Genomic DNA, 56653 nt, shown 5'->3' on the forward strand with positions numbered 1-56653 from the left:
CAAGGAGCGACTGCCGGCCTCGCTGGAGCTGACCTTGACGGCGCTGCTGATCGCGCTGGTCTCGGCGGTGCCGCTCGGCGTGCTGGCTGCGCTGCGGCCGGGCTCGCTGGTCGATCACGGCGTCCGGCTATTTTGTTCGTTCGGCGTCTGCGTGCCGACCTTCGTCTCCGGGCTCCTGCTGATCTACGTGTTCTATTATCTGCTCGGTTTCGCGCCGGATCCGACAGGGCGGATCGATATCTTCACCACGATGCCGCCATCGCGCACCGGCTTCCTGATCATCGACTTCCTGCTCGCAGGCGATGTCGAGGGCTGGTGGGCGGCGGCGCGGCAGCTGATGCTGCCGGCGCTGACCATGGCGTTGTTCGTGATCGCGCCGCTGGCGCGCATCACGCGGGCCTCGATGCTGGTCTCGCTCGGCAGCGATTTCGTCCGCACCGCGCGCTCGGTCGGGCTGTCGTGGTGGCGCATCGTCGTCACCTATGCCTTGAGGAACGCGATCCTTCCCGTCATCACCATCGCCGGCATCGTGTTCTCGACCATGCTGGGCGCGAACGTGCTGGTGGAGAAGGTGTTCTCCTGGCCCGGCGTCGCCTCCTACGCGCTCGATGCGCTGCTGGTCTCCGACTACGCGCCGGTACAGGGCTTCGTGCTGCTGATGGCGACGATCTTCGTGATCGTCAATCTCCTGGTCGATGTGCTCTATGGCATCGCCGATCCCAGGGCGACGGTGGCGTGAGCATGAGCACGATAGAGACCGCCTCAACCCTGCGCCACACGGCCTTCGTGCTGCGCGGCAACCCGGTCACCGCCGTCGCGGCTGGCGGCGCGCTGCTGCTGGCGCTGATCGCGGTCTTTGCGCCGTGGCTGGCGCCTTACGATCCCGTTGCGTCCGAGGTCTCTGCCGCGTTGCAGCCGCCGAGCTCCGCGCACTGGTTCGGCACCGACCAGCTCGGCCGCGATGTGCTCAGCCGCCTGATCGTCGCCAGCCGGCTCGACCTCACGATCGCGGTGACGGCGGTCGCGGTGTCCTTTGCGCTCGGCTCCGTCATCGGTGCGCTGTGCGGCTATGCCGGCGGCCGTCTCGACAAGGCGGTCGGCCGCTTCGTCGACGTGCTGATGGCGTTTCCGCTGTTCGTGCTGGCGATGGCGATGGTCGCGGCGCTCGGCAACCGCGTCGAGAACATCGTGATCGCGACCGCGATCATCAACCTGCCGTTCTACATCCGCTTCGCCCGCGCCGAGGTGAACATCCGCCGCAATCTCGGCTGGGTCGAGGCCGCGCGTGCCTGTGGCGAGAGCCATGTTGCTGTCGTGCTGCGCTTCCTGTTGCCGAACGTGCTGCCGGCGATGGCGGTGCAGATGTCGCTCAATCTCGGCTGGGCGATCCTCAATGCCGCGGGCCTCTCCTTCATCGGCCTCGGCGTCAAGCCGCCGACGCCGGAATGGGGCATCATGGTCGCCGAGGGCGCCCGCTTCATCTCCACCGGGCGCTGGTGGCTGGTGGCGTTTCCCGGCTTCGCGCTGATGAGCGCCGTGCTGTGCTTCAATCTGCTCGGCGACGGCCTGCGCGACATCCTGGATCCCCGGATGCGCACATGATGTCTCGTCAGAACACAAATAGCTGGGGCGCATCCGAGGATGCGGACGTGACGGCGCCTGATATTTCCAAGCCGCTGCTCGAGGTCGAGAATCTCAAAGTGACCTTCTCGACCCGTCGTGGGCTCGTCGAGGCGGTGCGCGGCGTGTCGCTGTCGCTCCAGCCGGGCGAGATGCTGGGTCTCGTCGGCGAGAGCGGCTCCGGCAAGTCGGTGACCGGCTTTGCCATCACCCATCTGCTCGACAAGGCCGGCCGCATCACCGATGGCTGCATCCGCTTCAAGGGCCAGGACGTCACCCGGGCCGGCGGTGCCGATCTGCGCAGCCTGCACGGCGCGGCCATGGCGATGATCTTCCAGAATCCGCGTGCCGCGCTCAACCCGATCCGCACCATCGGCCAGCAGATCGCGGATGCGATCCTCGCCCATCGCCGGCTGTCGCGGCAGGAGGCGCATGCGGAGGCCTTGTCGCTGCTGAAGGCCGTGCAGATCCGCGATCCCGGGCGCCGCATGGGCGCCTATCCGCACGAACTCTCCGGCGGCATGTGCCAGCGGGTGATGATCGCAATCGCGATCTCCTGCAGCCCGCAGCTGCTGATCGCGGACGAGCCGACCACCGGCCTCGACGTCACCACGCAGAAGGTGGTCATGGATCTTCTTGCGAAGATCGCCGCCGATCGCGGCATGGCGACGATCCTGATCACGCATGATCTCGGGCTTGCCGCGCGCTATTGCGCGCGCGTGGTCGTGATGGAGCAGGGCAGGCTGGTCGAGGAGGCCGCGCCGCTGACACTGTTCCGCCGGCCGCAGCATCCCTACACCAAGCGCCTCGTTGCGGCCTCGCCGACGGCAACCTCGCGTGTCGAGGATCTGGTGCCGGACGGCGAAAAAATTCCCCTAGTCGCTGTGACGGAGCTGCCGCCGCTGCCTCACGGCACGCCGCTCCTGCTCGACGTCAAGGGCGTCAGCAAGCGCTTCGACGACGGTACGGTCGGCGTGGCCGACTTCTCGATGACCATGCGCGGCGGCGAGAGCGTCGGCCTGGTCGGCGAGAGCGGTTCCGGCAAGAGCACGACCTCGCGCATGATCTGCCGCCTGATCGACCCCAGCGCCGGCGAGATCCTGTTCGACGGCCAGTCGATCGGCCAAATCCCGGCGCGGGACTTCCACCGTTCCGAGCTGCGCAAGGACATCCAGATCGTCTTCCAGGATCCGAACGACAGCCTCAATCCGCGCTACACGGCGTTCGACTGCATCGCCCATCCGCTGCTGCGGCTGATGAACATGCGCTCGGGCGACAGACTGCGCCAGCGCGTCGAGGAATGCGCCGATCGCGTCGGCCTGCCGCGCGAGCTGTTGTCGCGCTTTCCGCATCAGCTCTCCGGCGGGCAGAAGGCGCGCGTCGGCATTGCTCGCGCGATTGCCTGCAAGCCGCGGCTGCTGGTGCTGGACGAGCCGACCGCGGCGCTCGACGTCTCCGTGCAGGCCGTGGTGCTGCAGCTCCTGAACCGGCTGCGGCGCGAGGACAACCTCGCCTTCCTGTTCGTGAGCCACGATCTCAATGTCGTGCGCATGATGTGCGACCGCACCATCGTGCTGCGCACAGGTCTCATCATCGAGCAGGGCGAGAGCCGGGCGCTGTTCGCCAATCCGCAGACCGACTACACGCGCGAGCTGGTCGACGCCGTCCCGCATATCGCCCCGCCGGTGGCTTTCGCGTCCGCCTGAGCAGCCCATAACATTCGATTATGGGTGGCGGACAACTCGGTATTGGGGACGCGAGGCACTGTCCTGTTAGTTTGTGCGCATCGCAAGTGCAGCCTCTGGAGCCATCGAAGCGCGCGTCATGACGGAGCTGATCGAACGCCTGCAACGCCTCGTCGGTGTCGCGCATGTTCTCGTCGCAGCCGAGGATCAGGCGCCTTATCTGCACGACTGGCTCGGCAAGTATCACGGGGCCACGCTGGCGGTGGTTCGGCCGGGATCGACGGACGAGGTCGCGGCGGTGATGGAGGCCTGCGCCGCCGCCCGCGTGGCCGTCGTGCCGCAGGGCGGACACACCAGCCTGTCGGGCGGCGCGACTCCGGATGCGAGCGGCCGGGCGATCGTGCTGTCCCTGTCGCGGATGAACCGCATCCGAGCGGTGGATCCCGTCGGCCAGACCATCGTCGTCGACGCCGGCATCGTGCTGGCGAGGGTGCAGGACGCGGCGCGCGAGGCCGGCCTGTTCTTTCCGCTCAGCCTCGGCTCGGAGGGCAGTTGCACCGTCGGCGGCAATCTCGCCGCGAATGCCGGCGGCGTCGCCGTGCTGCGCTATGGCGTGATGCGCGAGCTGACGCTGGGGCTCGAAGTGGTGCTGCCGGATGGCCGCATCTGGGACGGCCTGCGCGCCTTGCGCAAGGACAACACCGGTTATGCGCTGCGCGATCTCTTCATCGGCTCCGAAGGCACGCTGGGGGTCATCACCGGCGCCGTGTTGAAGCTGTTTCCGCAGCCGACCGCACGGGCCACCGCGTTCGTCGCGGTCGCCGATGCGGCCGCCGCGCTGAACCTGCTGCGGCTATCGCGCGCGCGTTGTGGCGATCGCCTCACCGCATTCGAGTTCCTGACCTCGGCAACGCTCGAGATGATCCTGCGCCAGATGCCGGATATACGGCTGCCGTTCGCTGCACTTCCCGGGGCTGCTGTCCTGATCGAGCTGAGCGATATCGGCGAGGAAGCCGCGCTGACCGCACGGCTCGAAACCACGCTGGCCGCCGCGATGACGGAAGGGCTCGCCTCCGACGCCGTCGTCGCCCAGGACGGCACCCAGGCCAAGGCGTTCTGGCGGGTGCGCGAGAGCGTCTCCGAGGCTCTGGTCCGGGAGGGCAGGGCGCTCAAGCACGACATCTCGGTGCCCGTCGCCGAGATCGCCGATTTCGTCACGGTCATGGACGCTGCGGTCGGCGCGGCGCTGACCGGCATCCGTCCGATGGTGTTCGGCCATCTCGGCGACGGCAACCTGCACTACAATCTGATGCGCCCGCTCGACATGAGCGAAGACGAGTTCTATCGGTACGGTCCGCGCATCACCCGCCTGGTCCATGACGAAATCACCCGCCGCCGCGGCTCGATCAGCGCCGAGCACGGCATCGGCCAGCTCCGCACGGCAGAGATGCCGCTGTGCAAGCCGCCGCTCGAGCTGGAGCTGATGCGGCAACTGAAGCGCACGCTCGATCCGCACGGCCTGATGAATCCCGGCAAGCTGCTGCCAGGCGGCTGACGTCGGCGGCCGCCGGAGCCGGAGCTGCGTCCAAGCCGATGTTCAGCGGGCGGCCCGTCGCGTCTCCGCCACCGTGGCACGGGTACCCTTCTGGAACAGATCGTCCAGGGCCGTTTCGATTGCGAACTCGAAGCGCGGGTCTCGTGGCAGCTCGCTGCCGAACACCGAGGTGAGCGACAGCAGCGCCGGCGTGAGCCGGCTGGCGACCGGGCCGGCCTCGTCGGCGAGCGCGCGCAACTGCGCCGCCAGCGGATCGCGCAGCGCGATCGGCTGGCCGCGCTCGTCCGTGCCGCTGACGTAGCGGATCCACCCGGCGACGGCGAGCGCAAGCCGGGTGATGGGAAGGCCGCGGGCGAGGCGGTCGCCGATGGTGCCGAGCAGACGCTGCGGCAGCTTCTGCGAGCCGTCCATCGCGATCTGCGCGGTCTTGTGCTTGAGCGCGGGATTGCGGAAGCGCTGCAGCAGCGCGGCGCGATAGGCTGCGACGTCGAAGCCTCCGAGCGCGGGCAGCGTCGGCGTCACCTCCTCGCGCATCATGTCCTCGACGAGGCCGGCCAGCTCGGGCTCGGCCATGGCCGCGGCGACGGTCTCGCAGCCCATGAGATAGCCGAGATAGGCGATTGTCGAGTGCGCGCCGTTGAGCAGCCGCAGCTTCATCAGCTCGAATGGGGCGACGTCGCGCACGAACTGTGCGCCGCTGACGTCCCAGGCGGGGCGCGCGCCGGCGAAATCATCCTCGATCACCCATTGGCTGAACGGCTCGGTGACGATGGGCCATGCATCATCGAGGCCGAGCGCGGCGCCGACGTCGGCGCGGTCGGCATCGGTGGTGGCAGGCACGATGCGATCGACCATCGTCGAGGGAAAGCGGATGTTGTCCGTGATCCACGCGGCGAGATCGCGATCGACCAGCCCGGCGAAGGCGATCACCAGACCGCGCAAGGTGTGGCCATTGGCCGGAAGGTTGTCGCAGGCGAGCACCGTGTAGGGCTGCAGGCCGCGCTGTCGCCGCAGTTGCAGGCCGCCGACGATGAAGGCGAGCGTGCTGCGGGGATGGCCGAGGTTGAGACTGTCGTGCAAGATGTCGGGATCGTCGACGCGCAACGCGCCGGTCGCCGGATCGTGGCTGTAGCCCTTCTCGGTGACGGTGGTCGAGAGGATGCGTATGGCGGGATCGGCGAGGCGTGCCAGAAGGGCCGCCGGATCCTCGGGCGCCACCGCAAGGCCGGTGAGTGCGCCAATGATGCGGCGCTGCCGGCCGGCGCCGTCGCTCGCTGTCACGCTGTAGAGCCCGCCTTGCGGTGCCAGCGCATCGCGGGTGTCCGGCGAGCGCAGGGAGACGCCGAGGATGCCCCAGCGCGGATCGTGCTTGAGCAGCGCATCGGTGTAGACCGCCTGATGCCCGCGATGGAACGCGCCGAGGCCGAGATGGACGATACCGGTTGTGATTGCTGCGCGGTCGTAATCCGGCTTGATGATGCCGGCGGGCAGGCGGGCAAGCGTTGCGGGGCTGAGACGATCCATGCCGGGACTTCAGAAGATCAGCTGCACTTTGCAGCATTCGGTCTGGTTGTGCTCGAAGGTGTCGAACGCGGTCGCGTAGGCGTCGAGCCCGAAGCGGTGGGTGATCAGCCGCTCCGGCTGCAGCGCGCCACTGGCGAACCAGTCGATGACCTTGGCGAACTTGCCGCTGTTGAGCCTGGAAGCGTGGATCGCGAGCTCCTTCGCGGTGACCTTCTGCTGCACGATCGTCGACGGCTCGGCCGAGAAGCCGAGCAGGCCGATGCGTGCGGCAGGCGAGGCGATCTCGATGGCCTCGGCGAGAATGGCGGGATGGCAGGCGGCATCGATAATCAAGGTCGGCGTCACATCGGCCGCGGCGAGGGCCTCGGGCAGGGCGGTCCTGGCGGTGTTGATGACGCGGTCGGCGCCGTTGTGCCGCGCCGCTTCGAGCCGGGCATCGATGCGGTCGGTGACGATCAGCTGCTTCACGCCGTAGACGTGCTTGAGCACCTGGATCACGGTCAGCCCGATCGGCCCGGCGCCGTAGACCAGCGCGACGTCTGAGGCGAACACGCGGGTGTGGTCGGTAATGTTGGCGGCGATCGAGAACGGCTCGACCAGCGGCGCCTTGTCGTCGTCGACGCTGTCCGGCAGCAGATGCGCGTTGGCCGCCGGCACGCAGGCATATTCGGAAAAGCCGCCGTCGCGGTGGACGCCGAGCACGGCGAGATGGGCGCAGACATTGGGGCGGCCGACCGAGCAGGGGTAGCAGTGGCCGCAGGCAACGACGGGATCGACCACCACGCGGGCGCCGAGCCGTGCGCTGACACCGTCGCCGAGCTTGTCGATGCTGCCGAAGAATTCATGGCCGATCACGCGCGGATAGCGCGCGAACGGGTTGCTGCCGTGGAGGATGTGGATGTCGGAGCCGCAGATGCCGGCGCGCTCGACCTTGATGCGGACCTCGCCCGTCGAAGGCTCGGGAACGGGGCGCGTTTCGATCGACAGGCGGCCGGGCCGCTCCACCACGAGGCTCTTCACGCGTTCCTCCATCCTTCTCGCCAATCTCGACCGCAGGCTGCCATCGTATAGCAACCCAAGAACTTGGATACAAGTTTTCTATTGAAAGCCTATTTGGTATCCCTTATAGGCTTGAGATACAGGAATGACATACAAAGGCCCCCGCAGCGGGCCGGCAGGGGAGGTTTGCCAGTGTCTTTGCCCACATCCATGTCTCGTCGCAGCTTCGTCGGCACCGCGCTCGCGGGAGCCTCGGCCTTGGCGTTCGCACCCGCCCGGGCGCAATCGGCGAAGTATCGCCTGCGTTACGGCACGGCGTTCCCCGCCACCCATCCCGGCGTCGTCCGCATCATCGAGGCGTCGGAGGTCATCAAGAAGCAGAGCAATGGTCTGGTCGACCTGCAGGTCTATCCGAACAGCCAGCTCGGCAGCGAGCCCGACATGTTCTCGCAGGTGCGCAGCGGCGCGCTCGACTTCATGTCGACGTCAGGCGTGAACCAGACGGTGGTGCCGATCGGCGGCATCAATGCGGTGGCCTTCGCGTTCGAGAGCTACGACCAGGTGTGGTCGGCGATGGACGGCGATCTCGGCAACCATGTGCGCCGCGAGTTCGCCAAGGTCGGCCTGCACGTGCTGCCGAAATGCCTCGACAACGGCTATCGCAACATCACGTCCGGTGCGAAGCCGATCGCCTCGCCCGACGACCTCAAGGGCTTCAAGATCCGCGTGCCCGGCAATCCGTTGTGGGTGACGCTGTTCAAGACGCTCGGCGCGGCGCCGACGCCGATCAATTTCGGCGAGCTCTATGCGGCCCTGCAGACCCGCATCGTCGACGGCCAGGAGAATCCGCTGGCGCTGATCCAGAGCGCCAAGCTCTACGAGGTGCAGAAGTACATCGCGCTATCAGGCCATATCTGGGACGGCCACTACATCTTCGCCAATGCAGCGCGCTGGAATGTCATGCCTGCCGACGTCCGCGACGCCGTCACCGCGGCGCTGTCGGAGGCCGCCGTCAAGGAGCGCCAGGACATCCAGAGCTTCAACGACAAGGCGCAGGCGGAAATGCAGGCCGCTGGCGTGACCTTCAACAAGGTCGACACCAAGCCGTTCCGCGATGCGCTGCGCACCGCCGGCTTCTACACCGAATGGAAGACCAAGTTCGGCACCGAGGCGTGGGGGCTGCTGGAGAAATCCGTCGGTCAGCTGTGAGACTTGCGTGAGAGACCGCGTAGTCGACAGCGTGCCTGCCACCGTCCTTCGAGACGCCTGCCTCCGGCAGGCTCCTCAGGACGAGGGCTGATTTCGCGGCGAGATCCTGCCCCTCATGGTGAGGAGCGTCGGCCTTGCGACGCGTTCAGGCGATGCAATTGCATCGCCTTGAGAACCATGAGGCCCGAGTAGTTTCGACTTCAGCTGCGATCGGTGGAAAAAACGGTCGGCCTGTGTGAGCCGGGGAGGATGCAATGGCCGTTGATATGACAGCGACGACCTCGGTGCCGTCGCATGGCGCGTTCGCGCGCTTCGATCATCTGCTTGGCCGCGCCGTCGAGGCGCTGGCTGCGGCGATCGTCATCGCCGAACTCGTTCTGCTCGGCGCGGCGACCGCCGCGCGCTACGTTTTCAATGCGCCGCTGATCTGGTCGGACGAGCTCGCCACCGTGCTGTTCGTGTGGCTGGCGATGCTCGGCGCCGTCGTCGCATTGCGACGCGCCGAGCACATGCGGCTCACCGCCTTCGTCCGCAATCTGTCGCCGGCGTGGCGGGCGCGCACCGATGCGCTCGGCCTGATGCTGGTCTGCACCGTCCTGGTGGCGCTGGTGATGCCGTCCTGGCACCACCTCGAAAGCCACCTGATCAGCCAGATGCCCGTGCTCGAGATCAGCGAAGGCTATCGCGAGGCCGCGATGCTGGTCGGCGTGCTGCTGATGCTGCTGACCGCGGTCGACCGGCTGATCCAGCAGGCGAGCCTCATGCAGATCGTCGGCGCTCTGGCGCTCGTGCTCGCCGGTGCAGGGGCGCTCTATGCCGCCGCGCCTGTGCTGGAGGAGCTCGGCAACTACAATCTGTTCATCTTCTTCTTTGTGCTCGTCGCCAGCGCCATGGTGATCGGCACGCCGATCGCCTTCACCTTCCTGCTCGCCACCGTGGCCTATCTGCATTTCAGCACCACCGTGCCGGTCCTGATCGTTCCCGGCCGGGTCAGCGAGGGCATGTCGCACATGGTGCTGCTGGCGGTGCCGATGTTCGTGCTGCTCGGCGCGCTGATCGAGATCGCCGGACTGGCGCGGGCGATGATCCTGTTCCTGGTTTCGCTCATCGGCCATCTGCGCGGCGGCCTGCAATATGTGCTGCTCGGCGCGATGTACCTCGTCTCGGGCATCTCCGGTGCGAAGGCGGCCGACATGGCGGCGGTGGCGCCGGCGCTGTTTCCGGAGATGAAGCAGCGTGGCAGCTCGGAAGGCGACCTGGTGTCGCTGCTGTCCGCCTCCGCTGTGATGTCGGAGACGATCCCGCCCTCGATCGTGCTGATCACGGTGGGCTCGGTGACGGGCGTGTCGATCGCGGCGCTGTTCACCGGCGGGCTGCTGCCGGCGGTGGTCGGCCTGATCGCACTCTCCGTCGTCGTCTTCCTGCAGACGCGCAAGGAGGACATGAGCGGCGCGCAGCGTTTCGATGCCAAGACGCGGCTGCGGCTGTTTGCGATCTCCATTCCCGGTCTCGGTCTGCCGATCGTGATCCGCTCGGCTGTGGTCGAGGGCGTCGCCACCGCGACCGAGGTCGCGGCGATCGGCGTCATCTACACGGTGCTGGTCGGCATCTTCGTCTATCGCCAGTTCGACTGGAAGCGGGTGTATCCCATCCTGGTCGATACGGCCTCGCTGTCCGGCGCGATTCTGCTGGTGGTGGGGGCTGCGACCGGCATGGCCTGGGCGCTGACGCAGTCCGGCTTCTCGCAGCAGCTCGTCGACCTCATGGTCGCCGTGCCGGGCGGCCGCTGGGGTTTTCTGCTGATCTCGGCGCTCGCCTTCGTCGTGCTCGGCAGCGTGCTCGAAGGCGTGCCGGCGGTGGTGCTGTTCGGGCCGCTGCTGTTCCCGATCGCGCGCATGATGGGCGTGCACGAGGTGCACTATGCCATCATCGCAGTGTTCGCGATGGGCCTCGGCCTGTTCACGCCGCCCTTCGGTGTCGGCTTCTATCTCGCCTGCGCCATCGGCCGCGCCTCGCCGGATGAGGTCATCCGCCACGTCTGGCCGCATCTCGCCGCACTCGTCGTTGCGCTGCTCTTAATCGTGTTCCTGCCGTGGATCTCGATCGGCTTCCTGTGAATCGGGTAGACTGCCGTCATGGATGACGATCTGACACCATTGACGCGACTGGACGGCAAGGCCGGTCGGCGCCTCGCCGACCAGGTCTATGAGCGGCTGCTCGAGGACATCGTGTCCGGCGCGCTGCCACCGGGCACGCCGATGGCCGAGCTCGACCTGTGCGAGCGGCTCGGCGTCAGCCGCACGCCGGTGCGCGAGGCGCTGATCAAGCTTGCCGATGTCGACCTCGTGCGCATCTATCCGCAGAGCGGCAGCGTGGTGGCGCCGGTCTCGCGCGAGGCGTTCGGCGAGGCGCAGTTCATCCGAGAGCATCTCGAATGCGCGCTGGTTGCCGAGGCCGTCCGCTACATCGATGCGACGGCGCTGCGCGAGCTGACCGAGCTCATCGACAAGCAGAAGGCGGCGGCGACGCCGGCGGAGTTCTACGCCCATGACGAGGCGTTCCATCAGACCATCGCCCGCACCAGCCGGCATCCGCATGTCTGGCAGGTGATCCGCCAGACCAAGATCCATTTCGACCGCGTCCGGCATCTCACCCTGATCGAGGACGCCGGCCATATTCCGCTCCTGATCGCGCAGCATCAGGAGATCCTGGACGGGCTGGCCGCCTGCAACGAGGCCCAGGCGGTCGCGGCGATGCGCCGGCATCTGCGCGAGGTGTTTCGCCGCGCCGACGGCATCTTTGCCCGGCAGGAGGAGATGGCGCAGGCCGAGCCGCGCACGCGGGCACGGCGGCGGCGCTGATCGCGCGCGTGATTCATTTTGGAAGGTGACGACATGGAACAGACGTGGCGCTGGTTCGGACCCGATGATCCCATCACTTTGCCGCAGGTTCGCCAGACCGGCGCGACCGGCATCGTGACGGCGCTGCATCACATCCCCTACGGCGTGGTGTGGAGCACCGATGAGATCATCAAGCGCATCGGCGTGATTGAAGGCGATTCATCGCTGCGGCTGCGCTGGAGCGTGGTCGAGAGCCTGCCGGTCTCCGAGGCCATCAAGCTGGGCGAGGGCGATCTGACGTCCTTGTTCGACAACTACCGCCAGTCGCTGCGCAACCTCGCCGCCTGCGGCGTCACCACCGTCTGCTACAATTTCATGGCGGTGCTGGACTGGACCCGCACCGAGCTCGCCTTCCGTCTGCCGGGCGGCGCCACGGCGCTGCGCTTCGATATGGATCGTCTGGCTGCGTTCGACTGCTACATCCTGCAGCGGCCCGGCGCCGAGGCGGAGTTCTCCGCCGACGTGCTCGACCGCGCCAAGGCCTGGGTGGCACAGGCGTCCGAATCCGACAAGGACCGGCTGCTCGCGACCATCATGGCCGGGCTGCCCGGCGCCTATGACCGCTATGACGTGCCCGGTCTGCGCCGCATGCTGGAGAAATATCGCGGCATCGGCCATGCCGAGCTGCGCGCCAACTACGCGCGCTTCCTGCGCGCGGTGGTGCCTACGGCCGAGGAATGCGGCGTCAGCCTCTGTGTCCATCCCGATGATCCGCCGCGTGACCTGTTCGGTCTGCCGCGCGTGGTGTCCTCAGCCGAGGATCTGCAGTTCATCGTCGATGCCGCCCCGTCGAAGGCCAACGGCCTCACCTTCTGCACCGGCGCGCTCGGCGCCGGCGGCCACAACAACGTCCCGGCGCTCGCCGAGCGGTTCGCGCCGCACATCCGCTTCGTGCACCTGCGCAACGTCACCAAGATGCTCGACGGCTCGTTCATGGAGGCGGAGCATCTGCGCGGCGACGTCGACATGGTCGCGGTCGTGACGACCTTGCTGAAGGAGCAGGCCCGGCGCAAGGCGGAAGGCGAGCCGGACTGGCGGATCCCGTTCCGGCCCGACCACGGCCATGAGCTCGCCGACGACATCGGCCGCGGCACCCATCCGGGCTATCCGCTGGTCGGCCGCCTCAAGGGCCTCGCCGAGATCCGCGGGATCATGACCGCGGTGGCGGCCATTAACCGCTTGCCGGTCTGATCCCGCCGGTGCCGGACAACCCGCTTGTCAGCGCGCGTCCCGTGGCCGAGGATGCCGGCCCGCATTTGCCCATTCGAGTTGAACAAATGTCGACCTCGCTCTTCGATCTCTCCGGCAAGACCGCGCTGGTGACCGGCTCCTCGCGCGGCCTGGGCCGCGCCATCGCGGAGGGTTTTGCCAAGGCGGGGGCGCGGCTCGTCATCAACGGAACCGACCCCGCGCGTACCCTGGCTGCCGTGGAAGAATTCCGCGCCGCGGGCCATCAGGCAGAGGCCTGTCCGTTCGACGTGACCGATGAGGACGCCGTCGTCGGCGCCTTCACGCGCTTCGACGCCGAGGGGATCGCGATCGACATCCTCGTCAACAATGCCGGCATCCAGCACCGCAAGCCGCTGGTCGAGTTCACCACGGATGAGTGGCGCCGCGTCATCGAGACCAACCTCACCAGCGCCTTCGTGATCGGGCGCGAGGCGGCCAAACGCATGATCCCGCGCAAGAGCGGCAAGATCATCAATATCGGCTCGCTCGGCAGCGAGCTGGCACGGCCGACCATCGGGCCCTACACCACGGCGAAGGGCGGCATCCGCAACCTGACCCGCGCGATGGCGGTCGAATGGGCGGCGCACGGCATCCAGGCCAATGCAATCGGACCGGGCTACATGCTCACCGACATGAACCAGGCGCTGATGAGCAACCCCGACTTCAACAACTGGCTGATGTCGCGCGTCCCGTCGAAGCGCTGGGGCCGGCCGGACGAGCTGGTCGGCACCGCGATCTTCCTGGCCTCGGAGGCGTCGACCTATGTCAACGGCCAGACCATCTATGTCGACGGCGGCATGCTGGCGGCGATGTAGGATCGCGGAAGACAAGAGACAGGGAGGCCGGCCATGCGTGCGGTCGTCATTCACGCGCCGAAAGATCTGCGCATCGACAGCTTTCCCGATCCGGCGCCGGGACCCGGCGAGGTGCGGGTCAAGATTGAGGCCGGCGGGATCTGCGGCTCGGACCTGCATTACTATCATCACGGCGGCTTCGGCACCGTGCGCATCAGGCAGCCGATGGCGCTGGGCCATGAGATCGCAGGCCACGTTGCCGCGGTCGGTGCCGGCGTGACCGGCCTCGCCGAGGGCACGCGCGTCGCCGTCAATCCGAGCCTGCCCTGCGGCCGCTGCAGCTATTGCCGCGAGGGGCTGCGCAACCAATGCCTCGACATGCGCTTCATGGGCAGCGCGATGCGTGATCCCCACGTGCAGGGCGGCTTCCGCGAGTTCGTCACTGTCGATGCCTCGCAGGCCGTGCCGATCGCGCCGTCGCTGTCGCTCGGTGAGGCCGCGATGGCCGAGCCGCTGTCGGTCTGCCTGCATGCGGCGCATCAGGCCGGCTCGCTGCTCGGCAAGCGCGTGCTGGTGACCGGCTGCGGCCCGATCGGCGCGCTGTCGATCCTGGTGGCGCGCTACGGCGGTGCGGCCGAGATCGTGGTCACCGACATTGCCGATGCGCCGCTGGCGGTGGCGCGCACGCTCGGTGCCAGCCATGCGTTCAATGTCGGGGCGGAGCCGTCGGCGCTCGATCCGTGGCGGAGCGGGAAGGGCACGTTCGACGTGCTGTTCGAGGCCTCCGGCAACCAGGCCGCCTTGCGGGCCGCGCTCGACGTCATGAGGCCCGGCGGCGTCATCGTCCAGCTCGGGCTCGGCGGCGAGATGACCTTGCCGCTCAACACGCTGGTCACGAAGGAGCTGCAATTGCGCGGCACGTTCCGGTTCGACCGCGAATTCGAGCTGGCGCTGCGGCTGATGGGCGAGGGGCTGCTGGACGTCAAGCCGCTGATCTCGGCTGCGCTGCCATTCGAGCAGGCGGTCGCCGCCTTCGAGCTCGCCAGCGATCGCAGCCGGTCGATGAAGGTTCATTTGACGTTTTGATGGATGGATTGACGCCGATGAAAGTCGCCTGCATCGGAGAGTGCATGGTGGAGTTTGCGCAGGAGGACGGCTCGCTGTTCCGGCGCGGCTTCGGCGGCGACACGCTCAACACCGCGCTCTATCTGGCCCGGCTCGGCGTGCCCACCTCCTACGTGACGGCGCTCGGCGATGATCCCCTGAGTGCCATGATGCTGGCGGCCTGGCAGGCCGAGGGCATCGACACCTCGGAGGTGCTGCAGGTCGAGGGCCGCGTGCCCGGCCTGTACATGATCGAGCGCGATGCCAAGGGCGAGCGCAGCTTCCTCTATTGGCGCGACCGCGCGCCGGCGCGCGAGCTGTTCGATCGCGCCGACCGCGACATGCTCGACAGGCTCTCGCGCTTCGACTGGATCTATCTCTCCGGCATCAGCCTCTCGCTCTATGGCGAGACCGGCAAGGCCAAGCTGCGCGAGCTCTTGACGGTCGCACGCAAGCGCGGCGCGCGCGTGGTGTTCGACGGCAACTACCGGCCGCGCGGCTGGGCCAGCCGCGAGGTGGCGCAGCGCGCGTTCCGTGCGATCCTGCCGCTGGTCGACGTCGCGCTGCCGACGCTGGAGGACGAGCAGATGCTGTTCGGCGATGCCGACGCCTCCGTCAGCCTGCGTCGCTTCAAGGACGCCGGGGTCAACGAGGTCGTGGTCAAGCGCGGCGCGCGCGGCTGCCTGATCCATGCCGATGGCGTGCTGGTCGACATCGCGCCACCTGCGGTGCTCAAGCCGATCGACACCACGGCGGCCGGCGATTCCTTCAATGCGGGGTATCTCGCCGCGCGCATCAAGGGCGCGCCGCCCCGCAAGGCGGCGTTGGCCGGCCACCGGCTCGCCGGTGCCGTGATCATGGCGCCGGGGGCGGTGATCCCGGCCACCGCGATGCCGCGGGACATTCTGACGATGAGCGAGGCGTGATGAACAATTTGGACAAGCGCGCGAAGCTCGATGCGGTCTTCGCGCTGGCGCCGGTGATCCCGGTGATCACGATCGAGGACGCGGCGCATGCCGTGCCGCTTGCGCGTGCGCTCGTCGCCGGCGGCCTCCGCGTCATCGAAATCACTTTGCGGACGCAGGCGGGGCTCGATGCCGCGCGCGCGATCATCGATGAGGTGCCGGACGCCGTCGTCGGCATCGGCACGGTGCTGACGCCGGCGGACTACGAGCGCGCCGCCAGGCTCGGCGCCGCCTTCGCGATCAGTCCGGGCCTCTCGCTCGGCCTGCTCGACGCCGCGAATGCCGGCGAGATGCCGTTCGCGCCGGGCATTCAGACCGCCTCTGATCTCATCGCCTGCGTGACGCGGGGCTATGAGCTGGTGAAGTTCTTTCCCGCGGTGCCGGCCGGCGGGCTCGCGGCGCTCGACGCGCTAGCGGGTCCCTTCCCGAACGTGCGCTTCTGTCCGACCGGCGGCATCAATGCCGGCAACGCCGCGCAATGGCTGGCGCACAAGAAGGTCGTTGCGATCGGCGGCTCGTGGGTCGCACCCGCGGCCGACATTAAGGCCGGTTCGTGGGCCGCGATCGAGCAGCGCGCCCGCGAGGCGACGAAGCTGCGCTGATCCAGCCTATCCACAACTTAAAATTTGTTTGTGTCCGACGCTTATCTTCGGCGGCAGTGGGGCTGCGCCGGCGCCTGTCACTCTCAAAAAGTATTACAGTCAAATAATATGACTAGTCATCCCCTGGGTTCCGTGAAATAACGGACGTCACCGGCCGTCGAGGCGGGTGAATAGGTGCGTCGGCACCGCTGTTCGCGGCGGCGCATCAAAAAACAGTACCTTTTTGGGAGAGAACGTCTGATGACCCTGAAAGCCCTCTTTGCGGCCTCGGCCACGGCCGCCTTGTTGCTTGCCACGTCCGCTGGCGCCGCGGAGCTGACCGTCGGCTTCTCGCAGATCGGATCGGAGTCCGGCTGGCGCGCCGCCGAGACCTCGGTCTCGAAATCGGAAGCCACCAAGCGCAAGATCAACCTGAAGATCGCCGACGCCCAGCAGAAGCAGGAAAACCAGATCAAGGCGATCCGCTCCTTCATCGCCCAGGGCGTGGACGCGATCTTCCTCGCGCCGGTCGTGGCTTCGGGTTGGGACGCCGTGCTGAAGGAAGCCAAGGAAGCCAAGATCCCGGTCGTACTGCTCGACCGCGACATCGATCCCTCCGGCAAGGACCTCTATCTGACCGCCGTCACCTCGGACAGCGTGCATGAGGGCGAGGTCGCCGGCGAGTGGCTCGCCAAGACGGTCGGCGGCAAGGCCTGCAACGTCGTCGAGCTGCAGGGCACGGTCGGCGCCAGCGTCGCCACCAACCGCAAGAAGGGCTTTGACGCCGTCGTCGCCAAGAACGCCAACCTGAAGGTCGTGCGCAGCCAGACCGGCGACTTCACCCGTGCCAAGGGCAAGGAGGTGATGGAGAGCTTCATCAAGGCCGAGAACGGCGGCAAGTCGATCTGCGCGGTCTACGCCCACAACGACGATATGATGGTCGGCGCGATCCAGGCAATGAAGGAGGCCGGCCTGAAGCCGGGCAAGGACATCCTGACCGTCTCGATCGACGCCGTGCCGGACATCTTCAAGGCAATCGCCGCCGGCGAGGCCAACGCCACCGTCGAGCTGACGCCGAACATGGCGGGGCCGGCGTTCGACGCGATCGTGGCCTTCAAGGAGAAGGGCACCGTTCCGCCGAAGTGGATCCAGACGGAATCGAAGCTCTACACCGCGACGGACGATCCGCAGAAGGTCTACGACAGCAAGAAGGGCTTGGGCTACTGAGCTGAAGCCTATGTTGTTGCCGTCGTCCTGGCGAACGCCAGGACCCATAGCCACCGATCTTTGTGAGGTCTGCGGTATTGGCCCAGTGCCTCAATCGATTATTCCGCGGTATGGGTCCCGGCGTTCGCCGGGACGACGAAATCAGGTGCTGGCGTCCGCTCATTCGGCGGGCGTCAGCTTCCTGGCTGATGTCCAATCGTCGCGCCAAGTAGTTCGTCATGTCTGATCCTTCAGCTCCGCCGGCGACGCGTCCAGCCCTGCTGGAGATCCGCGGCCTGACCAAGAGCTTCGGGGCGCTGAAGGCGCTTGACGACGTCGACTTCACCCTGGGTGAGGGCGAGATCCATGCGCTGCTTGGCGAGAACGGCGCCGGCAAGTCGACCCTGATCAAGGTGGTCACCGGCGTGTTCGCGCGTGACGCCGGCACCGTGCGGCTCGCCGATCGCGAGATTGTGCCACGCTCGGCCAAGGACGCGGTCGATGCCGGCATCGCCACGGTCTATCAGGAAGTGAATCTGCTGCCGAACCTCTCGGTGGCACAAAATCTCTACCTTGGCCGGCAGCCGGCGCGGTTCGGCGTCGTACGCGAGGCCGAGATGCGCCGGCGCGCGCACGCGCTGCTGCTTGATTATGGGCTGGACATCGACGTCGGCGCGCCGCTTTCGAGCTACTCGGTCGCGGTCCAGCACATCACCGCGATCGCGCGCGCCGTCGATCTGTCGGCGCGCGTCCTCATTCTCGACGAGCCCACGGCGAGCCTCGACCGCCACGAGGTCGAGATCCTGTTCAGGGTGATGCGAAAGCTCGCGGCTGATGGCATCGGCATCGTGTTCGTCAGCCACTTCCTCGATCAGGTCTACGAGATCTGCGATCGCGTCACGGTGCTGCGCAACGGCCGGCTGATCGGCACGCGCGAGATCGCCGATCTGCCGCGGCTCGACCTTATCAGAATGATGCTGGGGCGCGAGCTCGCCGAGACCACGCACGAGCGCGCGGCGAGCCAGCCCGACACGGCGCGGGAGGTCTGCGTCAGCTTCAAGGGCTACGGCAAGCGCGGCTATCTCGCGCCGTTCGATCTCGAGCTGCGCCGTGGCGAGGTCGTCGGGCTCGCGGGCCTGCTCGGCTCCGGCCGCACCGAGACGGCGCGGCTGGTGTTCGGCGCCGAGCGCGCCGACAGCGGCGAGGTCACGATCGACGGCAAGGCCATCAGGCTGAATTCGCCGCGCGATGGTGCCGGCCTCGGCTTCGGCTATTGCCCCGAGGAGCGCAAGACCGAGGGCATCGTCGCCGACCTCACCGTGCGCGAGAACATTGTGCTGGCGCTGCAGGCGCGGCGCGGGCTGCACCGGCCGCTGTCGCGGCGCGAGCAGGACGAGATCGCGATGCGCTACATCCGCATGCTCGACATCCGGCCGCCCGATCCGGAACGCCCGATTGGCCTGCTGTCGGGCGGCAACCAGCAGAAGGCGCTGCTGGCGCGCTGGCTCGCGACGTCGCCGAAGCTCCTCGTCCTCGACGAGCCGACGCGCGGCATCGATGTTGGCGCCCATGCCGAGATCATCCGTCTGGTGCGTGAGCTGTGCGAGCAGGGGCTGGCGCTGCTCGTGATCTCCTCGGAGCTCGACGAGATCGTGACCTATTCCAACCGCGTCGTCGTGCTGCGCGACCGCGCCCATGTCGAGGAGCTGAAGGGCGACGCCGTCGAGGTTTCCAGCATTCTTGCGGCGATCGCGGCCGATGGTGAGCCTGTGCGCGAGGCCGTGTCATGACGCTTCGCATTCCGCGCCGTGGTCTCGCGCAGGCGTTCGCGCTGATCGTGATCCTGATCATCGATCGCACGGTGTCGCCGCAGTTCTTCAATCTCCATCTGCAGGACGGCCGGCTGTTCGGCAGCGTCATCGACGTGCTCAACCGCGGCACGCCGGTGGCGCTGCTGTCGCTGGGCATGGTGCTCGTCATCGCGACCGGAGGCATCGACCTTTCGGTCGGCGCCGTCATGGCGATCGCGGGCGCCACCGCGGCGAGCCTCGCCGATACGCATTCGCTGCCGGTGGTCATTGGCTCCGCGCTCGCTGTCGGTTTGGTGTGCGGGCTGTGGAACGGCATTCTCGTCGCTGTCCTGCGCATCCAGCCGATCGTCGCCACGTTGATCCTGATGGTGGCGGGGCGCGGCATCGCGCAGCTGATCACCGAAGGGCGCATCGTCACCTTCACCTCGCCGGATCTGGTGTGGATGGGCAACGGCGCCGTGCTCGGCCTGCCGACGCCGGTCGTGATCGCGATCGGCATGCTGCTGCTGACTGGGGCGGTCGTGCGCGGCACCGCGCTCGGGCTCTTGATCGAGGCGACCGGCGGCAACGCGCGCGCCAGCGAGCTGTCGGGCGTCGGCACGCGCGCCATGATCCTGGCGGTCTATGTCTGGTGCGGCCTGTGCGCGTCGCTCGCCGGCGTGATCGCCGCGGCCGACATCATGGGTGCGGACGCCAACAATGCCGGGCTGTGGCTGGAGCTCGACGCGATCCTCGCGGTCGTGATCGGCGGAACCTCGCTGTTCGGCGGCCGCTTCAGCCTGGTGCTGGCGGTGGCCGGCGCACTGATCATCCAGGCCATGAACACCGGCATCCTGTTGTCGGGCTATCCGCCGGAGCTCAATCTGCTGGTCAAGGCCGTGGTCGTTCTCGCCGTCCTGCTGGCGCAGTCGCCGCGGCTCGGCGATCTCTCGCGCTTCACCGCGCGCTGGCGGAGGACCAAGCCATGAAGGCCTCGACCTCGGCTGCGATCACCGCCTTCGTGCTGGTCGCCGGCTTTGCGCTGTGCGCGCTGCAATTCCCGAACATCGCTTCGACCCGCGTCGTCGCCAATCTGCTCACCGACAACGCCTTCCTCGGCATCGTCGCCGCCGGCATGACCTTCGTCATCATCTCCGGCGGCATCGATCTCTCGGTCGGCTCGGTGATCGGCTTCACCACGGTGTTCACGGCGCTGGCGATCGAGCGCTGGGGCATTCCGCCCTTCGCCGCCTTCGCGCTGGTGCTGGTGCTGTGCGCGCTGTTCGGTGCCGCGATGGGCGCGGTCATTCACGTCTTCGATCTGCCGCCCTTCATCGTGACCCTCGCCGGCATGTTCCTGGCGCGCGGCGTCAGCTTCCTGCTGTCGACCGAATCGATTCCGATCACCGCCCCGATCTACAGTGCCGTCTCCGACTTCGCGATCCGCCTGCCAGGCGGCGGACGGCTCACCGCGATCGCGATTGCGATGCTGGTGATCCTGGTGCTCTGCGCGTTGCTGCTGCATTTGACCCGGTTCGGCGTCAACGTCTACGCGCTCGGTGGCAGCCGTGTGGCGACAGCCCTGATGGGCATTCCGGTCGGGCCGATGACCATCCGCATCTATATGCTGTCGAGCGTGCTTGCGGGCCTCGCCGGCATCGTCTTCTCGTTCTACACCGCGGCCGGCTATTCGCTTTCGGCCGTCGGTGTCGAACTCGATACCATCGCTGCCGTGGTGATCGGCGGAACCTTGTTGACCGGCGGACAGGGCTCGGTCATCGGCACCTTCCTTGGCGTCCTGATCCAGGGCATGATCCAGACCTACATCAATTTCGACGGCACGCTGTCGAGCTGGTGGACCAAGATCGCCACGGGGGTTCTGTTGTTCGTTTTCATTGCGCTGCAGCAAGGTCTGATGGCGCTCGCGCGCCGCTCATCCGTCAAGCCCGCCGCGGCCAAGCCGGTGGGGGCGCCGACATGACGACGTCGCACATCGTCTCGATTCCGACCCGGCGCGCGCATTCCAACCATGCCGAGGTCGCCCGCAGCATCGGCATCGACATCATCTCCGGCCGGTTGGGCGAGGGGGCGCGGCTTCCGGGTGATGCCGAGCTGACCGCGACCTTCGGCGTCTCACGGCCGGTGCTGCGCGAGAGCGTGAAGACCCTCGTTGCAAAAGGTCTGCTGTCGACCAAGGCCCGCGTCGGCACCGTGGTGCGCGGACGCTCGGACTGGAACATGTTCGATCCCGACGTGCTCGCCTGGCACCTCGACGCCGGCATCGACAAGCGCTTCCTCGCCGACCTCGCCGAAATCCGGCTGGCGATCGAGCCGCGCGCCGCGGCGCTCGCGGCCGAACGCCGCACGGAGGACGACGTCGCGGCGATGCGCAAGGCGATGGCGCAGATGGAGCGCGAGCCATCGACATCGGTGGCTTTCGCCGAGGCCGACCTGGCGCTGCACATCGCGATCGCCAACGCCTCGGGCAATCCCTTCATGCGCTCGATCGGCGCCGTCATCGAGGCGGCGTTGCGTGCATCGTTCGTCCTGAGCGCGCCAATCGAGACCGCCGATCGCGACACCGTGCTGGTCTGGCACCAGCGCATCATCGACGCGATCGCGGATGGAAACGCCGAAGGCGCCTCCGAGGCCATGATCGAAGTCATCTACAACGGCCGGCGGCGCCATGCGCAGTCGGCTGCACGAACGGACCAGGAATGAGCAACGACAACGAGAAGAAGACGCTGCGGAGCCAGGCGTGGTTCGGCCGCCAGGACAAGATGGGCTTCTACTATCGCTCGTTCCTGAAGAACAGCGGCACGCCGCAGGATCGCTTCGAGGGCCGTCCGGTCATCGGCATCTGCAACACCTGGTCGGAGCTGACACCCTGCAACGCGCATTTCCGCGTCATCGCCGAGCATGTCCGCCAGGGCGTGCTCGATGCCGGCGGCTATCCGCTGGAGTTTCCGGTCTCCTCGCTCGGCGAGGTGACGATGCGTCCGACCGCGATGCTGTTCCGCAACCTCGCCTCGATGGATGTGGAGGAGGCGATCCGTGCGCATCCGCTCGACGGTGTCGTGCTCTTGATGGGCTGCGACAAGACCACGCCGGCGCTCTTGATGGGCGCGGCCTCCGCCGACCTGCCTGCGATCGGTGTTTCAGGCGGCCCGCAACTGCGCGGCGTCTATCGTGGCCAGATCATCGGCTCCGGCACCAACATCATCTCGATGAGCGAGCAGCTGCGTGCCGGCGAGATCACCTTGAAGGAATTCCACGAGGCCGAGGCCGGCATGAACCGCTCCGCCGGCAGCTGCATGACCATGGGCACGGCCTCGACGATGGCCTCGATGGTCGAGGCACTCGGCATCGGCCTGCCCGAGAATGCCGCGATCCCCGCCGCCGATGCGCGCCGCAACCTGCTGGCCCGCATGGCCGGACGGCGCATCGTCGAGATGGTCGGCGAAGACCTCAAGCCATCGGACATTCTCACCCGGCAGGCGTTCGAGAATGCGATCCGCACGCTCGCGGCGATCGGCGGCTCGACCAACGCTGTGGTGCATCTGCTTGCGATCGCCGGACGTGTCGGCGTTGAGCTCACGCTCGACGACTTCGACCGTCTGTGTCGCGACGTGCACTGCCTGGTCGACCTGATGCCGTCGGGCCGCTTCCTGATGGAGGACTTCTACTACGCCGGCGGCCTGCCGGCGGTGCTGCGTGCGCTCGGCGAGCGCGGCCTGTTGCACAAGGACGCCCGGACCGTCAACGGCAGGACGCTGTGGGACAATGTCGCCGAGGCGCCGAACTACAATGCCGAGGTCATCACGCCGTTCGAGACGCCGTTCAAGACCGAAGCCGGCATCGCGATCCTGACCGGCAACCTCGCCCCCAACGGCGCCGTCATCAAGCCGTCGGCGGCCTCGCCGGAGCTGATGAACCACACCGGACGCGCCGTCGTGTTCGAAAGCGTCGAGGAAATGCACGACGCGGTCGACGACGACAATCTCGACATCGATGCGTCCTGCATCATGGTGCTGAAGAATTGCGGGCCGAAGGGCTATCCGGGCATGGCCGAGGTCGGCAACATGCCGCTGCCCGCGAAAGTGCTGCGCCAGGGCGTGCGCGACATGATCCGAATCTCGGACGCACGCATGTCCGGCACGGCGTACGGCACCGTGGTGCTGCATGTCGCCCCGGAAGCCACCGTCGGCGGGCCGCTGGCGCTGGTCAAGAATGGCGACATGATCACGCTGGACGTCGCTGGCCGCCGGCTGCATCTGCATGTCAGCGACGAGGAGCTCGCCGCGCGCCGCGCCGCCTGGACGCCGCCGAAGCCGCATGCGGCCCGCGGCTATCAGAAGCTCTACATCGATCACGTGCTGCAGGCCGATCGCGGCGTCGATTTCGACTTCCTTGTCGGCCGCACCGGCTCGCCCGTGCCGCGCGACAATCACTAAAGAGGTGCCCATGACCGCTTCCGCCAAAAAGCTCTACAAGGGCGTCTTCCCGGTGGCGCCGACCGTGTTCGACGCCGACGGCCGCCTCGACCTCGAGGGCCAGAAGCGCGCGATCGACTTCATGATCGATGCCGGCTCGCACGGCATCTGCATCCTCGCCAACTTCTCCGAGCAGTTCGTGCTGACCGACGACGAGCGCGATCTGGTCATGACGACCGTGCTGGAGCATGTCGCCGGCCGCGTGCCGATCATCGTCACGACGACGCATTTCTCGACCTTTGTCTGCGCCGAGCGTTCGCGCCGGGCGCAGGAGAGGGGCGCCGCCATGGTCATGGTGATGCCGCCCTACCATGGCGCGACCTTCCGCGTGCCGGATAGCTCGATCTACGAGTTCTATCGCGGCGTGTCCGACGCGATCTCGATCCCGATCATGGTGCAGGATGCGCCGGTCGCCGGCACGCCGCTGTCGGTGCCGTTCTTGGCGCGCATGGCCAAGGAGATCGAGAACCTCGCTTATTTCAAGATCGAGGTGCCGCGCGCGGCGGACAAGCTGCGGGCGCTGATCGAGGCCGGCGGCGTGGCGATTGAAGGCCCGTGGGACGGCGAGGAGGCGATCACCCTGATGGCCGACCTCGATGCCGGCGCCACCGGCGCGATGACCGGCGGCGGCTATCCCGACGGCATCCGCAAGATCATCGATCCGTATTTCGCGGGCGACCGCGAGGCCGCAGCCGCCGCCTATGAGCGCTGGTTGCCGCTGATCAACTACGAGAACCGGCAGTGCGGGCTTGCGACCTGCAAGATCCTGATGAAGGCGGGCGGCGTGATCAAGCACGACACGCTGCGCGCGCCGCAGCCGCCGATCCATCCGGCGACGCAAAAGGGCCTGATCGAGATCGCGCGCCGGCTCGACCCGGTCGTGCTGCGCTGGGGACGCTAGAGATGAGCGAGCTTCGTGTCGCCATCGTCGGCTTCGGCAAGATTGCGAAAGACCAGCATCTGCCGGCAATCGCCGCCACCGAGGGCGTGACCTTGACGGCCGTGGCGAGCCGCAACGCCTCGCTGCCCGGCCTGCCGCATTTCGGCACCATCGAGGAGCTGCTGCGCGATGGCCCCGAGATCGACGCCGTTTCCTTGTGCACGCCGCCGCAGGTGCGCCGTGCGCAGGCGCAGGCCGCGCTCGAGGCCGGCAAGCATGTGATGCTGGAGAAGCCGCCCGGCGCGGCCGTCAGCGAGCTCGATCCGCTGATTGCGCTCGCCGCCGCGAAGGGACGGACGCTGTTCGCGACCTGGCATTCGCGCTACGCGCCGGCCGTCGAGCCCGCGCGGGAATGGCTGTCGCAGCGTCGCATCCGCAGCGTCCGCATCGACTGGAAGGAGGACGTGCGCGTCTGGCATCCCGGCCAGGCCTGGATCTGGGAGCCGGGCGGTCTCGGCGTGTTCGATCCCGGCATCAACGCGCTGTCGATCCTGACCCGCATCCTGCCCGAGCCGGTCTTCCTGACCGAAGCGGAGCTGTCGTTTCCGTCCAACCGTCAGGCGCCGATCGCGGCCAACCTGTCATTGTCGACAGCCGGCGACCTGCCGATCGCGGCAGAGTTCGACTTCCGCCAGACCGGGCCGCAGAGCTGGGACATCCGGATCGAGACCGACGCCGGGCAGCTCAAGCTGTCGCTCGGCGGCGCGCGGATGACCGCCGATGACCAGGTGATGATCGACGAGAAGGAGCGCGAATATCCCGGCCTCTACCGCCGCTTCGTCGAGCTGACGAAGACCGGCGCTGGTGACGTCGATCTCGCGCCGCTGCGGCTGGTGGCCGACGCGTTCCTGCTCGGCCGCCGCCACTTCGTCGCGCCGTTCGAGGACTAGAGCGATGGCAGAGGCTGATATCACCAGGGATGTGTTTGGCAGCCTGCCGGACGGCCGCGAGGTCGAACGCGTCACCTTGCGCGGCGCCGACGGCTTCGAGGCGCGGATCATCACTTACGGCGCGGCACTGCAGGCGCTGCTGGTGCCGGATGCGCAGGGTCGCGTTGATGACGTGGTGCTCGGTCACGACGACCTGCTGAGCTACTTGCTGCTCCGGAAATTTTTCGGCGCGACGGTCGGACGCTACGCCAACCGCATCGCCAAGGCACGTTTCGTGCTCGACGGTCAGGACATCCGTTTGGAAGCGAATAATGGCGCGCACGCCTTGCATGGCGGCCCTGACGGCTTCGACCGCAAGCTCTGGCAGATCGTCGCCACCGAAGACGGCGACCAGCCCTCGGTCACGATGCTCTATGTCAGCCCCGACGGCGAGGCTAACTATCCGGGGCGGCTCGACGTCCGTGTCACCTATCAGTTGACCGGGCCGATGGAGCTGGCTGTCAGCTTCAGCGCCCGGACCACCCGGACGACGGTGGTCAACCTGACCAATCACAGCTTCTTCAATCTCGACGGCCTGGCCGCCGGCACCGATATTCTCGATCACCGTCTGACGCTCGCTGCGGACCACTACCTGGCGATCGACGAAACGGCGATCCCGCTGGAGGGGCCGCCGCACAGCGTTGTTGGTACGCCGTTCGATTTCCGCGACGCGCATGCGATCGGCGCGCGCATTCGTGCCGACGATGCGCAGATCAGATGCGGCCGCGGCTATGACCACAATTTCTGTCTGCGCGCCGGCGACGGCGTGCGCTTCGCGGCACGGATCGAGTCGCGGCGGTCGGGACGGATCATGGAGTTGCTCACCGATCAGCCGGGCCTGCAGGTCTATTCCGGCAACTATATTGACGCGACCGTGAGCGGCAAGGGCCGCGTCTATCGCCAATCCGACGCGCTCTGCCTGGAGCCGCAGGTCTGGCCGGACAGTCCGAACCGTCCGGATTTTCCGAGCGCGCGTCTCGCGCCCGACGACGTCTACAAGCACGAGACGGTGTATCGCTTCTCGATCGCGGGAGCGTCCGCATGATAGAGCAGGTGCCGACCACGATCCTTTGCGACGAGCGCTGCCATCTCGGCGAGGGGCCGACCTACGATCCTCACACCGACACCGCCTGGTGGTTCGACATCCGCGAAGGCCTGCTGTTCGAGGCCAATATCGGTAGCGGCGACGTCCGACGCCACGGGCTCGGCAGGATGGCGAGCGCGCTCGGCCGCATCGATGCCGTGAGGCAGTTGATCGTCGCCGAGGACGGACTCTATGTCCGCTCCGTCGCTGACGGCGCGCTGTCGCTGTTCCTGCCGCTCGAGGCCGACAATCCTGTGACGCGGTCGAACGACTCGCGGGTCCATCCCTCCGGGACGTTCTGGATCGGCACCATGGGGCGCAACGCCGAGTGCGGCCTGGGCTCGATCTATGCGCTGCATCGCGGTGAGATCATCCGCCTGTTCCCCAACGTCACCATTCCCAACGCAATCTGCTTCTCGCCGGATGGCGCGATCGGCTATTTCGCCGATACGGACGAGAACGTGCTCTACCGCGTCGCGCTCGACCCGACGACCGGCCTGCCGCGCGGCGAGCCGGAGGTGCTGCTGCGCCATGCCGGCGTCGGCGGGCTCGACGGTGCCGTCGTCGACGCCGAGGGGCGGATCTGGAACGCGCGCTGGGGCGGCGGTTGTGTCGATGTCTACAGCCCGCAGGGCGAGCATCTGCGCTGCATCGCGGTTCCGGCCAGCCAGGCGAGCTGCCCGGCCTTCGTCGGTCCCGGTCTGTCGCGCCTGCTGGTCACGTCGGCCTGGCAGGACATGGACGCGGCGGCCAAGGCGGCCGACCCCGGCCACGGCCAGACTTTCCTGCTTGAGGTCGGCGCCCGCGGTCGCGCCGAGCCTGACGTGAAGCTTTCGATCTGAGAGGAGGAACAATCGAGTCGAGCGTCGTTCAGCCTAACAGCTATCTGGTATCAAGATACGCAATCGCGTATTCCTAGTTCAAATCTGAAAATCTTAGAGGGAGTGAAGCATGCTGAATTTCAAGACCATCATGGCCGCCGCGCTGGCCGGCCTCGGCGCCGTGGCGCTGTCCAGCGCCGCAATGGCGCAGGGCAAGGCAACCGTCGGCATCGCGATGCCGACCAAGTCCTCGGCGCGCTGGATCGACGACGGCAACAACATCGTGAAGGTGCTGAAGGAGCGCGGCTACAACACCGACCTGCAATATGCCGAGGACGACATCCCGAACCAGCTCTCGCAGGTCGAGAACATGGTCACCAAGGGCGCCAAGGTGCTGGTCATCGCCGCGATCGACGGCACGACGCTGTCCGATGCGCTGAAGCAGGCCAAGGAGAAGGGCGTCACCGTCATCGCTTATGACCGCCTGATCCGCGACACGCCGAATGTCGACTACTACGCGACCTTCGACAATTTCCAGGTCGGCGTGCTGCAGGCGCAGTCGATCGTCGACAAGCTCGGCCTGAAGGACGGCAAGGGCCCGTTCAACATCGAGCTGTTCGGCGGCTCGCCGGACGACAACAACGCCTACTTCTTCTACAACGGCTCGATGTCGGTGCTGCAGCCGTACATCGACTCCGGCAAGCTCAAGGTTGCGTCCGGCCAGATGGGCATGGACAAGGTCGCGACCCTGCGCTGGGACGGCGCCACCGCCCAGGCCCGCATGGACAACCTGCTCAGTGCCTATTACGGCAACAAGCGTGTCGACGCGGTGCTGTCGCCCTATGACGGCCTCTCGATCGGTATCATCTCGTCGCTGAAGGGCGTCGGCTATGGCAGCGGCAACCAGCCGATGCCGGTCATCTCAGGCCAGGACGCCGAGGTGCCGTCGGTCAAGGCGATCCTGCGCGGCGACCAGTACTCGACGATCTTCAAGGACACCCGCGACCTCGCCAAGGTGACCGCCGATATGGTCGATGCCGTGCTCAACGGCAAGCAGGTGCAGGTCAACGACACCAAGACCTACAACAACGGCGTCAAGGTCGTTCCCGCTTATCTGCTCAAGCCGGTCGTGGTCGACAAGAGCAATTGGGAGAAGGTCCTGATCGAGGGCGGCTACTACAAGAAGTCGCAGGTCGAGTGATCACCGGTGGCCGGCGAGCGCGGTCATGCGCTCGCCGGCCACTCCAAGACGGCTCAAGTTGCGGGATACAAAGCGATGACGGCAATCCTCGAAATGCGCGGCGTCAGCAAGAGCTTCGTGGGCGTGCAGGCGCTCCGCGACGTCAGCTTCACGGTCGAGGCGGGCGAGATCCACGCTTTGGTCGGCGAGAACGGCGCCGGCAAGTCGACCCTGATGAAGGTGCTGAGCGGCGTCTATCCGTACGGTCGCTATGAGGGCCAGATCATCTTCGAGGGCGAGGAGCGGCGCTTCCGCGACATCAACGATTCCGAGGCGCTCGGCATCATCATCATCCACCAGGAGCTCGCGCTGATCCCGCTGATGTCGATCGCCGAGAACATCTTCCTGTCGCATGCGCCGCAGCGCTTCGGCGTCATCGACCGCGACGAGGTCTACCGGCGCACCCAGCAATTGCTGGCCCAGGTCGGCCTGAAGGAATCGCCGGATACACTGATCACTGATCTCGGTGTCGGCAAGCAGCAGCTCGTGGAGATCGCCAAGGCGCTGTCCAAGCGCGTCAAGCTGCTGATCCTGGACGAGCCGACGGCGAGCCTGAACGAGGCCGACAGCCAAGCGCTGCTCGACCGCCTCGTCGCCTTCCGCGAGCAGGGCATCTCCTCGGTCCTGATCACGCACAAGCTGAACGAGGTCGCCCGGGTCGCCGATCGCATCACGGTGCTGCGCGACGGGCGCAGCGTCGACAGCATCGATTGCCGCGCCGAGCCGGTCCTGGAGGACCGGATCATCAAGAGCATGGTCAACCGCGACATGGCGCACCGCTTCCCGGAGCGGCAACCCAAGATCGGCGAGCCCGTGTTCACGGTCGAGAACTGGTCGGTCTACCACCCGCAGCATACCGATCGGCAGGTGATCAAGAACGCCGACTTCCAGGTCCGCCGCGGCGAGATCGTCGGCATCGCCGGCCTGATGGGGGCGGGGCGCACCGAATTCGCCATGAGCCTGTTCGGCCGCTCCTGGGGCATCAACATCACCGGCCGCGCCCGCCTCGAAGGCCACGACGTCCATCTCACCAGCGTCCCGGCGGCAATCGATGCCGGCCTCGCCTATGTCACCGAGGACCGCAAGCAGCTCGGCCTGATCCTGGCCGACGACGTCCGCAAGAACATCACCCTGGCGTCTCTCTCCCAGGTCGCGCCGAAGGGCGTGATCGACGACATCGCCGAGCTCAAGGCGGCGTCCGGTTACCGCGGCCGGATGCGGATTCGCTGCTCGGACGTCTACCAGGAGGCCGGCCAGCTCTCCGGCGGCAACCAGCAGAAGGTCGTGCTGTCGAAATGGCTGATGACAGATCCCAAGGTCTTGATCCTGGACGAGCCGACGCGCGGCATCGACGTTGGCGCAAAGTACGAGATTTACTGTATCATCCAGGAGCTCGCCGATGCCGGCCGGGGTGTGGTGGTGATCTCTTCGGAGATGCCGGAGCTGCTCGGAATCTGCGACCGCATCTGCGTGATGAATGACGGCGCCTTCGTCGGCGAGTTCGCCGGGGCGGAGGCGACGCAGGAAAAGATCATGCGCGCCATCATGCGCAACGAAACCATCAAGAACCAGGAGACGGCCGCGTAAGCGGCCGGGAGGACGCCAGCAATGACCGACAAGACGGTTTCGCTCCCGGAGGAGAAGTCGCACAGCGGCTTCCTGAAGAATAATCTGCGCAGCTACGGCATGCTGCTGTCGCTGTTCGTGATCATGCTGTTCTTCCAGTTCATGACGGACGGCACCCTGCTGCAGCCGCTCAACCTCACCAACCTGGTGCTGCAGAACAGCTACATCGTCATCATGGCGCTGGGCATGCTGCTGGTGATCGTCACCGGGCACATCGACCTGTCGGTCGGCTCGGTCGCGGGCTTCGTCGGCGCGGTCGCCGCCGTGCTGATGGTGCGCTATCACGTCGACTTCCCGCTCGCGATCATTGCCTGCCTGATCGTCGGCGCCGCGATCGGCGCCGCGCAGGGCTATTGGGTGGCCTATTTCGGCATTCCCTCCTTCATCGTGACCCTGGCGGGCATGCTGGTGTTCAAGGGGCTGGCGCTGGCGCTGCTGCAGGGGCAGTCGGTCGGGCCGTTCCCGGGCACGTTCCAGAAGCTGTCGTCCGGCTTCATCCCTGAGTTCATGCCGAGCGCGGCGCACCTCTATCCGACGTCGCTCGCGATCGGCGCGGTGCTGACGCTCATCCTGGTCTATGCCAGCGTCAAGGGCCGCGCGCGCGAGGTGGAGCACGGCATCGAGGTCGAGCCGTTCGGATTCTTCGCTGCCAAGAACGTCGTGCTGGCCGGCGCCCTGATGTATTTCACCTATCTGATCGCCTCGCATCGCGGCCTGCCCAACGTGCTGGTCATCATGACCGCGCTGATCGCGCTCTACGGCTTCATGACCCGCCGCACCGTGGTCGGCCGGCAGATCTATGCGGTCGGCGGCAACGCCAAGGCCGCCAAGCTGTCGGGCATCAAGACCGAGCGGCTGGTGTTCATGACCTTCGTCAACATGGGTGTGCTGGCGGCACTGGCCGGCCTGATCTTTGCCGCGCGTCTCAACACGGCGACGCCGAAGGCCGGTCTCGGGTTTGAGCTCGACGTCATCGCGGCGTGCTTCATCGGTGGCGCCTCGGCCTATGGCGGCGTGGGGCGGGTCGGCGGCGCTGTCATCGGCGCCATGATCATGGGCGTGATGAACAACGGCATGTCCATCCTCGGCATCGGCATCGACTATCAGCAGGTCATCAAGGGCCTGGTGCTGCTCGGCGCCGTCTGCATCGACGTCTACAACCAGCGCCGCTGAGTTCGGCGCGCAGCGTCCGGCGACGCTGCGAGGTAGGGTGGGCAAAGCGCCGCCGCAAGGCGGCGCGTGCCCACCATGTTTCGGCACCCTCGTAGCAAAATGGTGGGCAAAGGCGCATTCGCTTTGCGAATGCGCCTTTGCCCACCATACGGTTCGATCGACCTACACCACGTGGAAATTCGACACGCTATCGTTGGCGAGCTGGGCGACGAGCTGCAGCTCCCAGTCGATATAGGCCTGCATCGCTTCGGCCGCGTTGTCGGTGCCCTCATAGGGCCGCTTGTAGACGTCGTCGGCAAGCGAGATCCGGGACTGCCGCTCCGTCTCCAATGCGTGACCCGCGGCCGTCCATGCGCGCGTGCCACCTGAAAGCACGCGGACCTCGCGCGGCGTCGCAGCCCGTGCGTCGGCCAGCGCGAAAGCCGCCTCGGCGCCGTCATCGCTGGTCAGCACGACTGCGCTACTGCCGGGCAGCTTGGCCAGATCGTTGGCAAAGCGCGACGCCAGCACGAAATGTGCGCCGGGAATGTGCCCGGCCTTGTAGCTCGGACTGCGTGTGAGATCGACGACGGTCCACGCCGCCGCATCGGCCGCGAGTTGCTCGGCGCTGATGGTCGCTTCGCCAAGTTGCGGCAGCGGCGGCCGGCGTGCGGCGCGGATTTCGGTTTCGGTGGCTGCAACGACATCCGGTCCCACGACCGACACGTCCCAGCCCATCTGCTTGAGCCACGACGCCGTCATGCGCGCGCGCACGCCGTCATCATCGAACAGCACCAGGCGGGCGCCGCGCACGCCGACCCATTCGTCGGTCGCTTGCACCAGCTGGCCGCCCGGCGCCGACGCGAAGCCAGCCGGATGCGAGGTGGCATATTCCTCGGGCGTGCGAACGTCGAGGCAATACAGCGTGCGCGTTCCGGCCTCGGCCTGATGGCGCGCGAAAGTCGCGGCATCCAGCACGCCGACGCCGACGCGCTCGGCCCAGGCCTTGGCATCAGCCAGCGCGGTCGCGTAGCTCGCCGCTGGCCGCTCCAGCATGCGCGCGGTCCTGCCGCGCTCGACCTGATGGCCGGCCAGGGTCCAGCCGATTGTGCCGTTGCGCAGCGCGTAGATCTTGTTCGGCAGCCCGGCATTGATCAGCGACTGCGTGCCGATGATCGAGCGCGTGCGTCCGGCGCAGTTGACGATGATCGTGGTATCGGGCGAGGGCGCCAGCTCGCGCGCCCGGAACGCCAGCTCGCCGCCGGGGACACTGACCCCGCGCGGAATGCTCATGGTGCGGTATTCCTCGAAGCGGCGGGCGTCGAGCACGACCAGATTCGACTCGCGCTCGATCAGCCCCTTGGCTTCGTCGGCCGACAGCGACGGCGTGTGCCTGATCGCCTCGACCAATTCGCCGAACGCTTTGCTCGGCACGTTGACGTCGCGGAACACCTCGCCATGGCGCGCATAGCCGGACAGTCCGCCATCGAGGACCGACACGTCGGTGTAGCCCAGCGCCCGGATGCGCGGCACCGCGCGCGCGGCATAGCCTTCGTCATCGTCATAGACGACGACAGGCACGTTTAGCCGCGGCACGAGATCGAGGATGCGCAGCTCGATCTGCGACAGCGGCAGCGACACCGCGAAGAACGGGTGCGACAGCGAATAGGGGCCTTCCTCGCGGACGTCGAGCAGCGCCACCTCCTCGCCGGCGCGCCAGCGCCGCCGCAACTCGGTCGGAGCCATCAGGCGCAGTTGATCAGGTGCATTGCGGGGCAGGTCAGGAATTGTCGGGGATGTCATTCGGGAGTCCGCAGGTGGGCTCCGCCGCGGTCTCCGGAACCGTTCATGCGTCCGTGGAGCAAACCTGCGGCATGGAGCGGCAATCACGGTGCGCAGCCCGGGCCGGGGCGCATGGGATGTCGCACCTGTGTGGCGGCATGGCGGCCGTTTGTCCAGCCCGCCGCCCCTGATTGCGCTCGGCAGCAGCGCCGGTCAGACGTGCGGTCCCAGCATGGCGATGTAGAACAGGTCCTCGCTCGAGAGCCCGGCGGACCGCCGCGGAAGAACGGCGGCGTTTCGTTCGGTCGTTCTCTGCTCCGACATGCGCTCGGAACGGAAGGTGCCGAGCCAGCCTTCAAACCACGAGACGTAGCGCACGAGATCCTCCGCAACTGCTGTGGCCACTCGACTATCACGCGGCAGGACTGCCTGGACAAGGGCCGTTGAAGCCGTCGCCCCGACTTTGACAAATCATGCTCGCTGTAACGCCTCGCCGGCAAATTCCTTTCCCGCTGCGCGTTCGTCGCACAGCTCTGCTTCTCCACCGGAGGCGTGAACGTCGCCATTCCGTCCCATCAGGTCGTCATGCCAATGGGTACGGAACGCCATCCAAGAGGCGTGATCCTGGAACGCGACCTCGGCGAACCACTCGACCGTGACTGCGCCGCTCGGCCAGTAGCGTTCCTGGTCATGCCAGCACACCACCGGCCAGCGCGGATTGCGATAGGAGCGGCCGGTCTCATCATGCAGCGAGGGACGGCCGAGGTGATCGATCAGCCACGCCATCACCTCGGGCAGGAACGTCGCGGCAAACGACACGCCGTGGCGTCCGAGCCGTTGCGGCATCCGCATGACGCGCTGATCGATGATGGCGAACGCCGGCGGCACGGCACCGACGTTGAACTGCCTGATCATCAGCAAGCGGAAGCCGCAGTCGCAGAGCTCGGCGGGAACGGCGTGGATCGCGGTCGGCTGTAGCGGAGCCGTGATGTTCATCCCAGTGCTCCCCGCGCCTGGCCGAACGTGAGGTCGATGGCGTGCTGCAACGCTGTGCGCGTCGGCACATCGCTGCGCTTCAGATAGGCGGTCAGAACGCGTGCCATCCCGTGTCTCCCGTCGGCATCTGCACACTGCTGGTCGCAGCCTTCGCAGATCGCCTTGCGTGGAGACGGACATCCGGTCCGAATCCGACGCGACGAAAATCAACAATCTCCGACATTGCTGCCGGTCAGGGAGGACACATCAAGTTTCGTGCCAGATGCGACGATCAGTGGAGGCGATGGCCGTCGGCGTCGTCTTCCGGTGTCGCGAGCTGCGCGATCGGGCTGGATTGGTGGTGGATCATCCGCCAGGCGCCGTCGATGCGCGCAAAGTGATTGGCCGCGGCGAGCGCCGCGCCATCCACCAGCTCGATGCAGAGCACGTGACCATGATCGCCGCTGACGATCGCGTGCGGATCCGCACAGACGATGTTCGGCCGGCCCGGGTTGGCGAGGATATCGCGCCAGCTGCCGATCACGGCGGCGCGGCCGACGATCGCCGGCCAGCCGGGATGAATGCAGGAGATACCGTCGCGATCGGCCCAGAGGGCGACGAGCGCCGCGAAATCACCGTCCGTGAAGGCAGCATAGAAGGCCGCATTGGCGGCCAGGATCTCGCGCTCGTCGCTCATTGTGATGAGGTGAGCCAAGCCGTTGCGAAAATCAAGCAATGTTTGGAAACGCACACGCGCGCGCCTGCAAAAACTTGCAAGCTTTTTGCAGGACCCGGTCGAGACGCGATCGCAACGCATCAGCCGAGGTCCTGCCATGCTCGAAACGGCCATTGTCGGAGGTGGATTGTGCGGAATGGTACTCGCGCGCAGCCTGCAGCAGCGCGGCAGCACGTTCGCTTTGTTCGAAGCCCGACATCGCCTGGGCGGGCGGGTGCTGTCGGCCAGGAGCAAGGGCGGGCTTGCGCTGGACCTCGGCCCGACCTGGTTCTGGCCGGACACCCAGCCGCTGCTCGCCGGCCTGGTCGCGGAGCTCGGCCTGTCTGACTTTGCCCAGCACGATGATGGCACGCATCTTCATCTGAGAGAGGCGGACAAGCCGGCCGAGCAGATCGGCGGGCCGCCGGTCCACCAGGGCGCGCGCCGGCTCTCCGGCGGCATGGCGAAATTGATCGAGGCGCTGGCACGCGATCTGCCGCAGCCCTTTATCCATCTCGGCCATGAGCTGATGCGCATCGTCGACTGCGGCACGCATGTGCGGCTGATCTTCGCCACAGCAACGGAATCGGTCGCGATCGAGGCCAGGCGCGCCGTGCTCGCGCTGCCGCCGCGGCTGCTGATCGACCACGTCGGCTTCTTTCCCGAGCTGGACGACGCGACCTTCGAGGCGATGCGTGGCGCCGAGACCTGGATGGCGGCGCAGGCCAAGGTCGTGATCGCCTACGACCAGGCGCATTGGCGCGACCAGGGCCGGTCCGGCAATGCGTTCGTCAGCCACGAGCAGGCCGTGATCGGCGAGATCTTCGATGCCTGCGATGCGGGCGGCGACCGCGCTGCGCTCGGCGGCTTCCTCGCATTCTCGCCCGATCTGCGCGCGGCCTTCAGCGTCGGGCTGCCGTTGCTGATGGACAGCCAGATGGTGCAGTTGTTCGGCTCCGCGCTGGAAGGCGGCGAGCAGCACTACCAGGACTGGGCGGCCGAGCGCTTCACCTGCAGCGCACTGGATCGCACCACGCCACGCGGCGAGCACAGCGAGATCGCCAATCCGATGCTGCGGCGGGCGCTGTGGGACGGGCGGCTGTATCTTGGCGGCGCTGAAACCGCAAGCTCCGCGGCCGGCTATCTCGAAGGCGCGCTGAACGCCGCCAGGCGCATCGAGCGCGCGATCGCCCGGGGCATCGGCGAGACCGCCGCGCCGCGCGCGGTCGCCGCGACCGGCGACGGGCTGTCGGGCAACGCCGCGAGCCTCGCCTGGTTCGGCGCCTGGGTCGCCGCGCAGCGTGACGCCGCGTTCGACGACTATCGGCAGCGGCTCAATCGCGGCCTCGCCGCGCAGCAGCGCGAGCAACTGACCCAGCTCGCTCTTCTCGGAGCCACCGAGCAGGTGTTCGCTGCGGCGCTGCAGGTGCTGGACGCACTGACCTTCGACATGCGCGACGTTGCCGTCGAGCGCGGACGCTCCGTCCTGATGCCGGAGATCCAGAAGCCGTTTCGCGATGTCATGCAGTCGCTGCTCGACGATGCCATAGCCTTCAACCGCACCTCCTGCGCGCTGTCGAACTTTCCGTTCGAGCACAAGCCGTCGAAGGATTATGTGCAGACGATCCTGCGCGACATCGCCGCCGCCTGGCAGGAATTCTCGCTCGCCGCGAACCGCCTGCTGCTGGCGAAGGCGGACGCGGCGCTGCGCCCGCCGACGAGAGTGCCGTCGTGAGTGGGACGGCATCGAGGTGCGCAACATGAAGCTGCAGATCGAACGTCCGACCATCGAGGCGATGGCGGCGGCCTTTCCGCACCTCGCCTCGCTGAAGGAGCAGTTGCGCTTCGGCGACAGGGTCGAGGTCGACGTGGCGCAGCTCGCGACCGCCGAGCTCGACTTCCTGCGCGACAGCTACCAGAAGGCCGGTCCCGAATGGCACGCCCGTGCGGCGCAGATCGCGACCCTGCAGCGCGCCTTTGCCGATTCCGGCGCCCGCTTCGCCGAGCACGAGCTGGAATCGGTGCTGCCGGCGATTGCGCGCTACCTGATCTCGGGCGCCATCCGCGGCTGGATGTTCACCGCCAACGTCGCCAGCCGTCCGTTGCCCTATGTCGTGACGCGGCTCGACTACACGGCGCCGTCGAACGACGAGGCCGGCCGTGTCTTCATCGAGCTCAAGGCCAATGCCAAGGGCGCGATCACCACGTCCACCTTGCGCATCTCCGCCGGCGACATCGTCGGCAGGACGGTCGCCGAGATCTTCGCCGCCAAGGGCTTCCTCAAGGAGACGCCCGAGCTGATATCCGCCTACGATGAGACGGCCGAGCGGTACTTCGCCTGGCGCGGCCGCTATGGCGCGCAGTTCTCCGGCCGCGGCATCGGCTTCTTCGCCGATGATCCGAACTCCTCGCATCGCGACATGGACTGGTCGCGCAAGGACGTGATCGTGCTGTCGTCGGGCGGCGGCAGCGCGCGCCTCGTCAACGACGAGGGCGTTCTCACCGAGCGGGCGCTGACGCTCGAGGTCACCGGCGACATTCTCGGGCAGTACCTGCGCAAGGCCGCCAAGAGCAATCTCTATGATGCCGAGCAGGAGGTCGCGGACTCCAGGGTGGCGATCCCGAAGGGCCTCTTCTGCAAGATCCCCGTCCATCCCTACATGCTGATGTTCCATCTCGACCTGCACCATTATCTCTGGGTGCACGCCGACGATTTGGTGCCTTACGCCTATCAGCCCGAGCTCAAGCAGAAGCTGGTGCTGCCGGAGGAGCAGACCGACCTGATCGACATTCTCACGGCCGAGATGGACCTGCTGATGGACGACATCGTCGCCGGCAAGTCGGGCGGCACTACGGTGCTGTGCGCAGGCCCGCCCGGGGTCGGCAAGACGCTGACGGCGGAGGTCTACGCCGAGATCATCGGGCGGCCGCTCTATCGCGTGCATTCCGGCCAGCTCGGGCTGAACGTCGCGGCAATGGAGGGCGCGCTGAAGGATGCGCTGACCCGGGCGCAGCGCTGGGGCGCGGTCATGCTGATCGACGAGGCCGACGTCTACATCAAGCGGCGCGAGGACGACATGACGATGAATGCCGTCGTCGGCGTGTTCCTGCGCGTGCTGGAATATTTCAATGGGCTGTTGTTCCTCACGACGAACCGCATCGACGACATCGACGAAGCCATCGTGTCGCGCTGCATTGCGTTGATCAAGTTCCAGGCGCCGGACGCCGCAGCGCGCGGCCGGATCTGGCGGGTGATGTGCGAGCAGTTCGGCTTGAAGATCGATGCCGGCCTGGTGGAGCTGCTGGTGGAGACGTTCCCGGGTGCCTCGGGCCGCGACATCAAGGGGCTGGCCAAGCTGGTCGCCAAATACTGCCACCACAAGGGCGTCGGTCCGACCATCGAGGTCTTCCGCCGCTGCGCCATCTTCCGCGGCATCGATCTCGGAGACCACGCGCTGCTGCCGGAAGCCGCGGAGTAGTCACGGCGTCGTCGTCTGCCCCAGCGTCGCCGGATTGTAGCCTTCCTCGCGCAGCACCCGCTGCACGACCGGCCGCGCCAGCATCCGCCGGTAGTGCGCGAGCAGGTTGGCCGGCAGCGCAATGCCGGTCTTGTCGGCCCAGAACGCGACGTAGAACAGGATCGGATCCGCCACGGAGAATTCGCCGCCGAGATAGGGCCGCGTGCCGAGCATCTTGTCGAGCACTGCGAAGCCTTTCACGACGATGTTGCGGCCGAGCGCGCGCACGGACTCCTGGTCGGCCTCGTTGCGGGTGAAGGTCGGCGTCGCAAAAATGCGCGCGAAGCCGTGGCCATGCACGGTACCGGCAATGTAGCTCATGGCTTCGAGCAGCCGCGTTTCGGTCTCGATATCCGAAGGCCATAATCCGGCGCGTGGCCGCGAGCGGCCGAGCCAATAGGCGATCGCCGGCACTTCCGTCAGCACACTGCCGTCGCTGCGCACCAGCGCCGGAATCGTCGATTTCGGGTTGATGGCCACATAATCGGGTTTGAAATTGTCTCCGGCCGGGAGATTGACGATATGGGCCTCGAACACCTCCTCGAGCTCTTCGAGGATGATGTGGATGCCGGTCGAGCACGATCCCGGCGTCATATACAACTTCATCGTGGCCATCATTGTCTCCAAGCCGACATCGCGCGCGCAGGCGGCATGCTTCATGCAAGGATCGGGACAGATCGAGAGTGACGCGCCGAGGCCCGCCAGTTCGGGCCGCTGCCGTCAGGTTTGCGACAGGAGACTCTTCACGGTCCCGCAGCTCCGTCGCCTCGTTGAGGGAGCGTCGCGCATGACGGAACGTGAGCCGGAAGTCTTCGTCATCTGTCCGACGACGAGCATCGCGCCGGGTGAAGCCAGGGCGTTCAGCCTGTCGCGGATCGGCGACAATGGCGAGGCGCGGCCGTTTCCGATCGTGATCATCCATACCGTGTCCGGCGGCTTCGTCGGCTATGTCAACAGCTGCCCGCACGAAGGCAAATGGCTGAACATCGGCAGCGGCCAATTCTTCAACGCGGAGCGCACGATGCTGCGCTGTGGCCGCCATGGCGCGATCTTCGAGATCGACACCGGATTGTGTACCAGCGGTGATTGCGAGGGCCAGAGCCTGGAGCCGATCGCGCTCGCGGTCATCGACGGCGAGGTCTGCCTGTGCGGCGTCGCGCTGGTGGAGGATACGAGCTTTCCCGATCCGTTCGATGATCTCGACGAGACCATGGAGATCATGATCCATCCCGAGTGAGGCATTCTTCCATCCGCCCGTCATTGCGTGGAGCGGGGGTGACGAAGCAATCCAGGGCCGCGCGCGTGGTCGTGGATTGCTTCGCTGCGCTCGCAACGACGTCGTCACGGTGATGGGGGCTCAGAACCCATCCGCCTTCGCGCCCCACGGATGACTTCCGGGCACCAGCGGCGCCTTGATGCCGGCTTTCTCGACATCGGCCTTGGTCTTGAAGAACGTCGCCTCGTGCACCAGCGTGCCGTTCTTCGTCGTCACCGCGACATAGCGCGCGACCGTGTCGATGTCGCACAGATAGCCGCCGCCGGGATCGGCGGCACTGCGCAGATTGCCGTCCCAGTCCACGAAGAAGCCGTCACTCGACATTTCGATCTCCATTTCGTCGTTGCCTCAGGTTTCGGGCTGATCGGCGACCAGTTGCGCATAAGCGCGCGCGACGATCTCCCGGCATTGCCGCAGGCGCTGATGCTCGGCCTTGCCGATGCTGACCATCTCGCCGCCGCCGTCATCGATCGCGGCCGTCACCGCCTGCATCGCCTCGAACAGGGCCTTCTCGAGCTGATAGATGCGCTCGCTGGCGCGCTCCAGATAGGGAATGGGATTGGCGCGGACATTGGCCTCGTGCAGCGCATCGAGGCTGAGCAGCGTGCGAAACCGGCGTTCGACCTGGCGCTGCTGCATGCCGAAATCGTGCTCGATGACGCTCATGGCCGGGCCTCGGGCGCGGCCGCCTTCGACGCCGCCGCTTTGGCGGCGCGGCGCAGCAAGGTGAGGCATTCGAGCGAGGCGGCCATGTCGAGCGCGGAAAAGCCGTCCAGCGTCTCGGTGCTGATGTCCGCGCCCTTGGCCAGCAGATGCGCGACCATTTCGGCCTTGCCGGAGGACGACGCATACATCAGCGCGGTGGCACCATTGTCGTTGCTGTTGTCGAGATCGATGCCGGCCTCGACCAGCGCGTCGATGGCGGCGAGATGCCGGCCGACGCAGGCGAGCCACACTGCGTTGTTGCCGTCGGCGTTCCTGGCGGTGACGTCGGCGCCGGCAGCGAGCAGCTCGCGGATGACGGCGACGTTGCCGAGATGTGCCGCCTTCATCAGCGGCGTGGTGCGATTGGCGATGATGGCGTCGACGTCGTCGGCGGGAAAGCCCTCGGCGGCGAGCCACGCCGCCAGGGCCGGACCGACGTTCGCCGCGCCGCTCCGCGCGGGATAACGCTGGCGCCACGCCTCATAGCCGCCGTCGAGGCTATAGACCTCCGCGAAGCCGAAATCGGAGAAGGTCTGCGCATACTCCTGGCTGGCATTGCCGTGATAGCAGTAGATCAGGATCGGCGTGCGCTTGGTCGTGCCGGCGATGATTTCGGAGAGATTGCGCTGGGTGAGATGCCGCGCGCCGGGCAAATGCGCAGTGTCGAACGAGGCGGGGTCGCGGACGTCGATGCGCAGCACGTCGTCGCGCTGCAGCAGCTCGGCCGCGTGGTCGACGTCGATGCGCTGGTACGGAATGCGCGGTCTCATCGCAGGTCTCCCGCTTCGTTGCGTGTGCGGCCCGGATAGGCGGCCAGTGTCGTGATGCGGTCATCGGTCAGGGCACGGCCGACGGTGAAGTGGTAGAGCGTCTGGAAATCGGCTGCGACGACGCCGAGCATCTCGTGCACGGAGTCGTCGAAGAAGCAGCCGATGCCGGTGCCGCGCAGGCCCGCCGCTTCGGCTTCAAGGTAGAGTACGTGGCCGATCAGGCCGGCCTCCCAATGCAGTTGCCGATAGCGCCACGGATGGTCGCTCACGGCAGGCGTGAACTCGGCGAGCATCGCCATCGCAAAGCAGCTATCGCCCGCGATCGCCTGGTGACAGCTCGCGGTGCGGATCACGCCGCGGCTGTCGGTCGGCAGCAGCCGGAACAACGGCAGATGGTCGGCTGCGCGCTCGACGTGCTGCCAGTCGAAGTCGGGACGCAGCGCGCGCCGCAGGCTGCTCTCCGCCTCGCCGTTGCGCGGTAGCGCATAGAGCCCGGGCGTGAGGCCGTCGACGCGGTGGACGAACAGCAGCGGATGCAGCCGTGGCGCGAATGGCCAGGCGGTCCATGGCGGCGCGGCGCGCGGCAGCAGCGCGTCGAGAAGGTGAAGGAACGCTGCGAGATCCATCGTGAATCTGGCGTCGAAGCGCTGCGCGCTGCGCCGGCTGAGAATGAGCTGGGCCGCGCGCGCGCCTGACCGCCGCGGCAGCGGCGGGCACTGCGACGGAACGGAGACCGCATCCTGCGCCGCACCGGCCGTGGCCGTGCTCACCTCGGGAATGACGGGCCAGCGATAGAGCGGATGGCGATCGAGCCGGTTCGCCTGGCCCTTCCAACTGTCGTCGATCTTGGCCGGCGATGGCAGGGCTGTCGGCGGCCGAGAGCGCGCATCGCGCGGCACGATCGCGAGCAGCACATCGGCGTCCTCGGTCTCGACGCCGGCGAAATCATCCGCGCGATCGAGTCCCATTAGTGCTGCGAGTTGCGCGCTGTCGATGCCGTCGATCACGTGCGCGCTCCAGCCCAGCGCAGCGGCGGCGTAGCTGACGGCGCCGATCGCATGTCCGAGGTCGAGCTGGCAGTAGCGGAACGCGCGCTCGCCATATTTCCACGCCTCGCGCCAATGGATCGAGGACAGCGCGAGCCACAGTCGCGGCTCGCCAGGCGATGTCGTGCCGCGACGGCAACGTTGCTCGAGCGCGTGATCGCGGCTGACATAGTGGTGAAGACCGTCGCTGAGCCCCGGCACGTTCTCCGCGATGACATAGGCCTCGGTCGGATGCAGATTGCCGCTGGAGGGATTGCAGCGCAGCGCCCAGCGGTCCGGGCCAAGCTCCTTCCATGCGGCCAGTCCGAACGAAAGCTCCAGCAGCAGTGCGACGCGGTCGATCGTCAACGGCTGGACCGGCGCCGTGGCGTCGCAGGCCTCGGCGAAGCTCACGGCGAGACGGTCCGAGGTCAGCGGCAGATGCAGCCGAGGGCTGCCGGCAAACTCGCGGAACGGATTCGGCTGCGCGTCCCAGTCCAGCGTCTCGGGTCCCGCCGCATAGCGCTTGAGACTGTGCTTGGTGCGGGCGTGATAGGCCAACGCGATGTCGGCGGCGGCTGGGACGTCCGCCGTGCCGGACGATGACACGGACATGCTTCCTCACAAGGCGCGACCTGCGCGGTCGCGCATGCTGGACGGTCGCTCGGTAACGGCGTCGGGCGGAGCAAGAACCGTTCCGAACGGCCGCAACTGCCTCCGCATCGTCATTTTGGAATGCGCCGGTCGGGCGCGGGCTCGGAGCTCATCGCCACGGCCGGTGGATCTGGAATCCAAGCGCCTCGCTGCGCATCGTCTCGGAGTGACGCGACGGGAGAGCGTGTCCGATTCCGAACAGCGCGACCGGAACTGTGGGCTTCTCGACATTTCAATGCCGGTGCGCGCCGGCCGATGCGCTGGCGTCGATCAGCACGGTGACCTTGGCCGCGATCGACAGCCACGCCCGATGCGCGGCGAGCTTGTGGCCGAGCTTGAAGCTGTCGGCCATGCGGGCCGCGAACGCCGGCCCCTCGGTCCCGTGCTGTTGGGCGATGATCCACGCGGTCTGCCACAGATCGGTCTCGCTGGTCACGGCGGATGCCTGCTAGAGATCGAGCACCAGCCGGTCGCCCTTGGCGCGCGACACGCACGGCAGGAAATAGCCCTCGGCGCGCTGGGCCGCGGAGAGGCGCTTGTCGCGATGATCGATCTCGCCGTCGATCACCCGTGTCTTGCAGGTGCCGCACATCCCTTGCTCGCAGGAGGTCGCGATCTTGACGCCGTTCTCCTCGAGAAAGGCGGTGACGGTCTTGTCGCCGGGGATCTTGAAGGTCGCGCCGGTGCTCTTGATGGTGACGTCGAACACCTTGTCGAGCAGCGCGGCCGCCGCCTTGGCGGTGAACCGCTCGACATGGATGCGCTCCTCGGCAAAGCCCTTCTGCCTGGCGAGCGCGATGATCGGATCCATCCACCAGTCGACGCCGCAGATGAACAGTTGCGTGTCGTCGGGTCGGTCGGCCAGCAGCTCGGCGGCCTTCAGCAACTGATTGTCCTCGCTGGATTCCTTGTAGTATCTGGTGTCTTCGGCGAAACGCGACGCCTCGATGGTGCCGCGGAACGAGTCCGGCGACATCAGCGCGAACACGTAGTGCAGCTCGAACGGGATGGTCTTGGCCTTCAGCGTGTCGGCGATCGACAGGATCGGCGTCACGCCGATGCCACGCGCCACGAGCAAGGCGCGCTTGGTGTCCTTGGGGATCTTGAAGCGGTTGCGCGGGCGGCTGACCTGCAGCCGGTCGCCCTCGTTGATGTCGAGATGCAGCGCCTTGGAGCCGCCGCGGCTGTTGCCGTCCTTCCACACGCCGATGCAGTAGCGGTTGCGCTCTGAGGCGCTGTTCAGCAGTGAATATTGCCGCGTCAGTCCATTCGGCAATGTGACGTCGATATGGCTGCCGGGGGTGAAGCCCGGCAGCGGCTGATCGTTCGCCGGAACGAGCTCGAACGAGGCCATGTTGTGCGCCTCGATGGCCTTCTTGGCCACGACGACCGTGTGCAGGCTGTCGGACATCTGACAACTCCATCTTGCGAGCCGGCTCATGAGAAACCGATGCAAGGGCGAGGCCAAACCGCGTTCGCCGCGGAGCGCGGCGGCTTTTCCGCTTGTGCTCGCTGCAGATTGGATGTATCAGCGTCGCCCGTTTCAACCCCGACGGTGTTCAACGCGAGAGGCCATCAGCCATGTCGAATCCACTGTGCGCGACACGATCCGTGCCGACGCCCGCAGTGCGTCCGGCTGATAGTTTCTCGATCATGTTGAACGACAATGGCAAAGTCATCGATTGCACGACGGCAGGAGGCCGAGCGCGCGCGGGTTGAAGCCTATGAGCTGACGCTGCGCCGCGCGGCACGGCCGACGCGGCCGCCGCCGGATCTGCACAACGCGATCCGCGAGGCGGGGCGTGGCTTCGAAGCCGACATCATCCGGGATCCCGAGAGCTGGAAGCCGCAGCTCAAGACGCGCGATGCCGCGCGCCTGCGGCTGGCGGCGGCGCGGCATCTGTTCGCGCGCTATCCCGTGCCTTCGCATCTGGAGCAGATCTGGATCGAGGCGTCGGGGCTCGGCCACGACGAGATCGTCCGTCGCAAGCGCTGGTACATCGCGGCAGCCGGTGGCGGCTCGCTGTACAAGGCTGGCGCGTCGGCGTTCCTGTCGCGAAAGGAGGTTCACGGCTTCCTCCATCCTTTCGGGCAGGTCGGCTTCGACGAGGCGATCTGGCAGGCGATCGCGCGGTCCTACACGGGCGATCCGGCGATCGTGTCGCGGATCACCCGGTCCCGGATCGCGCGGACGCCGCGCGGCGAGCACGCGTTCTGGCGCGAGGCGGCGCAGTTCTTCTGCGCGCAGCCGACCACCGTCGAGGAGATCGACGATCTCTGCGACTACATCGCCGACCGTCGCCGGCGCGAGCGGGCGTTCAGCCTCAAGGGCCGCTCGCTCGCGGCGCTGCGCCGGCTGGCGCGGGAATGGCACCGCGATCTCGCGGTGATCGCCCGCATCGAGGCGGCGCGCCGGCGTGCCGAGATGGCGCGTCACCGTTCGGCAGCGCAGGCGGCGGAGCTTGCGGCGCATTGGCCGGGCGCGCAACTCGCGGACTGGTCGTGGAGTCCGTCGGCCAAGGCCTTCGCCAAGCGTGACGAATATGTGATCACGCAGCTGCGGACCGCGGAGGACCTCGTCGCTGAGTCCAGGGCCATGCGTCACTGCGTGTCGAGCTACGCGACGAGGTGCATCGCCGGCCATTCCTCGATCTGGTCGCTGCGGCATCGCCATGGCGGCGCGGCGCAGCGGCTGCTGACGATCGAGCTCGATCGGCAGCGTCGCGCGGTGCAGGTGCGTGGCTTCGCCAACCGCGTGGCTCACGCCGGTGAGCGCAAGGTGCTGGAGCGCTGGGCCAAGGCGCGCGGCATCGACCTGCCGGAGACATGATCTGCGTCGCCCGTTCCGGGCGGCGCAGGTCGTGCGCGCCAGTCAATGCGCGTCGATCGCATCCGCCTTGGCGCCGCCGGCGACGGAATAGCGCATCGGCACCTTGCGGGTCTTGAGGAACGCCTCCAGGGTCTCGCCGCGGAAGGCTGCGTAGACCTCCGGGTTGGAGACGCCGATCACCGCGGCCATCTTCTCCAGCACGAAGAAGCTGACGCCCCGCCTGATCATCTCGATCCAGCGGCGGTTCTTGATGAGCTCGCGCTCCTCGCCCGTGAGCTCGTACTCGTCCGCGAGCGCGTCGAATTCCTCAACAAATCTCTTGCGATGCGCGGGGATCACGAGCCGGTGCAGGAAGTCGTTGATGCGGAAATTGGCCTGGCTGCGGCGATGCGTGAACGGATAGGTGCCAGCCAGCGTCTCGGCGCCCGCGAGCTCGTGTCCGATATGCGCGCGATAGGTCGCGACCTCCCGCGGATCCGGCGCGCCGCCGAGATCCTCGAACACCAGGGTCGCGATGTTGGTCACCGACGGCGCGTAGGTCTGCCTGTGCACGAGCCTCACCTTGTCCGACAGCGCACCACGCATGATCAGCCACATGATCACCTCGGCGCCTTCCATGCCCCCCTTGACCGCATAATCGGCGATCCGCATCGCCGTGAGCCGCTCCGGGTCCTTTTCCAGCAGATCGAGGAATTCGTTGTCCCAGTCCTCGTTGAGAAAGCCGGCACGCTCGCCATGCACCTGGTGCGACAGCCCGCCGGTGGCGAAGATGGCGACTTTCAGATCCTCCGGATAGCTCTCGATCGCCTTGCGCAGCGTCTTGCCCAGCTTCCACATCCGCTTCGCATTGGGGATCGGCAGCTGCAGCACGCCGACCTGAAGCGGCACCACGCGGCCCGGCCACGGGCCGCTGGCATCGCCCATCATCGACAGCGGCGACAGCAGGCCGTGATCGACCGGCTTGCCCTGGAAGAACGACATGTCGAACTCGTCGGCGACCATCGCCATCGCAATGTGCTGCGACAGGCCGAGATGCCCCTTCGCCGGCGGCACGTCGCGCGGTCCGCCGCCCTCGTCGGCCGCGACATAGCGGTCGTCTATGCCGAGCGCGAACGCCGAGTAGTGATCGAAGAAGAACGAGGTGATGTGATCATTGTAGATCATGAACAGGACGTCGATGTCCTTGCGCTTCACCCAGTCGCGCACCGCCGCGAAGCCGTCGAAGATCGGCTTCCAGGCAGGGTCGCTCTGCTTGTTGGTGTCGAGTGCGAAGCCGATGGTGGGCGAGTGCGATGCGCCGATGCCGCCGATGATCCGGGCCATGTGTCCCTCCGCGAAATGGGCCGCGGCTGACTGTCACCCGCGGCCGCGCCGGGGCCGACCTTACGAAGTTTCCCATGCTAGACAATCATGCTAACGTGCACGGATCGTTTCTCTCGATGAACGAGAGCCCTAGGATGAAATGGCGGATCGAGGACATTCCGGTGTTCCATGCGGTGGTGGCGACCGGCGGCATGACCGGTGCCGCGCGGTCGCTGGGCATGCCGAAATCCTCGGTCAGCAAATCGGTCGCCCGACTCGAGCAGGATCTCGGCATCCGGCTGTTCGACCGCAACTCGCGGCGCGTCCGGGTGACCCGCGAGGGCGAGCTGTTCTTCCAGCAATGTCAGAAGATCCTGGACCAGGTCTCGGAGGCCGACGCGGTCATGACCGGGCTCTCCGGCGTCCCCAGCGGCCGGCTCTCGGTGGCGCTGCCGCCGGCGTTCTGCGAGGAGATCCTGGCGCCGCAGCTCGCCGAATTCCACCGCCGCTATCCCCGGATCGAGCTCGACGTCGAGGCGACGACGCGCGCGATCGACATGCTGGCCGACCGCTTCGACATCGCGGTCGTGGTCGGCGTGCAGGAGAATTCCGAGCTGGCGCAGAAGGTGCTGATCGGCGGCCGCCTGATCTGGGTGACCAGCCCCGCTTATCTCGCCGCGCACGACATCGGCGAGGACGTCCGCGCGCTTGAGCGCCATCTCATGATCTGCGAGCGCCGCTACGGCGACCGCACCCTGGTGATCAAGCAGCATGGTCATCTCGTCCGCTTCGACGTCGGGGCGCATGTCGCCCGCATCAACAATCCGCTGGCGGTGCGCCGCGCCGTCGCCCACGGCGCCGGCATTTCCTTTCTGCCGGAGCACTATTGCGTCGAGCTGCTCGGCGAAGGCCGGCTGGTCGAGATCGGCAGGGGGGTCGTGTTCGACACCCGCGCCGCGCAGCTCACCGCGATCTTTCCGAGCCGCAAGCTGATCTCCTCGCGCGCCCGCGCCTTCCTCGATTTTCTCGAGGAGATCTGCAGCCCGTCCGCGCGCGGTTGAGCGGGCTGCTGCCAAAACGTCACATGACAGGCCCCGGAAAGAGGTCTAAGACGCGCGGCTCTTGAGTTGACCTCTTACGAGAGCCGCCATGAATCTGCGCCAGCAATGGGAAGATCAGGCCGCCCAGTGGCTCGCCTGGGCGAGGGCGCCGGGCCATGACAGCTTCTGGCGTCATCATCGCGAGCAGTTCACCAGCCTGCTGCCGGGGCCGGGTGCGCTGACGCTCGACATCGGCTGCGGCGAGGGCCGGTTGTCGCGTCATCTCAACGCCTCGGGGCACAGGGTGATCGGCATCGACGCTTCGCCCTCGCTGATCGCGGCGGCGCGCGCCGCCGATCCCGCCATCTCCGTCGTGCGCGCCGATGCGGCATCGCTGCCGCTGGCCGATGCCTGCGCAGATCTCGCGATCGCCTTCATGTCGCTGCAGGACGTCGATGCGATGCCGGCCGCAGTGCGCGAGGCGGCGCGAGTGCTGAGGCCCGGCGGCCGGCTGTGCATGGCGATCGTCCATCCGCTCAATTCGGCCGGCCGCTTCGCCAGCCTGGCGCCGGACGCGCCGTTCGTGATCCAGGGGAGCTACCTGGACTCCTTCAACTACAGCGATCCGATGGAGCGCGACGGCTTCAGCATCATCTTTCACAGCGCGCATCGTCCTCTGCAGCGCTATTTTGCGGCGTTGGAGGAGGCGGGCTTCCTGATCGAGGCGCTGCGCGAGCCGTCGATCCCCGAAGCGGCGATCACCCGCGACAGCAGCCGGCGCTGGCTGCGCGTGCCGCTGTTCCTCCATCTGCGCTGCTTGCGCCCGTAGGGCCGGAACGCCGCGACGCGCTCCGGCTTCGCGCGGGCGTCACCCGCGCCGGGCCGCCTCGATTGCTGCAACGTCGATCTTCTTCATCGTCATCATCGCGCCGAAGACGCGCTTGGCGGCGGCGCCGCCTTCGGTCATCGCATCGGTGAGCGCGCGCGGCGTGATCTGCCAGGAGATGCCCCATTTGTCCTTGCACCAGCCGCACTGGCTTTCCTGGCCGCCATTGCCGACGATGGCAGTCCAATAGCGGTCCGTCTCCGCCTGATCATCGGTGGCGATCTGGAACGAGAAGGATTCGTTGTGGGTGAACGCAGGTCCGCCATTGAGGCCGAGACAGGGGATGCCGCAGACGGTGAATTCCACCGTGAGCACGTCGCCAGCCTTGCCGGAAGGGTAGTCACCCGGCGCGCGATGGACTGCCGTCACTTTGCTGTCCGGAAACAGCTCGGCATAGAAGCGCGCGGCGGCCTCTGCGTCCTTGTCGAACCACAGACAGATCGTGTTCTTGGGCTTTGCCATGGCAGGGCTTCCTTCCATTTCAGTGCAGGCCGCGCGCTGGTTCACGACGCGGCGCTCGGGGTTGTGATCGCGCCGGCTCGTCGCGATCCGGCTTGATCCAAGGACGCAGCCGCCGGCCGCGATCCGACATCATGATCTGCCTTGGACGAACTTTTTGTGGCCGGCCTGCGCGGCGGATTCTTCATCACGCAGCAGTTGTAGCCGGGGTGCGGCCCTGTCGTGTAGGCTCGCGGGGGGATCGACCGGTGAGTGGGGGTGGTGAGATGAGCGTCACGCGTGCCGCGCGCCGGGGTGTGTTCACCCTGCTGGCATTGGTGGTCCTCAGCGGCCACCGCGCCGAAGCCGCGTTCGACTACGCCCGCTACAAGGAGGCCGGTCTCGACGACCTTCTGGCGCTGCCGCGCCCGGCCAAGGGTGTCGACATCAAGACGGGTGCGCCGTTCAAGCTCGAGGTCATCCTCGCGAGTGCCGGGGGTCCATGTCAGACGGGGTTCTTGAAGAAGTCGATGGCGATGTCGGGCTTCGACCAGGTCGAGAAGCTCGGCGTCTCGAATTGCATCACGGTGCGTTCATCCAAGGGGCGGGAGCTCAAGGTTTTCGTGCAGGACATCGTTTATGGCTTCCTGCCGCGCGAGGTGAAGGTCGGCGGCAAGCTGACGCTCTATGCCGTCCACATCTACACCTCCGCCGAGGGACCCGGACTGCTGGTCAACGAATTCCAGACGGTGCAGCCAGCCGCGCCGGCTCAGCAGCAGCCGTCCGAAGCCGGAATGGCCTCGTGCGGCTGCTGGTCGCTGCGCGATCATCCCGGTATCGATGTCGACGCCGGGACGGAGGGGGCACCGATCGGGGTGATGGAGGATGGCGTCGTGGTCAAGGTGGAGGCGGCCGATCAGGCGCCCGCTGACCTGCCGCTTGTCGGCGGCTGCGGGCGCTACGTCGTGCTCAAGCACAGCTATCCGAACGGCGCTGTCCTCTTCACCCGTTATGCCCATCTCGGTCGTCTGGTCGATGGCAAAGGCGAGATGCCGGCCGTCGGCGCGCGCTTCAAGCGCGGCGAGAAGATCGCCGAGGCCGGCCCCGGCAAGATCATGCATTTCGAGTTGCGGCCCGTTGCGCAAGGCAACGCGACGGTGGATTCCGGGTGGACTAAGCAATACGACGGGATTGCCGACATGGAGTGGTCACGCTACGAGCCGGTGGATCCGAGGAAGTTCGATCCCGACGCCTTTGGCGGTCTGGGCAAGCGTGGGAAGTAGGCGTCGACATGGTGAAGACTGGGGGCCGCATTCAAGCGGTGCTTGTGGGGATCGCCGCGGCGATGCTGACGGGGTGGCTCTCGCCATCGGCGCATGCACAATCGGCGCCGCGACCGGCGTCGCCGCCGCCGGCACGTCCGGCGCCCTCACCACCGGCGCCAGCCGTTCCTGCCGATCTGAAGGACTTGCGCGGCGAATGGAAGCGCGCCGGCGCCGGCTTCGGCTGCGTCGTGACCCCGCCGCGCGAGCTGTCACAGGAGCTGTTGCTCGCAGTCATGGCGCGCGCCTGCATGCGGCTGGGCCCGCTGGTGGTCGGCGACGGTGCTGACACGGCGACCGCTGCGCTCGGGCAGCCCCACCGCACCTTGAAGCAGGCGCAGGACAAGGTCGCCTGGATCTATTTCGTCGGCCAGCGCGAGCACTATCCTTATTTCGTGGTCACCGTGGCCGCCGATAAGATCGTCGCGCTGCAGGTCACCGGCGACGGCACCACGACGGCTCCGGGCTACGAGCTCAGCAGCGTCGGTCTCGGCGCCCCCACCGACGATCTGGTGAAGGTGTTCGGCCAGCCCAACCATTTCGAGCCGAGCGAATTGAAGGGCGTCGAGCTCTGGACCTATCCGCCGCATGCGTTCTCCTTCGAGCTCAAGGGCGGACGGGTGATGTCGATCCGTGTTGGGAAGTCGTGATCCGGCTCCACTGATTGCGCAGCGAAGCCGGATTTGCGTATCGCGGTACGCTAGCCGCCGGGCGACTTTGGCGGTTCCGCGCCGCCGTGAGCGGCCTGCTCGGCGCCATGGGATGACGGCGGAACAGCCTCTGACGCTGCCGGCGCCTGATCCGTCTTGGCGCCTGAGGTCTCGGCCTTCTTAACGTTGTCATCAGGGTTCTTGGCGTCTGCGCCCTTGTTGCCCGAACTCTTATTGTTCGAGCTGTTGTCGTTCGAGCTCTTGGCGTCCGGCGCCTTGTCCGGTTTCGGCAGCTCGATCAATGCCGCGCGCGTGGCCTGCACGACCGGCGCGGCGGCGTCGGCGTTGACGTGGAAGAGATAGTCCTCCGCCGACCGCGTGAACAGATAGCCCCCACCGGCGTCCTTCTTGTAGCGATAGGTCAGCTCGCTTCCATCGGTCCGCTTCAGCGTGACGGTGACGTCGGGCGCATCCGTCTGCGCCAGCGCCGCCTTGCCCTTGCCGCGCACGTTATCGAAGGGGGGATGCGCCATCGCGCTGACCAGGGCGTCGATCTTGTCGGGCCGCGGCTTCTCGTCCTTGCCGAGCCCCGCCAGCGTGAACTTGCCGTCCTTGCCATCGATGGTGACGTCGCCGACATTGACGCTGGCGATCTTGTCGCGCGGCGTGTCCAGCATGTCGTGCTGCATCCAGGCGCTGGGCTCCGCGCCGATGTCGTAGGTCGCCAGCTCGACGGCAAAGACCGGAGAGGCATCGCCGGCCCGCACATGCACCTGGCGATACGCCGGCGAGGTCCCGACCAGGAGCTCACCGACCCGGCTGCCGCCGCTCGTCAGCACCACGCGGCGCTCATGAACCTTTTCGGTGACCTTGAAGCGCTCGGCTGCGGCCTCGGTCTTCGCGATCGGCCAGCCCTTCTTCAGGCCGGCGATGCGGTCGAGCAGGCCATTGACCTTCGTCGTGTCGGCGGGAAAGTCGGCCAAGGCGGGGATCACCCATTTGCCGTCCTTGCGCGCGAGGGTGACGGTGTGGCCGGCATCGTCGTCGATCGCGACCTGATCGACCTTGGCCGGCGCGAACGCGACCAGCGGCTCCTTGGCGTCGAACGCGGCATGATCGGAACGGTTGACCGCGAAGGTGAGAGCCAGCGCGAGCTGGCCACCCAGCAGCGCCGTGAGCAGGATGGGAAGCCCTTTCATGTCCGCGCCTCCGCGATGCCGAGCATGTTGAGATATCTCCGTTGGGCGCCGAGCCGCAGCGCGCGGCGCACGATGTAGACGAGGGCGAGCCCTGCGAGCGCGAGCGCATAGTTCAGGTATTCCCAGAACATCTGGCCGCCGCTCTGCATCGGGGCGAGCGTGCGCGAGAACTGGCCGCCGCGGCTGCGCAGCGCCAGCAGCCCGCGGTCCTCCAGCGACCAGTCGACCAGGTTCTGTGCGAAGTCGAGCGGCGCCAGATACTGCGTGCGGTCGACGCTGGAGGCGAGCTGCAGCACGTCGTCCGACAGGAAAGTGCCCGAGCCGATCACGATCAGCCGCGCGCTTTCGGGCGAGCGGGAGATCACGCCGGTGATGCTGGGCTTGGCGTCGGCAGCCGCCGTCTTCGCCGCGTCATCGGGCTTTGCATCAGCCTTTGCGTCGGGTTTGGGCTCAGCAGCGTCCTTGGCGAGAGGCGATGGCTTGCCGGCGAAGAACGACGTGAACTCGCCCTCCATCATGGCCCCGAGCAGCTGGCGCCCCTGCTTGTCGGCAGGAGGGAAGCCGGTGTCGGGATGCGCCTTGAAGTCCGGCACGACGTTGGTCGTCTTGGCGGTCCATGAATGCGGCGAGCTCTGGATCAGATCGACGATCTTTCGCTTCTTGCCGACCTTGTCGGCGTCGATCGTCAATGGCGAGGCCCAGGACAGCGTCAGCTGCTGGGTGCCGGCCGAGGGTGCCGCGCCCTGCGCCAGCCCGTCGCTGCGGATGTCGGCGAAGAACGGGTAGTCCATCAGCCGGATCTGCCGCACCTTGATGCCGCCGCCGACGTCGCGCTCGCTCGGGATCGGGAACGAGGCGTTCTGGCGGTCGAGCACCATGCTGTCGCCGACCTTCACGCCCTGGAACGCCAGCCAGTCCTCCAGGCCGGACGGCGTCTTGGTCACGTCGAGATTGCCGCGCAGCGACGGCTGATAGGGCGAGGTGGCGACGATCACCGTGCCCCCCTTCATCAGGAACTGATCGACGGCGAACAGCTGCTTCTGATCGAGCTGCTGCGGCGAGGCGACGAACAGGATGTCGGCGCGTTCGGGAACGCGTCCATCCTTCAGCTGGGTGGCGTCGACGAGCGTGTTCTCCTGCAGCTTCTGCTGCAGCAGATCGAACGACGGCCCACTGCTGCCGGGGATGCCGAGCTGCGGCATCGGCTGCTGCGCCGGCGGGGTGTACAGCGCGACGGTGCGCAGCGCGCCGGGCGTGAAGCGCTTCAGCTCGGCGTCGATGTTGCGCTTCAAGCCGTCCTTGTCGAGCTGCTCCGGCAGCTGGATCTGCTCGGTCTTGTCGCCGCTCTTCAGGATCAAATGGAACCAGAAGCGTTTCGGGTTGAGCAGGCCGACCGAAAGCGGCTCGAGGCCGTATTCGTCCTGCAGGGTCTTGGCGATCTGTCCGCCATCGGCGTCGGGATCGACGATCTTCGCATCGAGCTTGCCCGGCGTCTTGCTCTGGTAGTCCTTGATCAGCTCCTGCAGCGCGGTCTTCAGCTTGGCGAGCGGCTCGGGCAGGTTCTTGGCCGAGATATAGGCCTCGAGCGTCACCGGCTGCGGCAGGCCGGCCAGAACGTCGCCGGAGCCGCGATAGCCGTTCAGCACCTTCTTGATCGCGCGCGTGATCGTATACTCGGGATTGCGCAGATTGACGTCGAGCTCGCTGTCGCCGTCACCGCGCTCCTTGACCTCGATGAGATCGCGGAAACCGAGCGTCGTGTACTCATCGCCATATTTGACGAGGATGTTGAAGTAGGAGTTGGTCACCGACGCCTGATACTTGCTCGAGGTCTGGAACGGCACCGGCTGGATGCCGTACTGCTTATTGGCTTCCGCCTCGAGCGCGGCGTTCTGCATCGGGTCGACGAACTCGACCCGGACCTTGCCTTGTCCTGCGATCTCGTACTCCTTCAGGAGATCGCGCAGCCGCGGCACCAGCGGCGCCAGCAGCGGGTGGGTCTGAGCGCTGAAATAGCCGCGGATCAGCAGCGGCTCCTGCAGCTGGCCGAGATAGCTCCTTGTCTCGTCCGAGATCGAGTAGATGTGTCCCGCGGTGAGATCGGCCCGTGCGGCCGGGAGCTGGCCGAGCCACAGGTTGACCGCGACGAGATTGGCCACCGTGAGCGCGGCCACCATGCGCCAGCGCCGGTGCTGCGGCGCGCGGCCCTGCGACGACCAGCGTAGGCTCTCCAGCACATAGAGATTGAGCACCAGGAAGACGCCGAAGATGCTGAGATAGTAATAGAGGTCGCGCAGGTCGATGACGCCGCGGGCGATCGACTCGAAGCGCGACCCGGCCCCGAGCTGGCGCAGCAGCTCGCCGCCTTCGTTGCCGGTCAGCGAGGTCAGCGTGTTGGAGCCGAGCAGATAGAACGCGCCGCAGATCAGGGTGGAGACGATCAGGCTGATGACCTGGTTGTCTGAGCGGGCGCTGACGAACAGGCCAATCGAGATGTAGGCGGAGGCGAGGGCCAGCGCGGCGAGATAGCCGCCGGCCACCGGTCCCCAGTCGAGCCGGCCGATCATGGAGACCGTGATCGGGAGCGGCAGCGTCAGCGCCAGCGCGATCGCAACCAAAGCGAGGCAGGCGAGGAACTTGCCAAGGACCAGCTGCAGCGGCGCGACCGGCGATGTCAGCAGGAACTCCAGCGTGCCGGCGCGCCGCTCCTCGCTCCACATCCGCATCGTGATGGCCGACACGATGAAGATCATCAGCACCGGCATCCATTCGAACAGCGGCCGGACGTCGGCGATGTTGCGGGCGAAGAAGCGGTCGACCCAGAAGAACAGGAACAGGGTGACGGCGAGGAACGCGGCCATGAAGATGAAGGCCGCGGGCGAGGCGAAGAAGACGGCCAGCTCCTTGCGAGCGATACGAAGAACGTTATGCATGCAGGGCCTCCGGGGTCGGCGCGCCGGCGCCGGTGATGTCGGCAAACAGGGTTTCGAGATCGCGCTGTTCGGGATGCAGGGCGAACAGATCGAGCTTGTTGTCGGTGATGACGCGGGCGACGGCCGGCGCCACGGCGCTGGCCGCGTGGCCATTGAGGTTGAGGGCATAGGCATGGCCGGGCCCGGCCGCCGTCAGCCGCTCCACGCTCTTCACGAGCCCAATCCCCGTGACCAGCCGCTCGATCAGGTCGGGCGGCCCGCTGGTGACGAGACGCAACCGGCCGGGACCGCCGAGATCGCTCATCCTTGTGTCGAGCGCCAGCCGGCCGCGGTTGATCACCAGCACGCGCTCGCACACGGCGCGCACCTCCTGCAGGATATGGGTCGACAGGATCACGGTGGCGGTCTTCGCGAGATCCCGGATCAATCCCCGCATCTGCGCGATCTGCGACGGATCGAGGCCGTTGGTTGGCTCGTCGAGGATCACGATCTTCGGCTTGTGCAGGATCGCCTGTGCGACGCCGGTGCGCTGCCGGTAGCCGCGCGACAGGCTCGCGATCGGCGCGGTGGCCTTTTCCGCAAGGCCGGTCGCGGCGATGGCATCGCGCAGCGCCTGCGCCCGGGCGCCCGGCGGGATTCCTCTCAGCTCCGCCGCGTAGTCGAGGAATTCGACCACTGTCATCTCGGGATACAGCGGACAATTCTCGGGCAGGTAGCCGATCAGTGCCTGCGCCTGCCGGCGCTGCCTGCCGATGTCGTGGCCATGAATGGTCGCCGTGCCGGCGGTCGGCTCGAGATAGCCCGTCAGCATTTTCATGATAGTGGTCTTGCCGGCGCCATTGTGCCCGAGCAGGCCGACGATCTCGCCGTCGCCGACCTCAAAGGAGACGTCGTCGACGGCGGTGAATGACCCGTATTGGCGGGTCAGGTGTTCGGCGGAGATCATGTGACGTGTCGCTCCTGAGTTAGCCGTCGCGGCGCCGGATCCTGATCGACATGCAGGATCGATCACCGGCGGCACGCGCGTCGGATGCAGCTGAGAGGATCGGGCCGACCGAACCGGTGGTCGTCGGCATGGAAGCTGAGAGATCGGCGCGCCGAGCGCAGCGGTTCAGAGCGGCCCGGCCTATGCGATGGGGGGAGTCATCATCCGGAAGAGCACATCGTGCGACGAAGCCTTGTGCAA

51 protein-coding genes (1 of these 51 only partly in view) are annotated in these 56653 nt (G+C 67.0%); 33 read left to right on the forward strand and 18 right to left on the reverse strand.

Annotated features, from left to right (window positions below):
- From QW845_RS26450 to QW845_RS26465, 4 genes are all read left to right on the forward strand, one after another.
- Positions 1-739: the 3' portion of an ABC transporter permease gene (locus QW845_RS26450; protein ID WP_315804453.1), read on the forward strand. Its footprint begins 293 nt before the window's first position; the window shows 739 of its 1032 coding nt (coding positions 294-1032); its start codon lies beyond the left edge, outside the window; the stop codon is at positions 737-739.
- A 2-nt stretch (positions 740-741) separates the two neighbouring features.
- On the forward strand, positions 742-1602 hold the full coding sequence (locus tag QW845_RS26455) for an ABC transporter permease (protein ID WP_315804454.1): 861 nt from the start codon (positions 742-744) through the stop codon (positions 1600-1602).
- A 74-nt stretch (positions 1603-1676) separates the two neighbouring features.
- Complete coding sequence (nikE, locus tag QW845_RS26460; RefSeq protein ID WP_409997970.1) at positions 1677-3326, forward strand: nickel ABC transporter ATP-binding protein NikE; 1650 nt, start codon at positions 1677-1679, stop codon at positions 3324-3326.
- A 118-nt stretch (positions 3327-3444) separates the two neighbouring features.
- Positions 3445-4860: an FAD-binding oxidoreductase gene (locus QW845_RS26465; RefSeq protein WP_315804455.1), complete on the forward strand. Its 1416-nt coding sequence runs from the start codon at positions 3445-3447 to the stop codon at positions 4858-4860.
- Positions 4861-4902: 42 nt separating this feature from the next.
- Here the strand turns inward: QW845_RS26465 and QW845_RS26470 are convergent, their stop codons facing one another.
- Positions 4903-6384 carry a mannitol dehydrogenase family protein gene (locus QW845_RS26470; protein WP_315804456.1) on the reverse strand — a complete coding sequence of 494 codons (1482 nt, stop codon included), beginning with the start codon at positions 6382-6384 and terminating at the stop codon, positions 4903-4905.
- Between the two features lie 9 nt (positions 6385-6393).
- Positions 6394-7404 carry a Zn-dependent oxidoreductase gene (locus QW845_RS26475; protein ID WP_315804457.1) on the reverse strand — a complete coding sequence of 337 codons (1011 nt, stop codon included), beginning with the start codon at positions 7402-7404 and terminating at the stop codon, positions 6394-6396.
- 171 nt (positions 7405-7575) lie between these two features.
- Here QW845_RS26475 and QW845_RS26480 point away from each other — a divergent pair, with 171 nt between their 5' ends.
- The 21 genes from QW845_RS26480 to mmsB all read left to right on the forward strand — a co-directional run bounded on the left by QW845_RS26480 (position 7576) and on the right by mmsB (position 31468).
- Positions 7576-8592 carry a TRAP transporter substrate-binding protein gene (locus QW845_RS26480; RefSeq protein WP_315804458.1) on the forward strand — a complete coding sequence of 339 codons (1017 nt, stop codon included), beginning with the start codon at positions 7576-7578 and terminating at the stop codon, positions 8590-8592.
- Positions 8593-8846: 254 nt separating this feature from the next.
- Entirely contained in the window at positions 8847-10709 is a 1863-nt protein-coding gene (locus tag QW845_RS26485) for a TRAP transporter large permease subunit (RefSeq protein WP_315804459.1), read from the forward strand.
- Positions 10710-10727: 18 nt separating this feature from the next.
- On the forward strand, positions 10728-11453 hold the full coding sequence (locus QW845_RS26490; protein WP_315804460.1) for a GntR family transcriptional regulator: 726 nt from the start codon (positions 10728-10730) through the stop codon (positions 11451-11453).
- Positions 11454-11486: 33 nt separating this feature from the next.
- Positions 11487-12683, forward strand: a complete 1197-nt coding sequence (gene uxuA, locus QW845_RS26495; protein WP_315804461.1) for a mannonate dehydratase — start codon at positions 11487-11489, stop codon at positions 12681-12683.
- 86 nt (positions 12684-12769) lie between these two features.
- Entirely contained in the window at positions 12770-13537 is a 768-nt protein-coding gene (locus QW845_RS26500; protein ID WP_315804462.1) for an SDR family oxidoreductase, read from the forward strand.
- Between the two features lie 33 nt (positions 13538-13570).
- Positions 13571-14602 carry an L-idonate 5-dehydrogenase gene (locus QW845_RS26505; RefSeq protein ID WP_315804463.1) on the forward strand — a complete coding sequence of 344 codons (1032 nt, stop codon included), beginning with the start codon at positions 13571-13573 and terminating at the stop codon, positions 14600-14602.
- Between the two features lie 47 nt (positions 14603-14649).
- Positions 14650-15546, forward strand: coding sequence for a sugar kinase (locus QW845_RS26510; RefSeq protein WP_409997971.1), 897 nt, complete (start codon positions 14650-14652; stop codon positions 15544-15546).
- A complete protein-coding gene (gene eda / locus QW845_RS26515; protein ID WP_315804465.1) occupies positions 15543-16187 on the forward strand; it encodes a bifunctional 4-hydroxy-2-oxoglutarate aldolase/2-dehydro-3-deoxy-phosphogluconate aldolase in 645 nt (214 codons plus the stop codon). The genes QW845_RS26510 and eda overlap by 4 nt, the downstream gene beginning before the upstream one ends.
- Before the next feature lie 240 nt (positions 16188-16427).
- The gene (gene ytfQ / locus QW845_RS26520) at positions 16428-17393 is read left to right on the forward strand and encodes a galactofuranose ABC transporter, galactofuranose-binding protein YtfQ (RefSeq protein ID WP_315804466.1); all 966 of its coding nucleotides are present in this window, start codon (positions 16428-16430) and stop codon (positions 17391-17393) included.
- A 218-nt stretch (positions 17394-17611) separates the two neighbouring features.
- Positions 17612-19162 (forward strand): sugar ABC transporter ATP-binding protein, encoded by a 1551-nt coding sequence (locus tag QW845_RS26525; protein ID WP_315804467.1) that lies wholly within the window; start codon positions 17612-17614, stop codon positions 19160-19162.
- Positions 19159-20151, forward strand: a complete 993-nt coding sequence (locus QW845_RS26530) for an ABC transporter permease (protein ID WP_315804468.1) — start codon at positions 19159-19161, stop codon at positions 20149-20151. Before QW845_RS26525 ends, QW845_RS26530 begins: the two co-directional genes overlap by 4 nt.
- A complete protein-coding gene (yjfF, locus tag QW845_RS26535; RefSeq protein WP_315804469.1) occupies positions 20148-21143 on the forward strand; it encodes a galactofuranose ABC transporter, permease protein YjfF in 996 nt (331 codons plus the stop codon). The genes QW845_RS26530 and yjfF overlap by 4 nt, the downstream gene beginning before the upstream one ends.
- Entirely contained in the window at positions 21140-21883 is a 744-nt protein-coding gene (locus QW845_RS26540) for a FadR/GntR family transcriptional regulator (protein ID WP_315804470.1), read from the forward strand. Before yjfF ends, QW845_RS26540 begins: the two co-directional genes overlap by 4 nt.
- Positions 21880-23616: an IlvD/Edd family dehydratase gene (locus QW845_RS26545; RefSeq protein WP_315804471.1), complete on the forward strand. Its 1737-nt coding sequence runs from the start codon at positions 21880-21882 to the stop codon at positions 23614-23616. Before QW845_RS26540 ends, QW845_RS26545 begins: the two co-directional genes overlap by 4 nt.
- A gap of 10 nt (positions 23617-23626) precedes the next feature.
- Positions 23627-24556, forward strand: coding sequence for a dihydrodipicolinate synthase family protein (locus tag QW845_RS26550; RefSeq protein WP_315804472.1), 930 nt, complete (start codon positions 23627-23629; stop codon positions 24554-24556).
- Between the two features lie 2 nt (positions 24557-24558).
- Complete coding sequence (locus tag QW845_RS26555) at positions 24559-25485, forward strand: Gfo/Idh/MocA family oxidoreductase (protein WP_315804473.1); 927 nt, start codon at positions 24559-24561, stop codon at positions 25483-25485.
- 4 nt (positions 25486-25489) lie between these two features.
- Positions 25490-26569, forward strand: coding sequence for an aldose epimerase family protein (locus QW845_RS26560; protein ID WP_315804529.1), 1080 nt, complete (start codon positions 25490-25492; stop codon positions 26567-26569).
- Complete coding sequence (locus tag QW845_RS26565; RefSeq protein ID WP_315804474.1) at positions 26566-27450, forward strand: SMP-30/gluconolactonase/LRE family protein; 885 nt, start codon at positions 26566-26568, stop codon at positions 27448-27450. Before QW845_RS26560 ends, QW845_RS26565 begins: the two co-directional genes overlap by 4 nt.
- A 109-nt stretch (positions 27451-27559) precedes the next feature.
- Positions 27560-28630: a multiple monosaccharide ABC transporter substrate-binding protein gene (gene chvE, locus QW845_RS26570; RefSeq protein WP_315804475.1), complete on the forward strand. Its 1071-nt coding sequence runs from the start codon at positions 27560-27562 to the stop codon at positions 28628-28630.
- A 75-nt stretch (positions 28631-28705) separates the two neighbouring features.
- Positions 28706-30256: a multiple monosaccharide ABC transporter ATP-binding protein gene (gene mmsA / locus QW845_RS26575; RefSeq protein ID WP_315804476.1), complete on the forward strand. Its 1551-nt coding sequence runs from the start codon at positions 28706-28708 to the stop codon at positions 30254-30256.
- Positions 30257-30277: 21 nt separating this feature from the next.
- Positions 30278-31468 (forward strand): multiple monosaccharide ABC transporter permease, encoded by a 1191-nt coding sequence (gene mmsB, locus QW845_RS26580; protein WP_315755454.1) that lies wholly within the window; start codon positions 30278-30280, stop codon positions 31466-31468.
- Between the two features lie 162 nt (positions 31469-31630).
- Here mmsB and QW845_RS26585 read toward each other — a convergent pair whose 3' ends face one another.
- From QW845_RS26585 to QW845_RS26600, 4 genes are all read right to left on the reverse strand, one after another.
- On the reverse strand, positions 31631-33250 hold the full coding sequence (locus QW845_RS26585; protein ID WP_409997968.1) for a rhodanese-like domain-containing protein: 1620 nt from the start codon (positions 33248-33250) through the stop codon (positions 31631-31633).
- Positions 33251-33442: 192 nt separating this feature from the next.
- A complete protein-coding gene (locus tag QW845_RS26590) occupies positions 33443-33634 on the reverse strand; it encodes a hypothetical protein (protein ID WP_315804477.1) in 192 nt (63 codons plus the stop codon).
- Positions 33635-33700: 66 nt separating this feature from the next.
- Positions 33701-34219 (reverse strand): hypothetical protein, encoded by a 519-nt coding sequence (locus QW845_RS26595; RefSeq protein WP_315804531.1) that lies wholly within the window; start codon positions 34217-34219, stop codon positions 33701-33703.
- A gap of 277 nt (positions 34220-34496) precedes the next feature.
- Positions 34497-34901 carry a nuclear transport factor 2 family protein gene (locus QW845_RS26600; RefSeq protein ID WP_315804532.1) on the reverse strand — a complete coding sequence of 135 codons (405 nt, stop codon included), beginning with the start codon at positions 34899-34901 and terminating at the stop codon, positions 34497-34499.
- Positions 34902-35076: 175 nt separating this feature from the next.
- Between QW845_RS26600 and QW845_RS26605 the strand changes: the two genes are divergently transcribed.
- A complete protein-coding gene (locus QW845_RS26605; protein WP_315804478.1) occupies positions 35077-36654 on the forward strand; it encodes a flavin monoamine oxidase family protein in 1578 nt (525 codons plus the stop codon).
- Between the two features lie 25 nt (positions 36655-36679).
- Positions 36680-38398 (forward strand): ATP-binding protein, encoded by a 1719-nt coding sequence (locus tag QW845_RS26610; RefSeq protein ID WP_315804479.1) that lies wholly within the window; start codon positions 36680-36682, stop codon positions 38396-38398.
- Here QW845_RS26610 and QW845_RS26615 read toward each other — a convergent pair whose 3' ends face one another.
- Positions 38399-39043, reverse strand: coding sequence for a glutathione S-transferase family protein (locus tag QW845_RS26615; protein WP_315804480.1), 645 nt, complete (start codon positions 39041-39043; stop codon positions 38399-38401).
- A 181-nt stretch (positions 39044-39224) separates the two neighbouring features.
- Here QW845_RS26615 and QW845_RS26620 point away from each other — a divergent pair, with 181 nt between their 5' ends.
- A complete protein-coding gene (locus tag QW845_RS26620; protein ID WP_315804481.1) occupies positions 39225-39674 on the forward strand; it encodes a Rieske (2Fe-2S) protein in 450 nt (149 codons plus the stop codon).
- A 120-nt stretch (positions 39675-39794) separates the two neighbouring features.
- Here QW845_RS26620 and QW845_RS26625 read toward each other — a convergent pair whose 3' ends face one another.
- From QW845_RS26625 to QW845_RS26650, 6 genes are all read right to left on the reverse strand, one after another.
- Positions 39795-40037 carry a hypothetical protein gene (locus QW845_RS26625; protein WP_315804482.1) on the reverse strand — a complete coding sequence of 81 codons (243 nt, stop codon included), beginning with the start codon at positions 40035-40037 and terminating at the stop codon, positions 39795-39797.
- 24 nt (positions 40038-40061) lie between these two features.
- The gene (locus QW845_RS26630; RefSeq protein WP_315804483.1) at positions 40062-40379 is read right to left on the reverse strand and encodes a hypothetical protein; all 318 of its coding nucleotides are present in this window, start codon (positions 40377-40379) and stop codon (positions 40062-40064) included.
- Positions 40376-41119, reverse strand: coding sequence for an ankyrin repeat domain-containing protein (locus QW845_RS26635; RefSeq protein WP_315804533.1), 744 nt, complete (start codon positions 41117-41119; stop codon positions 40376-40378). The genes QW845_RS26630 and QW845_RS26635 overlap by 4 nt, the downstream gene beginning before the upstream one ends.
- Positions 41120-41184: 65 nt before the next feature.
- Positions 41185-42828 carry a nitroreductase family protein gene (locus tag QW845_RS26640; RefSeq protein ID WP_315804484.1) on the reverse strand — a complete coding sequence of 548 codons (1644 nt, stop codon included), beginning with the start codon at positions 42826-42828 and terminating at the stop codon, positions 41185-41187.
- A 271-nt stretch (positions 42829-43099) separates the two neighbouring features.
- Positions 43100-43303: a hypothetical protein gene (locus tag QW845_RS26645; RefSeq protein WP_315804485.1), complete on the reverse strand. Its 204-nt coding sequence runs from the start codon at positions 43301-43303 to the stop codon at positions 43100-43102.
- A 12-nt stretch (positions 43304-43315) separates the two neighbouring features.
- Positions 43316-44278, reverse strand: coding sequence for a PDR/VanB family oxidoreductase (locus tag QW845_RS26650; RefSeq protein ID WP_315804486.1), 963 nt, complete (start codon positions 44276-44278; stop codon positions 43316-43318).
- A gap of 255 nt (positions 44279-44533) precedes the next feature.
- Here QW845_RS26650 and QW845_RS26655 point away from each other — a divergent pair, with 255 nt between their 5' ends.
- The gene (locus QW845_RS26655; protein ID WP_315804487.1) at positions 44534-45697 is read left to right on the forward strand and encodes a PcfJ domain-containing protein; all 1164 of its coding nucleotides are present in this window, start codon (positions 44534-44536) and stop codon (positions 45695-45697) included.
- Between the two features lie 42 nt (positions 45698-45739).
- On the opposite strand, the gene QW845_RS26660 is transcribed toward QW845_RS26655, so the two are convergent.
- Entirely contained in the window at positions 45740-47020 is a 1281-nt protein-coding gene (locus tag QW845_RS26660) for a gallate dioxygenase (RefSeq protein WP_315804488.1), read from the reverse strand.
- Positions 47021-47154: 134 nt separating this feature from the next.
- Between QW845_RS26660 and QW845_RS26665 the strand changes: the two genes are divergently transcribed.
- Both QW845_RS26665 and QW845_RS26670 read left to right on the forward strand, forming a co-directional pair.
- Entirely contained in the window at positions 47155-48060 is a 906-nt protein-coding gene (locus tag QW845_RS26665) for a LysR family transcriptional regulator (protein ID WP_315804489.1), read from the forward strand.
- Positions 48061-48148: 88 nt separating this feature from the next.
- On the forward strand, positions 48149-48868 hold the full coding sequence (locus tag QW845_RS26670; RefSeq protein WP_315804490.1) for a class I SAM-dependent methyltransferase: 720 nt from the start codon (positions 48149-48151) through the stop codon (positions 48866-48868).
- Positions 48869-48907: 39 nt separating this feature from the next.
- Here the strand turns inward: QW845_RS26670 and QW845_RS26675 are convergent, their stop codons facing one another.
- A complete protein-coding gene (locus QW845_RS26675) occupies positions 48908-49387 on the reverse strand; it encodes a VOC family protein (protein WP_315804491.1) in 480 nt (159 codons plus the stop codon).
- Between the two features lie 263 nt (positions 49388-49650).
- Between QW845_RS26675 and QW845_RS26680 the strand changes: the two genes are divergently transcribed.
- Both QW845_RS26680 and QW845_RS26685 read left to right on the forward strand, forming a co-directional pair.
- Complete coding sequence (locus QW845_RS26680) at positions 49651-50646, forward strand: M23 family metallopeptidase (RefSeq protein ID WP_315804492.1); 996 nt, start codon at positions 49651-49653, stop codon at positions 50644-50646.
- Positions 50647-50654: 8 nt separating this feature from the next.
- A complete protein-coding gene (locus tag QW845_RS26685) occupies positions 50655-51335 on the forward strand; it encodes a hypothetical protein (RefSeq protein WP_315804493.1) in 681 nt (226 codons plus the stop codon).
- Positions 51336-51385: 50 nt separating this feature from the next.
- On the opposite strand, the gene QW845_RS26690 is transcribed toward QW845_RS26685, so the two are convergent.
- The 3 genes from QW845_RS26690 to QW845_RS26700 are packed head-to-tail and all read right to left on the reverse strand — an operon-like array spanning position 51386 to position 56413.
- Entirely contained in the window at positions 51386-52534 is a 1149-nt protein-coding gene (locus QW845_RS26690) for a DUF4340 domain-containing protein (RefSeq protein WP_315804494.1), read from the reverse strand.
- Positions 52531-55467 (reverse strand): Gldg family protein, encoded by a 2937-nt coding sequence (locus QW845_RS26695; protein ID WP_315804495.1) that lies wholly within the window; start codon positions 55465-55467, stop codon positions 52531-52533. The genes QW845_RS26690 and QW845_RS26695 overlap by 4 nt, the downstream gene beginning before the upstream one ends.
- Complete coding sequence (locus QW845_RS26700) at positions 55460-56413, reverse strand: ABC transporter ATP-binding protein (RefSeq protein ID WP_315804496.1); 954 nt, start codon at positions 56411-56413, stop codon at positions 55460-55462. The genes QW845_RS26695 and QW845_RS26700 overlap by 8 nt, the downstream gene beginning before the upstream one ends.
- Between the last annotated feature and the right edge of the window lie 240 nt (positions 56414-56653).

The sequence above is a fragment of the Bradyrhizobium sp. SZCCHNS3002 genome (genome assembly GCF_032377435.1).
GTDB lineage: Bacteria > Pseudomonadota > Alphaproteobacteria > Rhizobiales > Xanthobacteraceae > Bradyrhizobium.

What these genes read in the sequence shown, in the direction of transcription:
- QW845_RS26455 (WP_315804454.1), top strand. Translation starts at nt 742, where the DNA reads ATGAGCACGATAGAGACCGCCTCAACCCTGCGCCACACGGCCTTCGTG.
- QW845_RS26465 (WP_315804455.1), top strand. Translation starts at nt 3,445, where the DNA reads ATGACGGAGCTGATCGAACGCCTGCAACGCCTCGTCGGTGTCGCGCAT.
- QW845_RS26470 (WP_315804456.1), bottom strand. Translation starts at nt 6,384, where the DNA reads ATGGATCGTCTCAGCCCCGCAACGCTTGCCCGCCTGCCCGCCGGCATC.
- QW845_RS26485 (WP_315804459.1), top strand. Translation starts at nt 8,847, where the DNA reads ATGGCCGTTGATATGACAGCGACGACCTCGGTGCCGTCGCATGGCGCG.
- QW845_RS26490 (WP_315804460.1), top strand. Translation starts at nt 10,728, where the DNA reads ATGGATGACGATCTGACACCATTGACGCGACTGGACGGCAAGGCCGGT.
- uxuA (WP_315804461.1), top strand. Translation starts at nt 11,487, where the DNA reads ATGGAACAGACGTGGCGCTGGTTCGGACCCGATGATCCCATCACTTTG.
- QW845_RS26500 (WP_315804462.1), top strand. Translation starts at nt 12,770, where the DNA reads ATGTCGACCTCGCTCTTCGATCTCTCCGGCAAGACCGCGCTGGTGACC.
- QW845_RS26505 (WP_315804463.1), top strand. Translation starts at nt 13,571, where the DNA reads ATGCGTGCGGTCGTCATTCACGCGCCGAAAGATCTGCGCATCGACAGC.
- ytfQ (WP_315804466.1), top strand. Translation starts at nt 16,428, where the DNA reads ATGACCCTGAAAGCCCTCTTTGCGGCCTCGGCCACGGCCGCCTTGTTG.
- QW845_RS26525 (WP_315804467.1), top strand. Translation starts at nt 17,612, where the DNA reads ATGTCTGATCCTTCAGCTCCGCCGGCGACGCGTCCAGCCCTGCTGGAG.
- QW845_RS26530 (WP_315804468.1), top strand. Translation starts at nt 19,159, where the DNA reads ATGACGCTTCGCATTCCGCGCCGTGGTCTCGCGCAGGCGTTCGCGCTG.
- yjfF (WP_315804469.1), top strand. Translation starts at nt 20,148, where the DNA reads ATGAAGGCCTCGACCTCGGCTGCGATCACCGCCTTCGTGCTGGTCGCC.
- QW845_RS26540 (WP_315804470.1), top strand. Translation starts at nt 21,140, where the DNA reads ATGACGACGTCGCACATCGTCTCGATTCCGACCCGGCGCGCGCATTCC.
- QW845_RS26545 (WP_315804471.1), top strand. Translation starts at nt 21,880, where the DNA reads ATGAGCAACGACAACGAGAAGAAGACGCTGCGGAGCCAGGCGTGGTTC.
- QW845_RS26550 (WP_315804472.1), top strand. Translation starts at nt 23,627, where the DNA reads ATGACCGCTTCCGCCAAAAAGCTCTACAAGGGCGTCTTCCCGGTGGCG.
- QW845_RS26555 (WP_315804473.1), top strand. Translation starts at nt 24,559, where the DNA reads ATGAGCGAGCTTCGTGTCGCCATCGTCGGCTTCGGCAAGATTGCGAAA.
- QW845_RS26560 (WP_315804529.1), top strand. Translation starts at nt 25,490, where the DNA reads ATGGCAGAGGCTGATATCACCAGGGATGTGTTTGGCAGCCTGCCGGAC.
- QW845_RS26565 (WP_315804474.1), top strand. Translation starts at nt 26,566, where the DNA reads ATGATAGAGCAGGTGCCGACCACGATCCTTTGCGACGAGCGCTGCCAT.
- chvE (WP_315804475.1), top strand. Translation starts at nt 27,560, where the DNA reads ATGCTGAATTTCAAGACCATCATGGCCGCCGCGCTGGCCGGCCTCGGC.
- mmsA (WP_315804476.1), top strand. Translation starts at nt 28,706, where the DNA reads ATGACGGCAATCCTCGAAATGCGCGGCGTCAGCAAGAGCTTCGTGGGC.
- mmsB (WP_315755454.1), top strand. Translation starts at nt 30,278, where the DNA reads ATGACCGACAAGACGGTTTCGCTCCCGGAGGAGAAGTCGCACAGCGGC.
- QW845_RS26585 (WP_409997968.1), bottom strand. Translation starts at nt 33,250, where the DNA reads ATGACATCCCCGACAATTCCTGACCTGCCCCGCAATGCACCTGATCAA.
- QW845_RS26600 (WP_315804532.1), bottom strand. Translation starts at nt 34,901, where the DNA reads ATGAGCGACGAGCGCGAGATCCTGGCCGCCAATGCGGCCTTCTATGCT.
- QW845_RS26605 (WP_315804478.1), top strand. Translation starts at nt 35,077, where the DNA reads ATGGTACTCGCGCGCAGCCTGCAGCAGCGCGGCAGCACGTTCGCTTTG.
- QW845_RS26610 (WP_315804479.1), top strand. Translation starts at nt 36,680, where the DNA reads ATGAAGCTGCAGATCGAACGTCCGACCATCGAGGCGATGGCGGCGGCC.
- QW845_RS26615 (WP_315804480.1), bottom strand. Translation starts at nt 39,043, where the DNA reads ATGAAGTTGTATATGACGCCGGGATCGTGCTCGACCGGCATCCACATC.
- QW845_RS26620 (WP_315804481.1), top strand. Translation starts at nt 39,225, where the DNA reads ATGACGGAACGTGAGCCGGAAGTCTTCGTCATCTGTCCGACGACGAGC.
- QW845_RS26625 (WP_315804482.1), bottom strand. Translation starts at nt 40,037, where the DNA reads ATGTCGAGTGACGGCTTCTTCGTGGACTGGGACGGCAATCTGCGCAGT.
- QW845_RS26630 (WP_315804483.1), bottom strand. Translation starts at nt 40,379, where the DNA reads ATGAGCGTCATCGAGCACGATTTCGGCATGCAGCAGCGCCAGGTCGAA.
- QW845_RS26640 (WP_315804484.1), bottom strand. Translation starts at nt 42,828, where the DNA reads ATGTCCGTGTCATCGTCCGGCACGGCGGACGTCCCAGCCGCCGCCGAC.
- QW845_RS26650 (WP_315804486.1), bottom strand. Translation starts at nt 44,278, where the DNA reads ATGTCCGACAGCCTGCACACGGTCGTCGTGGCCAAGAAGGCCATCGAG.
- QW845_RS26655 (WP_315804487.1), top strand. Translation starts at nt 44,534, where the DNA reads ATGGCAAAGTCATCGATTGCACGACGGCAGGAGGCCGAGCGCGCGCGG.
- QW845_RS26660 (WP_315804488.1), bottom strand. Translation starts at nt 47,020, where the DNA reads ATGGCCCGGATCATCGGCGGCATCGGCGCATCGCACTCGCCCACCATC.
- QW845_RS26665 (WP_315804489.1), top strand. Translation starts at nt 47,155, where the DNA reads ATGAAATGGCGGATCGAGGACATTCCGGTGTTCCATGCGGTGGTGGCG.
- QW845_RS26670 (WP_315804490.1), top strand. Translation starts at nt 48,149, where the DNA reads ATGAATCTGCGCCAGCAATGGGAAGATCAGGCCGCCCAGTGGCTCGCC.
- QW845_RS26675 (WP_315804491.1), bottom strand. Translation starts at nt 49,387, where the DNA reads ATGGCAAAGCCCAAGAACACGATCTGTCTGTGGTTCGACAAGGACGCA.
- QW845_RS26680 (WP_315804492.1), top strand. Translation starts at nt 49,651, where the DNA reads ATGAGCGTCACGCGTGCCGCGCGCCGGGGTGTGTTCACCCTGCTGGCA.
- QW845_RS26685 (WP_315804493.1), top strand. Translation starts at nt 50,655, where the DNA reads ATGGTGAAGACTGGGGGCCGCATTCAAGCGGTGCTTGTGGGGATCGCC.
- QW845_RS26690 (WP_315804494.1), bottom strand. Translation starts at nt 52,534, where the DNA reads ATGAAAGGGCTTCCCATCCTGCTCACGGCGCTGCTGGGTGGCCAGCTC.
- QW845_RS26695 (WP_315804495.1), bottom strand. Translation starts at nt 55,467, where the DNA reads ATGCATAACGTTCTTCGTATCGCTCGCAAGGAGCTGGCCGTCTTCTTC.
- QW845_RS26700 (WP_315804496.1), bottom strand. Translation starts at nt 56,413, where the DNA reads ATGATCTCCGCCGAACACCTGACCCGCCAATACGGGTCATTCACCGCC.